Below are 56826 nucleotides of genomic sequence, written 5' to 3'. Positions count from 1 at the left end.
ATGTCGCCGCACCTGATGAAAAAACACGACTGACCCCTTCCCGCGTCATCCGCAGCCGTTTGAACGTTTTTAGTCCAGCCGAGAACGGCGTGACTTGGTTAAACTGGCGTCCTTCGCGGAGACCAACATGCAAGACGACGACTTTTCCCTGTTCAGAAGTGAGCTTCGTGGCGTCAAGCCGATCAAGACTGAACACGCCGACGTAGGCAAACCCAAACCCGACCGTAAGAACCTGGCCAGGCTGAGGCAGGCTGCGACGGTGCGCTCTGACGCCACCATTACCGTCGACGGCCTGTCCGATCAGTTCGTGATCGACGTCGGGCCCGAAGACACGCTTTACTGGGCACGCGATGGCGTTCAGGAAGGCCAGATGCGCAAACTCAAGCTCGGGCAGATCAGCTTCGAAGGCAGCCTTGACCTGCACGGCATGAGCGTGGAGCTGGCGCGTGAAACCCTGTGGGCGTTCCTTGCCGAAGCGACAAAGCTGGAAGTCCGCTGCGTGCGCGTCACGCACGGCAAAGCGGTACGACTGGATGGTAAGCGACCGATGATCAAGAGCCACGTCAACACCTGGCTGCGGCAGCATCAGCAGGTACTGGGCTTTACCTCGTGCATCGCCAGACACGGTGGCGCCGGAGCGGTGTACGTCATGCTCAAGCGCACGATGATGGAAGGACGCGACGAGTAAGCATTGCTGAAACCAGTCAACACGTGCGATCAGGCTCCCGATCAGGTCAATGTCGGTCAGCGGCGATAATACCCAGGTCCCGGGCCATAATAGTGGCCGCCGTCATAATAGCGATGGTCCCAACCACCGTGACGTCCCCATCCCGGGCCAAAAAAACATCCCGAAACCGACGACGTCAGAGCGATCACCAGAGCGATTTTCGCGATTCGGCTAATCATATGTTGACTCTCTTCATCCGGGCATCTATCACCCGTTAACTCAGACACCGAGCGGACACATTTCGACATATGCCGTTGGTAAAGGTTAGGTAAAGGCGTCTTTACACCCCCATGGCGTCGACGTGCCGCAGGTTTGTCGATCGCCCGCCATAACACCTCCCCGCCCAGCTACGCTACTATGTGCGCCTTTGCAGGCCGACAACCCTGCGTTTTTTTGAACCCACACGGAACACAACCCTGTGACACTGGAACAGAACTACACCCAGATCCTTGGTCAACTTGGCGAGGACGTCTCCCGCGAAGGCCTGCTCGACACTCCGAAACGTGCCGCCAAAGCCATGAAGTACCTTTGCCGTGGCTATGAGCAAACCCTGGAAGAAGTCACCAACGGTGCACTGTTCAGTTCCGACAACAGCGAAATGGTCGTGGTCAAGAACATCGAGCTGTATTCGTTGTGCGAGCACCACCTGCTGCCCTTTATCGGCAAGGCTCACGTGGCCTACATCCCGAGCGGCAAAGTCCTCGGTCTGTCTAAGGTGGCACGCATCGTCGACATGTTCGCCCGTCGCCTGCAAATCCAGGAAAACCTCAGCCGCCAGATCGCCGAATCCATTCAGCAGGTCACCGGCGCGCTTGGCGTAGCCGTGGTCATTGAAGCCCAGCACATGTGCATGATGATGCGTGGTGTCGAGAAGCAGAACTCCTCGATGATCACCTCGGTGATGCTGGGTGAGTTCCGCGAAAACGCTGCCACCCGCACCGAGTTCCTTAGCCTGATCAAGTGATCCGGGCGTCCTGAAAGGCCGCGACCACGGGTCCGCGGCCGTGAGGTTTCAAGCATGTTGATGAAGGCATTGAGGGTGGGCCTGGGCCAGCTCGTTATTCTGATCGATTTCCTGACCCGACCCGCCAGGAAGCAACGCTCGCCGCACGCTCAAGCGGCGGTCGAAGCGGCGGCCAAAGGCCTGACGCTGTACCAGTTCCAGGCCTGCCCGTTCTGCGTAAAGACCCGCCGTACGTTGCGTCGTCTGAACGTGCCCGTGGCATTGCGCGATGCGAAGAACAACGAGCTCGACCGTCAGACGCTGCTGACCGAGGGAGGCAAGATCAAAGTGCCTTGCCTGCGCATCGAAGAAGGCGACAAGACGGTGTGGATGTATGAATCCAAGGTGATCATCGATTACCTGAACCAGCGTTTTTCAGCGGTTTGACTCCTCCAGGCGTTAATGGCTTTCTTGACTCGACGCTGTACCTGTGGGAGTGAACTGGCTCATGAAGAAGTCGGTCCATCCGCCTAATCTTCAGTGACCGAAACTCGGCATTCGCGAGCAAGCTCACTTCCACAAGTCCTGTACCGCCGAGGCATTCGCTGATTTACCCGATCAAGCTGTGCAGAGCCATCACTTCGGGCAGCCTTCCTGCCGACACGCCACGTAAGCCTTCAATTGCTCGACCCGCACCTTGGTCTGCGCTGACAGGCATTGCGCCTGCGCCAATGGCCAAAGGCTGCCGCCCTCCTCTCGTTTACCGACCTGATACTGGCAATCGGCATCACGAAAGGCGATCCATTTCTTCTGCGCATCCTGCAGCGCTTTCTTGTGCGCCGGGTTGGTCAGATAGGCCATCTGCGCCTTGTACTGCTTGTTGAGATCGGCATCCAGCGCCGCGTATTCCTTGCTCGCGCACTGGTTCATAGACGCCTGCGTCGCGTCGCAATCCTCGGCTTGGGCCGAACAGCCAATGCCCAGCGCCATGAACATACCCACCGCTATCATCATGAATCGCATCAAATATTCCCTTCTCCAGTTGATCGCCTGGCCTGAGCCAGACGGGGGCGCAGCGTAAATCACCACGAGCGCATGTGTGTTGCACACAACATTCAGACATAAAAAAACCGGTCGCTGTTGCCAGGACCGGTTTTTTTATCTCTGACGGATCAGCGCTCGGTGTCAATCCAGCATGCCGACGTAACCCGGCTGTTGCTTGATCCGCTCGAGCCAGTTTTCGATGGCCGGGAACTGAGCCAGGTCGAACCCGCCTTGATGGGCGACATGGGTGTAGGCATACAGCGCGATGTCCGCGATGGAAAAATGCTCGCCCACCAGGAACGGCGTGCGCTGCAGTTGCTGCTCCATGACCTTCAACGCCCGGTAGCCGCGCTTGTGCAGCGAGCGGTATTCTTCCATCCGCTCTTCGGGCATTCCCAGGTAGAACTGAATGAAGCGCGCCACGGCGATGGTCGGTTCATGGCTGTACTGTTCAAAAAACTGCCATTGCAGCATTTGCGTGCGCAGGCGAGGCTCGGTCAGTAAATACGGCGTGCCTTCGGCAAGGAAGTTGAGAATCGCGTTGGACTCCCACAGGCAGGTACCGTCCTCAAGCTCCAGCACGGGAATCTTGCCGTTAGGGTTCTTCTGCAGAAAGGCCTCGGTTTGCGTCTCTCCATTGAGGATGTCCACCGGCACCCATTCGTACTCAGCGCCAAGGAGGCTGAGCATCAGTTTGATCTTGTAGCAGTTGCCCGAGTTGTAATCGCCGTAAACCTTGTACATCTGCTGCTCTCCCCTCAATCCTGCCTCGTGGTGCGTGTGCGTAATGTATCAGGCTGCAAGGGCAGCCTGTGCGTGTCTGATGACAGCCGCGAGTCGCTTCAACCCTTCGTCCAGGCGTGCGGGATCGATGTGGCTGAAGTTCAGGCGCAAGTAACCGGGATTGGCATCCGGCTCGGTGAAAAACGGCTCACCCGGCATGAACGCCACGTTCTGCGCCAACGCCGCATCCAGCAGCGTGCGGGTATCGATTTTTTCCTTGAGCGTCAGCCAGAAAAACAAGCCGCCTTGCGGACTGTTCCATTGCGCCAGATCGCTGAAATGCCGTTGCAGCGCCGCTTCGAACTGGTCTCGACGGGTACGGTAAAAACCACGCAGCGCCAGCAGGTGCTGCTGATAGTGATCGCTGCCGATCCACTGCAGGGCTTGCCACTGGCCCACACGGTTGGTGTGCAGGTCAGCGGACTGCTTGAGTTTCAGCAGGTGCGGAAACAGATCAGGCGTCGCGATCAAATAACCGACACGCAACCCCGGCATCAGGGTTTTCGACACCGTGCCGGTGTAAATCCAGCTGGCGCTCTTCAGGCGGCTGACGATCGGCCGGGCGCTGCCACCATCAAACGTCAAGTCGCGATAAGGCTCGTCTTCGATGAGGGTCACGCCATATTCGTCCAGCAGCGCCGCCACGGCGTCCCTTGCCTCTTCGCTGTAACGCACCGCCGAAGGGTTCTGGAAGGTCGGAATCAAATAGGCGAACGACGGCGCGTGGTGTTGCAGACGCTGACGCAGCACGTCCAGATCCGGTCCTTCGGCCAGCAGTGGAACCGTCAGGCAGTCGGCACCGAACAGCTGGAAAATCTGCAGTGCCGCGAGGTAGGTCGGGGCTTCCAGCAGGATCTCGGTACCTTTGTCGATGTACAACTTCGCGGCCAGGTCCAGCGTTTGCTGCGACCCGCTGACAATCATCACCTGACTGGCCTCGCACGCAATGCCCAGTGACCGCGCCTGGGCCGCGAGCGCTTCGCGCAACTGCGGCTCGCCCTCACTCATGCCGTACTGCCCCATACTGCGCGGCATGTCGGCCCATTGGCTTTGCGGCAACATTGATTCGGCCGGCAGACCACCGGCGAACGACATCATGTCCGGACGCTGAGCCGCGGCCAGGATTTCGCGAATCAGAGAACTCTTCAAACGGGTGACGCGTTCGGAAAATGCCATGAGATCACCGCTGGCGGAAATAAATGAAAATAGGTCAAACTGCTTGACTCAAACTACGACGACAGACCCGGATACGTCAATATGCTTGACCTTAAAAAGGCATCGACCCAACAAATCGCCATGGAAGCGTTTTTCTTCGGCTATCAGGCGTTCACCGCCAAAGCCGACGAAATGCTCGATCGTCGTGGCCTGAGCCGGGTTCACCAACGCATCGTGTTCTTCATCGCCCGCTATCCGGGGCTAAGCGTGAAGGAACTGCTCACCGTACTCGGCGTGAGCAAGCAAGCGCTGAACACCCCGTTGCGGCAGTTGATCGAGATGGAACTGGTCCTGAGCGTCGCGCCCGAAGACGACAAACGAAAACGCCTGCTGGAGCTCACCGTCGAAGGCGCGAAGTTCGAAGAATCACTGCGCCGCGAACAGGTAAAACTGCTGCAACGGGTATTCGCCGACGCCGGACGCGAAGCCGTGGATGGCTGGCTGGCCGTGAACCAGGCACTGGGCAATACCCTCAATCGCAGCTAAGCGTCAAAGCAAAGCAGCATGCGGATTTTGCTCACCAGACCATATCCACGCTCCGCGCGGTAACGCTTTTATCGGCGCTCCGCGCCACCCTCGGACGCAGAGCGTCCTGCCCGGCATCCCCACGCGGAGCGTGGGTACGATCAAACCACCCACCACCCACCGCTTTTGATCTTGATCTTTCACCGCGCCAGTCCAGGCACCGCAAAACGCGACGTGGGCGCAGGCTGAACGCAGGTGGCGCGCAGTGGGCCGAGCGGCATGGATGCCGCGAGAGCCGCCCCCGGCCATGGATGGCCGATGGCGGCGGGCCCACGGAGCGTCGCCGGAGAGAGGGTACTCCGAAGAAGGAGGAGCCAAGCCAGGAGCCAGACACTTGGTTACTTGGTGTCTTTTCAAGTAACTCGCCGGAGGCGAAACGCTTCTGCCGTCAGCCAGAACCAAGGATATCAGCGCCACCACCACCGCCCGATGTCTGCCAAAACCCGATTGCCATCACTCAAGAAAGCTCTTCTCCTAAACGGACGTGACCTTCAATCTCCAGAGCTCCCAACTGTGCCGATTATCGCGCACACCGCTGTATCGCAACGAACCGCCACAACTGCGTATACGCTTGCACACCTGTTCAACCTGCCGCCCCAGGAAAGACCGCATGACCGACGCGCCCACCACCCCACTGCGCCCCCTCGCCGACAGCTCGCCGTCCGCTATCGTCGCAGGCTTCATCGCCATGATGACCGGCGTCACCAGCTCGCTTGTGCTGATATTCCAGGCAGGCCAGGCCGCCGGCTTGACCTCCGCGCAGATATCCTCCTGGATCTGGGCGCTGTTCATGGGCATGGCCATCTGCAGCATCGGCCTGTCACTGCGTTACCGCTCACCGATCACCGTCGCCTGGTCGACACCGGGGGCGGCACTGTTGATCACCAGCCTGGGGCATGTCGGCTACCCCGAAGCCATCGGCGCCTTCATCACCAGCGCGATACTGGTTTTCCTCTGCGGCATCACCGGCAGCTTCGAGAAACTGGTCAAACGCCTGCCCACCTCACTGGCGGCCGCCCTGCTGGCAGGCATTCTGTTCAAGATCGGTAGCGAAATCTTCGTCGCCGCGCAACACCGCACCGGCTTGGTACTGGGCATGTTCTTCACGTACCTGGTCGTCAAACGCTTCTCACCGCGTTACGCGGTGCTCGCCACATTACTGGTGGGCGTGGCGCTGTCAGCGATGCTCGGCTTGTTGAATTTCAGCGGGTTTGCCCTGGAAGTCGCCGTACCGGTGTGGACCACGCCCACATTTTCGTTGGGCGCCACCATCAGCATCGGGATTCCGCTGTTCGTCGTGGCCATGACCTCGCAAAACATGCCGGGCATTGCCGTGTTGCGCGCCGACGACTATCACGTCTCCGCCTCTCCGCTGATCACCGCCACCGGCGTGATTTCGTTGTTGACTGCACCGTTTGGTGGCCATGGCATCACCCTCGCCGCGATAAGCGCAGCGATCTGCACCGGCCCGCACGCCCATGAGGACCGCAACAAACGCTACACCGCGGCGATCTGGTGCGGGGTGTTCTACGCCATCGCCGGTGTGTTCGGCGCGACGCTGGCCGCGTTGTTCGCGGCGTTCCCCAAAGAGCTGGTGCTGTCGATTGCAGCGTTGGCGTTGTTCGGCTCGATCATCAACGGGCTGACCGTGGCGATGAATGAACCCAAAGAGCGTGAGGCTGCGTTGATCACCTTCATGGTCACGGCGTCGGGGTTGACGCTGTTTTCCATCGGATCGGCATTCTGGGGGATTGTCGCGGGGGTGTTGACGCTATTGATTCTTAACTATCGCAAACACTAACGCCAGGCTGAACAGGCAACCCGTGGGAGCGAATTCATTCGCGAGACGTCGGCACAGACAACCGAAATTCGTCGCACGTAAAACGCATCGCAAATGAATTCGCCCCCACAGTGGTCATCCGCGTACGGCTGGCCAGTGATGCACCCAGACTCACAACCTGAAATGCCCCACCATCCCTTTCAATTCCATGCCCAGTGACGCCAGTTCTATGCTGGACGCAGCGTTGCCCTGCATCGCCAGGGCAGACTGATCGGCGCTGGCGCGGATGCTGGTGACGCTGCGGTTGATCTCCTCGGCCACAGAGCTCTGTTCTTCGGCCGCCGCAGCAATCTGCTGGTTCATTTGCTGAATCAACGACACCGCCGCCGCGATGCTGCCCAGCGCGCTTTCCGTTTGCAGGGCATCGCTGACCGCCAGCTTCACCAACTCACCGCTGCTTTGAATCTGTGCCACCGACGCCTGCGCGCCACTTTGCAGACTCGTCACCAGCCGCTCGATTTCTTCAGTCGATTGTTGGGTACGCTTGGCCAGGGCCCGCACTTCGTCCGCCACCACCGCAAAGCCCCTGCCCTGCTCGCCAGCCCGCGCGGCTTCGATGGCGGCGTTGAGGGCCAGCAGGTTGGTTTGCTCGGCAACGCTTTTGATCACCCCCAGCACCGCGCCGATGTTCTGGATTTCGGCGCTGAGGTTTTCGATGCTGTGACTGGCCGAACTGGCTGATGTGGCGAGTTGCTCGATACGCTGCATGCTCTGACGCACCACGGCCTGTCCACTGTCGACCTTGGCATCGGCCGTCTGCGCGGCCATGGCCGCTTCCTCGGCGTTGCGCGCCACGTCATGCACGGTGGCCGTCATCTGGTTCATGGCCGTCGCCACTTGTTCGGTTTCTTCTTTCTGGGTGCTGACTTCCAGATTGGTCTGCTCGGTGACGGCGGACAAGGAATGCGCCGAGTTCGCCAGTTGTTCGATACCCGCTTGCAGACCGCTGACGATCCCGCTCAAACCTGCGCCCATTTGCTGCATGGCCTGCATCAACTGACCGATCTCATCCTTGCGCGTCACCTGCACAGTGCCGCTCAGGTCGCCGGCCGCGATGCGCTGGGCGATGGCAATGACGCTGCGCAATGGCGCGACAATGATCCGGGTGATGACAAACGACGCAATCAGGCCAACGATCAATGCCAGAACCGAGGAACCAATGATCTTCATCGAGTTGGCTTGCAGCTCGTTCATCATTGACTGATCTTCGGCGGCATACGCCTGATTCACTTGCTGGACGACGGTCTTGGCGTTGGCGGCCAGTTGCTGCGATACCTTGGCCTCATCGGCAAGCAAGCCGGTGTACTCGTTGAGCTTGTCGCCAAAGTTGGTGATGTGCCCACTGACCTCAGTCAATACGGTCAGGTAGCCCGGGTCCTTGATCACACCCTTGAGTTGCTCGGCAGACTCCTTCGCCTGCACCGCCTGTTCGATGGTGCCGGTATTGGCTTCTTCGCCTGAACCGGTCTTGCGGCTCTTGTCCAGGCGCACGCGGGCCTCGTCCATGGCCTGCATCATCAACTTGGAGATCTGACTGACCTGCGCCGATTGCTCGATGAACTCCGAACCTTGCTGGCCCTGGGAATCCTTGAGGGTATAGGCGCCGTCGTCGGCAAGGCCCGCCTGCAACACGTCGAGGTTGTTGGCAACGCTGGACACTGACCAACTGGCCATCTCCAGTGCCAGATCCTTGCTCTGACTGATGCTGACGAATTCGTCGAACGATTTGCGGTAGGCGGCGAGCGCCTGCTGAACTTCGGTCATGACTTGCTGATTCACCGCCGAGCGGGACTTTAGCGCCTCCGCCTGGGCGTTCAACCCGTCAAGCCCCGCGTGCAACTCGTCGACCACCTTCGGATCGCTGTGCAGCGCGAATTCCTGCTCCAGCAATCGCACCCGGTTGAGGCCGGTATTGAGCGCGGTCATTTCCTTGAGGCTGTCGAAATGCACGCTGATCGATCGCAGCGACCAGACCCCGATGGCGGCGACCAACGCAGTCAACAAGAGCACCAGCACGAATCCGATTGCGAGTTTCTTCGCCATTCCGAGATTGGCAAAACGCGTTTGCACGGCCGAAATCATACGATCAGTCCCCAATCACCGCTAAAAGGCACACACAACGAGGCCATGTGATCACAGCCATTCAATTTTCGTGCAGATTCGCAACAGGTCAGGCGCAAAACAAGTCTTTGGCGTCGGAATAATGGCAAATAGCTACGCCAACGTCGCTTCCAGAATGGTTATCGGCGTATCCAGCATTATCAACAGGGGGAGACGCTCTTCACGCCTCATTTAGCGAGACCACGCGACGGAAGGTCACGCGCAATGACAGCGCGCAAATCGAGGGTGAGTGATACCGCGTGCGCAGTTAACGCGCACGCTCATCGCCCCTTACCGCGCGGCAGGTGCAACCGTCAGGATGCCCGTGTCGGCGTCGAGCGTGGCCCGGCTGCCCAGTGCGACCGCCAGGTTGCGATCTCCGTGACCGATCGGCAGCCCTCCCAGCAAAGGAACCTCCAGATCAACGAGGCGCTCCATCAGGACATCGGGCGGGCGAACGGGGTTGTTGCCATGTCCCGGCTCGCTGAACTGGCCGATGGCAATACCGCCCACCCGTTGCAGAATCCCGCAATTGCGTAGATGGGTCAGCAGACGATCCACGCGGTAGGCCAGCTCACCGACATCTTCGATGAGCAGGATCGCCCCCTCCAGGTCCGGCATGAAGGGCGTGCCGACACAGGTGCTGAGCATGCTCAGGTTGCCGCCCAACAGCGTGCCCTCGACAATGCCCGACGTCCGCACGCCAAAGGTGGGCTCGGCGGGGTCGGCCTGCACCACCATCGGTTCGGTGCTCATCAAGGCACGCCGAACGGTGCTGGCGAACTCGCCGCCTCGCTCCAGTTGCGCGGCCACCGGGCCGTGAATGGACACCAGACCCGTGCGGTTCCACAGCGCGGCGTGCAGCGCGGTGATGTCAGAAAAGCCGACAACCAGCTTGGGATCTCGGCGCACGGCATCGTAGTCCAGATGCTCGAGGATTCGCTGTACGCCATAACCGCCACGGTTGCACAGCACGGCACGGATCTCGGGATCGGCCAAGGCGTCGTTCAGGTCCGCGGCCCGATGGGCGTCGCTGCCCGCCAGGAAGTGCTCGGCGTCCAGCGCATGGGGATAAACCCGGGGTCGCAAGCCCCAGGACGTCAACTCGCGCACCGCCGCCTGAACCCTCGCCTCGGCGACGGGGCCGGCAGGCGACACCAAAGCCACGGCATCACCCGCGCGCAAGACGTCGGGGTTGAGGATCGTGCGGGATACAGGCATTTCAAAGACTCGGCTGACGTTCGAATGAACCGGCAATGTAGAGCACTCCCCTTCTTGAATCCAGCCTCAGGCTTAACTCGGTCTGTCGGTCGGGCCCTGACCGCGAGTGACCTGAAAACGCGTGACGCTTTTGCGCAGCCAGCCGAGGAAGCCGCTTGGATCGACGACCACCGGCTTGCTATCAAGCATTGCCGCACGCGCGTTGGCGCGGAATTTCGCCAGACCGGCCAGCGCACCGAGCAACTCGGGATGCTCTCCCAGCCAGGGCTCCAGATCAGCTTTCTCGATGCGGTAGACCATGCAATCGGTGTACGCGCAAAAACGCCCCACCGTCGGCGTGCTGTCAACGAACCCGGTTTCACCGATCAACTCGCCGGGGCCCATGCGCCCGACTTCCAGCCAGCCGTCCGGACGCGGGATCGAGACCGAGACCACACCGGATTCGATGATGTACAGCGCATCGGGCACCACGCCTTCCGCCAACACCACGTCCTTGGCCGAATAAGCGCTGAGTCGCATGTGCTGTTCGAGCTGGGCGCGATCGTCGTCGCCAAGCATGCGTAACGCCCCCACTGTATTGAGCACCGCCGACTGGCGCGTGGCAGGCCGGGACTGATCCATCCGTGTTTCGGTCGAAGCCAATTGCCGGTGAATCAGGTCAAAGAGCTGGTTGCGCACTGCGGAACAGCGATCCCGGGATTTCACGTACCCGGTGACTTCGTATTCGACGCTGCGCAGGCCCGACTTCAGCACCACGGCCGATGGCTTGGGCTGCGCCAATAACTCACGACAGCCCAGCAGCGCTTTGTCCAGCGAATCCAGCACCACGCTCGGGCGCAGACGGGTCGGCAATTCGATGGACAGGGTCACGGCATGAAAATGGTCGGGGCGACTGAAATTGACGATGCGCGTTTTCGCCGCCATGGCGTTCGGAATGACCGCCATGCTGCCTTCGGAGGTCAGCAAATGCGTGGAGCGCCAGTCGATCTCGATGACCTTGCCTTCGATGTCGTCGACTCGAATCCAGTCATCGACGCGAAACGGTTTGGTCGCATTGAGGACGATGCCTGAAAACACATCGCCCAGTGTGCTTTGCACCGCGAGGCCGAGAATGATCGCCACGGCACCCGACGTCGCCAGCAAACCCTTGACCGGCAAGTCCAGCACATAGCCGGCAGCGGCCACGGCCGCAACCAGAAAAATGATCGCGCCCATGACATCCTGCAGCAGATGGCCCTTGCCGCCGATGCGCGGCTCCATGACCACAACCGCCAACACCGTCAGGGCACGTGCCCCGAACAACCACCAGGCAATGGTCAACAGGGTGGCCAATACATGCCGGGGCACTGACCAGTCCACCGGCACCGGATACAGCGGGCTCAGGCCACCGTCGAGCAAGGCCATGCTGAAGAGCACGAACAGCACCAGACGGCATACCAGTTTGCGCCGTAGCAGTCTGGAAGGGATCCATTGCCAAAGCACCAGATCAACGACCAGCAACAGCGACGCACTGAGCAACGGATAAGCGAACCACAGGTGATCCATCGAAGCTCCCGAAAGGTCAAGCAGCCCCACGAGCTTAGCTGATTACCGCCGCACGGAAGCCTCAAAACAGCGAATCGGCGACCGGTGTGAGCCAACCCGCGCCTGTGCATACCCTGGCGTCTATTTCTGGAGGTTGAGCATGCTCCACCCGACCATTACTCCGTCTCGTTTGGCGCATGCTCGCTCACCACGTTGCAATGCGCGTTCGACGAGCGCGCAAAGGCGCTGGACGCATGAAATCGGATGCATAAAAAAGCCCCCGAAGACTCAACGTCAACGAGGGCCAAGGCACTGCGCTCACAGTTCTATTTCTGGGCGTGAACAGCCCTCAAGGCATCCCCAGCCAGTTCGGCAGAGCAAGGGATATGAACGGTACGTAAGTGACCAGCAACAGGAAAACAAGCAGGATCGACAGCCATGGCAACGCCGCACGAATGGTCTGCCCAAGGGTCAATCCGGTCACTGCGGAGGTCACGAACAGGTTCAAACCCACCGGCGGATGCACCAGTCCGATCTCCATGTTCACCACCATCACGATACCCAAGTGAATCGGATCAATACCCAGCTTCATGGCGATCGGGAAGAAGATCGGCGCAAGAATCAGGATAATCGCGGAGGGTTCCATGAAACTGCCCGCCACCAGCAATACGATGTTGACCATGATCAAAAAGCCGATTGGCGTAAGGCCTTCGGAGATGACCCAAGCTGTGATCTGCTGTGGAATCTGTTCGGTGGTCAGCACATGAGCGAAGAGCATGGCGTTGGCAATGATGAACATCAGCATGATGGTCAACCGGCCAGACTCCAGCAGGACTTTAGGGCAATCGCGCAAACTCATGTCCTTGTACACGAACAGCGCGATAAAGGCCGAGTACACCGCCGCCACTGCCGCCGCCTCGGTCGGGGTGAACATGCCGCTGTAGATACCCCCGAGGATGATCACCAGCAATAGCAAGCCCCAGAACGCCCGTTGCGCGGTGTGCAACCATTGGCGGAACGATACCCGAGGCTGGGCGGGCAATTTTTTGACCCGGGCGACGATGTAGATCACCACCATCAACGCCACGCCGAGCAAGATTCCCGGCACCACACCGGCAATGAACAACTTGCCGACCGAGGTCTCCGTTGCTGCCGCATAGACCACCATGACGATGGAGGGTGGGATCAGGATGCCCAGCGTACCGGCGTTGCAGATGATCCCGGCACCGAACTCTTTCGGATAACCGGAGCGCACCATGCCCGCCACGGCAATAGAACCCACCGCCGCAACCGTCGCCGGGGACGAGCCGGACAGCGCGGCGAACAGCATGCACGCCAGCACCGCCGCAATCGCAAGGCCGCCGCGGATATGGCCGACGCAGGCGTTGGCGAAATCGATCAAGCGCTGCGCCACGCCACCCGTGGTCATGAACGCGCCAGACAACAGAAAGAACGGAATCGCAAGAAACGTGTAACTGTCTGACGTCTCGAACAACTTGATCGCCAGCGAGCTCAAAGAGTCCGGACTGAACAGCAGGATTGAGGTAGCCCCGGCCAGCCCGAGCGAGATCGCAATGGGCACACCCAGGAACATGAATACGAAAAGTAAAAGGAACAAACAGATAACCGTCATCAGTGTTGCTCCTCACCAGGGTTGGCCAGCTTGCTCGCTTCGGCCGCTTCGTCGGCCAGACCCAGCCCGGTCTGCCGGTGGGTCCAGATGCGATAAAGGATTTCCAGGTAACGGGCAATCACCAGCGTGAAGCCTATCGGTACGATGAGCGTGATATAGGAGACTTTGATGCCAAACCGGTCCAGATCCTCGGCACCGATCCCCGCCACCCACAAAGCCGACACCCACTTGTAACTCGCCGCCAGAAACAGACCTGCGTAGGCGAGGCAACAGGCACAGGCCAGCAGGGCCAGGACACGTTGCACCGGTTTGCTGGTTTTCTTGACCAGCACATCAACACCGAGGTGTCCGGCGGTGCGCACACCGTAGGAAATCCCGAAAAAGATCAGCCAGCCGAAGAGGGCTTTGGTCAGTGCGACGCTCCAGGTCATGCTCTGGGCGTAACCCATCAAGTGATCGCCAATCCCTGCGAAAAAGTCACTGCTGACCGCCCACTGATCACTGAGGGTGTAAAACAGCGTGTAGATGTTGTTCAGCGCCACGTAGACGAATGTCACCAGCGTCATGGCAGCCAGCAGAAAGGCGATGATGCCTTCCTCCAGATACTCCCAGAGTCGCGTCAGCGATTGCATAAGAATTCTCCGAACGTATTCGAACGTAGAGGGTGACCACCCGTGCTCCGGGTGGTCACGCAGACATCACTGCCTGTGTCGATCAAGCGGCCTTGAGGATCAAGGTGCCTTGTTCGAGTCGTCGGCGGCCTTGATCAGGTCCGCGCCGATTTCGTCGGAGAACTTGTCCCAGACCGGCTTCATGACTTCACGCCATTTGGCACGCTGCTCAGGCGTGAGCGTGTCAATTTCGCTGGTTTTGGAATCGATGATTTTCTGCTTGGCGGTCTGGTTCAGCGCTTCAGCCTGTTTGTTCACTTCGACCGTCACCTGATCCATGATCTTCTGCAGCTCGTCACGCACGTCAGCCGGCAGACCGTTCCAGAACTTGGAGTTGGTGATGACCATGTAATCGATCAGGCCATGGTTGGTTTCGGTGAAGAACGGCTGTACTTCGTTGACCTTCTGGCTTTCGTAGTTCGACCAGGTGTTCTCGGTGCCGTTGACCGTGCCGGTCTGCAGCCCCTGGTACACCTCGGCGAAGCTCATCTTGCGCGGGTTGGCGTGAAGGGCAACGAACTGGGCTTCCAGCACACTGGAGGCCTGTACGCGGAATTTCAGACCGCGAGCGTCTTTAGGCTCGATCAGTTTCTTGTTCGCCGAGAGCTGCTTCAGGCCGTTGTGCCAGTAGGCCAGGCCGTGAATGCCCTTGTCGTCCATGGAGGTCAGCAGCGCCTTGCCCTGAGGGCCTTGCTGGAAGCGGTCGACAGCGGCGAGGTCATTGAACAGGAACGGGAGGTCGAAGATCTGCACTTTCTTGGTGTACTGCTCGAACTTGGCCAGCGACGGCGCAAGCATCTGCACATCCCCCAGCAACAGCGCTTCCATTTCCTTGCCGTCACCGAACAGCGAGGAGTTCGGATAGACCTCGACCTTGACCTTGTCTTTCAAGGCCGGATCGGCGGCAACCATCTTCTGGAACATCAAGGCGCCCTGGCCTTTCGGCGTGTTTTCCGCCACCACGTGAGCGAACTTGATGACGATTGGGTCTGCGCAGGCCATGCCGGCCATGGACACTGCAGCGGCGCAGAAAAGCGCCTTGGTCAGCTTCAACATCGATATCACCTTCTTATTGTTGTAGGAGCTTATTTTTGTATGAGCAGTCGGTGGTGCTTGAGCGTTGTGCCATCTAACGATGCCGAACACGATGTGTTTAGAGAATCAGCTTTTATGTAATCCAGCGTTCGGTAGAGCTGAACGCCTGTACTTCTTCGTCGATTTCTCCAACCCGCGATCTAGACGCCGTGTATCGAGAAGTTAGCACGCTAATTAGGAAGTGCCACTATTGGGCGCTTCTGAAGCGGTTCATTCCTGCTACTACAGGGAAGGTCAACCTCAGTCAAATCGGCTTCAACCGTCGGCCAAGGCTAGCAACCGCTGAGCCCGCAGCAAGACCGGCGCATCGACCATTTGTCCGTCGAGCTGAAAGGCCCCCGCCCCCTTCGCCGCCCGACTCGCGTCCACCACCCGTTGTGCCCAGGCCAGATCGTCTGCGCTGGGCGCAAGCGCGGCATGGATGATCGGGACCTGGTTCGGGTGGATGCACAGTGCGCCGCCATAGCCCATGTCGTAGGCATGTCGAATCGCCCGATGCAAGCCGTTGGGGTCGCCGATGGCCGGGTACACGCCGTCCAGCGGTGGCAACAACCCGGCACCTCGTGAATGTAATTGCACCGACATCCGCGCCTGATCGAGGAACATGTACGCAGCCGGCGTGCCGCTGTTGAGGTTCAGGTCCAGCGCCAGGTCCAGCCCGCCGAACGACAATCGCTCCACGCCGGGTGCATGGGCGATGGCTTCCAGCGCCAGCAAGCCTTTAGCGCTTTCGATGATCGGCCAGACCGGTTTGCCGGTTTGCCAGACCGCCGCCAAGTGCGCAGCGCTTTCGACTTTGGGGAGCAACACGCCGGCGACCCCGGTGTGCTGCTTACAGAACGCCAGATCCGCAGCGTGCTCGGCGTGGTCCGGGGCATTGACCCGCACCCAGACCGACGCCCGCGAATTGGCGAACAGAAACGCCGCCAGGTGATCTCGGGCCTGACGTTTGAGCGGTTCTTCAACGGCGTCCTCGAAGTCGACGATCACCGCATCGGCGCCAGCGGCCAGGGCTTTGGCGAAGCGTTCGGGTCGACTGCCGGGCACGAACAGTGCAGAGCGGACGGTGGATGGGGGCATGGGCGAAACTCCTTATCAATAAGCAGTCAATGAGCAAGCGCTGCCTGACCTGTAGGAGCTGCCGGGGTGGCGGTCCACCTTGTCCCGCGATCTGTCGCGTAGCGGCAGCAAAACCTGAGTCTGCGCAGTGTCTGACACAACCAAGGTGACTGGTTTTACTGCCGGTTTCCGGCAGATCGCGGGACAAGGTCGCGCGCCACCCCGGCAGCTCCTACAGAAGAATATGTGGGGCGCTAGACCACTCCGGCCTGCAGCATCCGCGCCTGATCCTCGGCGCTGAAACCCAACTCACCCAGAATGCTGCCGGTGTGCTGCCCCAATCCCGGCACGCCATCCATGCGCGGGGTGAATGCTGCGTTGCGTCCCGGTGGCAACAGAGCAGGCAACGGACCCGAAGGGCTTTCCACTTCGCGCCAGCTGTCGCGCGCCTTGAGCTGCGGATGATCCCAGACGCCTTGCATGTCATTCACGCGTGCGTTGGCGATCTGTGCGTCTTCAAGCCGTGCGACCACCTCGTCGACACTCAATGAGGCAAAGCCATCAACGATGATCTGACGCAGCACCTCACGGTTCTCCGAGCGCTTGAAGTTGGCCGAGAAACGCTCGTCGGTGGCCAATGCCTTGTCCAGCAGTACCTTTTCGCAGAACAGCGCCCATTCGCGCTCGTTCTGCAAGCCCAGCATGATCGTGCCGCCACCGCCCGTCGGGAACGGGCCGTAAGGGTAGATGGTCGAGTGCGAGGCGCCGGCGCGTGGCGGTTGCGGCGCGCCGTTGTACGCGTAATACATCGGATACCCCATCCACTCCACCAGGCTTTCCAGCATGCTCACGTCGATGCGGCTGCCTTCGCCGGTTTTGTCACGCAGCAGCAAGGCCGACAGGATTCCAGTGTAGGCGTACATGCCCGCGGCGATGTCGGCGATGGAGCATCCGGCCTTGGCCATTTCGTTTTCGCCGGGGCCACCAGTGACCGACAGAAAGCCGCCTTCGCTTTGAATCAGCAGGTCGTAGGCTTTCTTCTTTTCATAAGGGCCGCCTTCGCCGTAGCCGGAAATATCGCAGACGATCAGCCGTGGAAAGCGCGCATGCAGCGCCTCGAACGACAGGCCCATGCGCGCTGCGGCACCCGGCGCGAGGTTCTGCACCAGCACGTCGGCGGTACCGAGCAAGGACTCCAGAATGTCGCCCGCTTCGTCCTGCTTGAGGTCCAGGGTCAGGCTTTCCTTGGAGCGGTTGGTCCAGACGAAATGCGAGGCCAGGCCATCGACACGCTGGTCATAACCCCGGGCGAAGTCGCCGACACCGGGGCGCTCGACCTTGATCACGCGCGCGCCAAGATCCGCCAGTTGCCGTGTGCAGAACGGCGCCGCGATGGCGTGCTCCAGACTGACGACGGTGATGCCGTCCAGAGGACGGGGGTTTTGTTGAGTCATGTTGGTAAACCTCTTCACATTCCACCGTCTGATCGTGCCCACGCTCTGCGTGGGCATGCATCCCGTGACGCTCTGCGTCACTGCCCAGGACGCGGAGCGTCCGAGGGAAGCGGTCCCACGTAGAGCGTGGGCACGATCAGTGTGCTGTTAAACCAGATCAGCCAGATCCTGCGCATCGCGCAGGTGCCAGACGCGCTCGATCAAGGCTCTGCCCTGCTCCGGCGTGCGCGCGCCGGAGAACGCCAACAGGCGCTGAACCTTGTCCTCCAGCTCAGGCCGCGAAAGCGTGTTGCCCGGATCGCCTTTCGGATCATCAATTGCTGCGCTGAAGGTCTGCCCTGACGTGGTGGTCACAATCACCCGTCCCAGCCAGCGCGCCGGGTAAGCGCCATCGACTTCAGGGTCGAGCTCCATCGTCACTTTTTCACGAAAGGCCGCTACGTCCGCGTCGGTCAGCGCCAGATCGCGGAATTCGATCAACTGCGCACTGCCATGTACCGCGATCAAGCCCAGCACCGCGCCCATGGAAAACTTGGCCTGGTGCACGGTCTGCGGCACATCGACTCGCCCCAGCACATCGATCGCTCCTTGATGAACACGCGTGACGACCTTGGCGATCTGGTCATGGCGCAGATTTTCGCGCTGCATCAAATGCAACAACGCATCGGCTGCCGGATGCGTGTGACGGCATGACGCGTGAAACTTGAACGAGGTTTCCACCAGCGCCCAACGCGACCCCAGGCGGTCGGACAATTTGCCCGGATCGCTGTCGGTCGACATGCCGGCCGCCATGCCTTGATCCCCTTCGAGGATGTTGCGCGCGCCGGTCAGTCCATCCTGAGTCATGTACGCGGCGAGCAAGCCGTCCGCCGCCGCTTTGGCGGTGTGCAGCTGTTTCGAGTCGGCCGCGTCGCGCAGGAATTCCCACAAACCTGCCGCCTGGGTCCCGGCGCTGCCCAGCAGGTTGATGAACTGCTCTTTATCGAAATCAAGCAGCTTGCCCACCGCCACCGCGGCGGCAAGCGTCCCGACCGTGGCCGTGGTGTGGAAGATGCGGTAGTGCGAACGGCCCATGAACTCGCCGATGCGAATCCCGGCCTCGTAGCCGGCCACCGAAGCCAGCAGCAGGTCTTTCCCGGATTTATCCAGGTCTTGCGCGGCGGCCAGCACCGCCGAGAACACCACGGTTGCCGGGTGCAGCACGGAACTGTTGTGCAGGTCATCCTGCTCGACCAGATGCGAGGACGCCCCGTTGACCAGCGCCGCGAAGTACGCCGAGGTGCCGCGTCCATTGACCAGCATCTTCGACTTACCGCTGGCCGGCCCCATGCGCTCGGCGTACCGCTCGAAGATCGGAATCGGTCGCGCGCCCTGACTGGCGAGGCCGGAGCCGATCCAGTCCAGAAACAGGTCCTCGGTGCGGTCCAGCACGTGGCCGGGAACCTGTTCGTAGGTCAGCTCGGCGAGAAAGCCCGCCAATGCCTGGGTATGACTCATCTCGGTGTCCTCAGAAGCTGCGGGGCAGTTCGAGCAAATGCTCGGCGACGTAGGAAAGAATCAGGTTGGTGGAGATCGGTGCGACCTGGTACAGACGGGTCTCGCGGAATTTGCGCTCCACGTCGTATTCGCAGGCAAAACCGAAACCGCCGTGGGTCTGCAGGCAGGCGTTGGCCGCTTCCCACGACGCCTTGGCCGCGAGGTACTTGGCCATGTTGGCGCTGGCGCCAGCGTTCTTGCCGCCGTCGTATTCCTCGCAGGCACGCCAGCGCATCAGGTCGGCGGCTTCGATCTCGATGTGAGCCTCGGCGATCGGGAACTGCACGCCCTGGTTCTGCCCGATCGGGCGACCAAACACCACGCGGTCGCGGGCGTAGGCTGCGGATTTTTCGATGAACCAGCGACCGTCGCCGATGCACTCGGCGGCGATCAGCGTGCGCTCGGCGTTCAGGCCGTCGAGGATGTACTTGAAGCCCTTGCCCTCTTCGCCAATCAGGCTGTCGGCCGGCAGTTCGAGGTTGTCGAAGAACAGCTCGTTGGTTTCGTGGTTGACCATGTTGGCGATGGGCTGAACGGTGAGGCCTTTGCCAATGGCCTCACGCAGGTCGACCAGAAAGATCGACATGCCTTCGGATTTCTTTTTCACCTCAGCCAGCGGCGTGGTGCGTGCCAGGAGGATCATCAGGTCGGAATGCTGAATGCGCGAGATCCAGACCTTCTGGCCGTTGATCACGTATTTGTCGCCCTGCTTCACGGCGGTGGTCTTGATCTTGGTGGTGTCGGTCCCGGTGGTGGGCTCGGTGACGCCCATCGATTGCAGACGCAGTTCACCGCTGGCGAGCTTGGGCAAGTAAAAGCGCTTCTGCTCCTCGCTGCCATGCCGCAACAGGGTGAACATGTTGTACATCTGGCCGTGTACGGTGCCGGAGTTGCCACCGCAGGCGTTCACCTCTTCGAGAATGACCGACGCTTCGGCTAGGCCCAGCCCTGAGCCGCCGTATTCCTCCGGGATCATCGCCGACAGCCAGCCCGCGTCGGTGAGTGCCTTGACGAAGGCTTCGGGGAAGCCTTTTTCTTCGTCGATCTTGCGCCAGTATTCGGCCGGGAACTCGGCACACAGGGCGCGAACGCCGTCGCGGATGGCATTCAGGTCTTCGTTTTCGTATGGGTTCATCGTGCTCGCTCGCGTCTGCCAGCCGCCCGTGAATGAACGGGCGTGGCGATCTATAAGAAGAAGGGTTCAGTCGAAGCTGACTTCGGCGCTTTGCGCGACACCGGCTTCATTGCCCGCCCACAGTTGCGCCTTGCCCGGCTCGACGATGCGACCGCCGACGCGAAACACATCAGGGACGTTCAGTGGCCTGACGCCGCGATAGGCGAAGTGACGCACGCGCTTGCCCGGGTTGCCACGGATGAAGGCGCGCAGGTTGAACGTGGCGATCATCGGGCCATGAACCACCAGGCCCGGATAGCCTTCGGTCTCGGTCACGTAGGGGTAGTCGTAGTGAATGCGATGACCGTTGAAAGTCACGGCCGAGTAACGGAACAGCAGCGTAGGGGTCGGGTCGATAGTCTCGCTCCACTCACCCTGTTCTGGCGCTTCGCCGCTGGAAAGCTTGGGCGGATTCGGTTCGCGGTACACGATGTCCTGTTCTTCGCGCACGCACAGTTCACCGTGCTGCGAATAGTCGTGACGCACCGTCACGAACAGCAGTGACCCCGTGCGGCCGTGCTTTTCTTCGATGTGCAGAATGGTGGACAAACGATGGGCGTCAGCACCGACTTTCAGCGGCTGGATGAACTCCACGCGGCCTCCGGCCCACATGCGATTGCGGTTGTCAGCCGGAGGCAGAAAGCCTCCGCGCGCCGGGTGCCCGTCACCGCCCAGTTGCGCCTCGAATACCGGCTCCTGAAAAAAACACCACTGCCACAGCGGCGGTAGTGCGTCGCCATGGGCTGGCGTAGGTTCGCCAAAGGTGGCCGCAATGCGTTTGATCAGGTTGTGGCTCAAGTGGTCCTGAGCTTCCTCGGTCCGTCCAATCCAGGCACTGAAATCCACAGGCGAATCTGAAGCACTCATGGCAAGCAACCCTCCGCGTTTGTTGTTATGGACAGATCATGGGAGCTGTCCGGCATTCTGTGAATTTGCATTTCCATATACCGGCGTTCATGTATGCTGAACGCCTTCTGCAATGTCCGGACACCACCATGCACTTCGACCTGGCTGACTTGCGCCTCTTCATTCACATCGGTGAATCCCCGAGCCTGACCCAAGGCGCGCGCCGCGCCTTTCTCTCGCCCGCTGCCGCCAGCGCGCGCATCAAGGCGCTCGAGGGTCAGCTGGATACGCGGCTGCTCTATCGCGACAGCCGGGGTGTCGAACTGACCCCGGCCGGGCAGCGTCTGCTCAAGCATGCGCGGCTGATCATGAGTCAGGTGGATTACCTCAAGAGTGAGTTCACCCATTACGGGACAGACTCGGCCGGACACATCCGTATTTTTGCCAACACCACCGCCGTCACCGAATTTCTGCCTGAAGTGCTGGCAGGGTTTCTTGCCAAACGTCCGGGTGTGACGGTGGATCTTCAGGAGCGCCTCTCGCGGGACATCGTGCGCGGCGTACTCGACGGCAGCACCGACATGGGCATCATCGCCGGGCCCGTTGAAGCGGCTGGCTTGCAGGTCATCCACTTCAGCACCGATCGCCTGGTGCTGACCGTGCCGGAAGGTCATGAGCTGGCCAAACAGCAGCGTGTGACGCTCAAACAGACCCTGGCGTTTCAGCACATCGGTTTGCACGAAGGCAGTACGCTGCTGAGCTTTCTGCGCGATCACGTGGAGCGACTGGGGCAGAACCTCTCCTTACGCATCCAGGTGTCGAGCTTTGAAGCGATTTGCCGGATGGTCGAAGCGGGTGTGGGGATCGGCATCATTCCCGAATCCGCGGCGCTGCGGCACAGCAAGACCATGAAACTGGTGACGATCGAGCTGGATGAGCCCTGGGCAGTGCGCGAGCGCAGCATTCTGGTCCGGGAACTGGACGCCCTGCCGGGGGTGGTCAGGGCGTTGATTGCGGTGTTGATGCCGGGTTAGCGAACACACCGCAGACATCGAACGCCTCGTACAACTGCCTTCTCAGTGGCGCCTGGAACTCAGTCTTCGTCCGGATGCGGCGGGCAGACGCTTCAGCGCTCAGATCCATACATCGTTCTGCGCCGTCCTTTCGTTGGTGTCGTCGCCGGTATTGATCACACCCACCGGTTCAATCAGCATCAGCTTCACTTCTTGTTCGGCATAGGGTTTATGCTCCACGCCCTTTGGCACGACGTACAGTTCCCCTGTGTTGAGTTCGACGAAACCGTCACGAAAATCGATGCGCAGACAGCCCTCGATCACGATGAAGGCTTCGTCGGTGTCGGCGTGACTGTGCCACAGAAAATCCCCTTCCAGACGCGCGATTTTGAACTGGTAGTCGTTCATCTGCGCAATGACCTTGGGTTGCCATTGCTCTCTAAACAGGCTGTATTTCTGGGCGAAGTTCACAGGGTTGCGGACGGTTGACAGGGGATGCGCAGGCTTGGCGATGGACATTTGAGCGACTCCATACAGCGGGTGGGAGCCGGCAATCTAATCCGCACCCGATGGCAGCGTCTTGTACGTTATTGCACGGGTATCAGATTAGGTTCGGGTGCCAAGCATCTTCAGCCACCGGCCTGGCGGGTAGCCAAAGGTCTTCACGAAATGCCGCGTCATGTGACTTTGATCGGAAAACCCCGCCATCACCGACGCATCGCTCAGGGACACGCCCTGTGCAATCGAATGCCGCACCAGATCCAGCCTTCGCAGGGTCAGGTAGCGATGAGGGCTGGTGCCAAACAGCGCGCGGAAATCCCGCGACAGGCGCCAGCGGTCGGTGTCGCTGGCCTGTTCCAGCTGGTCGAGGCTGACGCCCTGCTCCAGGCTCGCCATCAGCAACTCCCGGGCGCGCTCGGCTGAGCTGTAGTCGACGCTTTGCCGGCCCTTGCGTACGCCCGCCGCGTCCTGCAGCGCCATGGCAATGTCGAACACCGCGTCATCCAGTTCCAGTGGATCGAGTGGGGTCTGCAGATCCTGGAGCAACGCCTGGGTCGCCTTGAGTAACCTCGGATCGCTGGAGACACCGCCCTTGATGAACGGCAGCGGTTTACCGCCCAGTACCTGCTGAATCATCGCCGGTTCCAGGTAGAACATCCGGTAGCGAAAGCCGTCTTCGGTACCCGCATGACCGTCGTGCGGCTCATCGGGGTGCAACACCATGGTCTGGCCCGGAAGGTTGTTCACCTTCTCCTTTTCGTAGTGAAAACTCTGCACGCCAGACAGGGTGTGCCCGATGGCGTAGGTGTCGTGTCGGTGCATCTCGAAACCATGACCATGGAAATACGCCTCGATCCGCTCCATCTGTGGCAACGGCTGGGCACGCACCACCCAGTCCCGCGCGCAGTGGGCGAGATGGGCCTCTCCGTTTGAATAGTTATCCATCGTGACGGCTCATGGCTGAAAGGATGCAACGCGACACAGATACCATTTAGCAACGTTATTGGGAATGTTCAGATGCATGGGCGGTCCGAAGGGCTGCTTGGGTTGATCCGGGAGCTTTCAGACGACTGACGCGTGACCCACCGGTTCTCGTGTACTGACCTTGCCATTAATGTGACACCATCGAGAATCGTTCTCAAATAAAAACAGGCGCGTGGCATCGATCCGGCACACGCAGCCAGAGCCTCCTTCATTTATGCGGACTGCCCTACCATGAATTTTCTGCGACGTCGCTTGCTTGATCGACAACTCAAACGCGCCCTGTCCCGGAATGAATGCCGACTGGACAGTGGCATCCGGGGTCTGCGCAAGGACATGGAGCTGACGCTGGAATACGGCGTGAAGCTGCACCAGATCAAGATCGACGCCCGCCAACTGAGCATCGGCGCCTATACCGATATCGTCAGCGGTTCAGAACTGCATAATGTCGCCGGCATTGGCCGCTACTGCTCGATCGCGCGAAACGTGACCATTGGTCAGCACCGCAAATCGCACCCTCTGGACTGGCTCAGTTCCCACAGTGGCCTGGTCGGGCTGCGGCAACACCAAAGCCCCGCCACGTGTGTGCACGAGGAGATCAGGCAGACCATGATCGGGCATGACGTCTGGATCGGCATGGACGTGTTGATTCTCGAAGGCATCACCATCGGCACCGGGGCCGTGATCGGCGCTCAGTCGCTGATCACCAAAGATGTCCCCCCTTACGCCATCGTGACGGGGTCGCCGGGCAAGGTGCAGCGCTACCGCTTCAATCAGGACATCATCGACGGGTTACTGGCCAGCCAATGGTGGAACCTGACCCCGCGCCAACTTGCCGAACTGCCCATCGAGGACCCTGCGGCGCTGCTCGAAACGCTGAAAGGCGTTGTCGTGCCGGACAGTCATCCGGGCAAGGTGGTGGTGCGCAACCATCCGTTTGCGGTGGATTACCACGCAGCGCAGTGACTAGCCCGACTGCTTCGCGCTGGGCGGTGCGTCGTTGGTAGCGTGTACGGCTGGCATCCTGGCATTGAGCAGCGCCTGAATCGCCTGGCTGTAGGCCTGCCGCCCCAGATTCATGCTGTTGTTGTGATTGCCGCCGGGCACCATCAGCAAGTTCTTGGGTTCCTGCGCCGCTTGAAACAAGGCCTGGCTGAAGCTCGGTGACACGAACTGATCAGCAGTGCCGTGAACGATCAAAACCGGCATGTACACCTCGGCGATTTTGTCGATGGAGTCGAATTTCTGCGACACCAGCCAGCGCACCGGCAGCGATGTCCGCTTGCTTGCCACGGACGCCGCCACGTCGGCGAGGTTGGTGAACGTCGATTCGATGATCAAGCCGCGCGCCTGTACCGGCTCCTCGCCCTTCTGCGCATCCCGCCCGAGCTCGGCGGCGAGGTCCACCGCCACTGCGCCACCGAGCGAATGTCCGTAGATCAGGCGTTTCCGGGGGTCGGGCTGCAATTGTTTCAGCCGCTCCCACGCGATACGCGCATCCTCATAAACCGAGGCTTCAGACGGCAATTGCCCCTTGCTCTCGCCAAAACCGCGGTAGTCGATGGCGAGCACGGAGAAGCCCATTGCGTGCAATTGTTCGATGCGGAAGAACTGGCCGGTCAGGTTCCAGCGCGCGCCGTGAAGATAAAGCACGGCGGGTGCGTCTTTTTTCTCCGCCGGCCACCACCAGGCGTGGATGTTCTGCGAGACGCCGAATGACGGCGCCTTGAGCTCCAGCACCTTCACGTCCGCCGGAATTCCGTGATACCAACTGGCGACGCCCGGCTCAATCATGAACACCAGCTCACGCTCCTTATGCTGCAATGCCGCGCAGCCGACCGGCAGGCCGACGACGATCAACAGCATGCACAGCCAGAAAAACCAGCGAGCCTTGAAGTGGGCCAGGGAGAGTTGCGGCATAAACGATGGGTTCCGGAGATCAGATGGGCGCTCCGGCAGTTTGCCATTCATTGCGGCGCAAGGTCACTGCCGTTTGCCGGTTGGCCTCGGCACCGCGCACTGTCTGCCAGAACACCGTAACCATTGTGGGGCTTGCCGGCTCCCACAGGTTTGAGTGAATTCGGACAGTCAGTAACCCGAACCCGACGCCTCAGCACCGCTGATGATGGCAATCCCGGAGCTGGTGCCCAGACGGGTGGCGCCGGCTTCGATCATGGCAATCGCGGTCTTGTAGTCGCGCACGCCACCGGACGCTTTGACCCCCACCGCGTCGCCGACGACCTTACGCATCAGGGCCACATCGTCGACGGTTGCGCCGCTGCGGCTGAAACCGGTGGAGGTTTTGACGAACGCCACGTTCAGCTCACGGCAGAGTTCGCAGGCGCTGGTTTTCTGTGCGTCGTCGAGCAGGCAGGTTTCCAGAATCACCTTCAGCGGCACCACACCACACGCGTGCTTCACGGCGGCGATGTCGTCACGCACCTGCTCCAGAAGACCGTCCTTCAGGGCGCCGATGTTCAGCACCATGTCGATTTCGCCCGCCCCTGCCGCAATCGCCTGCTTTGCTTCGAAGGCCTTGGTGTCGCTGAGCCCTGCGCCGAGCGGAAAGCCGACCACGGCGCAAACCTTGACCTGCGCGTCCTTGAGAAGCGATGCGGCGTAAGGCACCTGGCCGGAGTTCACGCACACCGAATAGAATCCATGCTCCTGCGCTTCACGGCACAATGTGGCGATCTGCTCGCGGGTCGCATCGGCAGCCAGCAAGGTGTGGTCGATATACTGCGCGAGTGCTGCGGGTTCGATCTTCATGTCGGTCCTTCTTCCTGTTCGGGAGCGGGTAAGAGAAGCAGTTACCAGCGACACGCTTTAAGCTGCAAGCTTGTACGCTTTATTTTATGTTGTATATATAACAGTAAATGTTATTTTTTTACCATATCCAAACGACAGCCGGAATGCCTGTGGACAGTAAAAAATCCGAACGCATCAAACTGATTCAACAAGCCCTGCAGGATCAGAAAGCCATTCACCTGCGTGAAATGGCCGACCTGCTGGACGTCTCGGAAATGACCCTGCGCCGCGACCTGGGCCGTCATCCCGACAAATTTCACCTGCTCGGCGGCCACATCACGCTGGCCTTCGATCCCTCCGATGCCAGCGACTACAAAGTCACCGAGCAAGGCACCCGCCATGTCGAAGAGAAGCGCCGCATCGGCAAGCTGGCAGCCCCTTTCATCAAACCGGGTGACACGGTGTTCTTCGACTGTGGCACGACGATCCCTTTCGTCATCGACTTCATTCCCGACGAACTGGAGTTCACCGCCGTGTGCAACTCGCTGAACGTGTTGCTCAAGCTGCAGCAAAAGCCCAACTGCACCATCGTGCTGTGCGGCGGCACGTTTCATCGCAAGAACCAGGTCTTCGAACACCACAGCGAAGCCAGCATCCTGGACGGCATTCGCCTGACCTGGGCTTTTGTCTCCGCCGCGGGTGTCAGCGACGAATTCGGGGTGACCTGCTTCAACTTCAACGAGGTCGAGGTCAAGCAGAAGGTCCTGCGACAGGCGCGTCACTGCATGCTGCTGGCCGACCACACCAAGTTCGACGCCGTGCGTACTGCGCACTTCGCCGCGCTGGAAAGCTTTCATGTGGTGGTCACCGACAAGAAACTGCCCAAGCCGTACCGCGACCTGATTCAGGGGTATGGGGCGCGGTTGGTGATGTGATTTTCTCGACAACACAGCACCCGAATACCGCCGCAGTAGGTGTAGGAGCGTGGCTTGTCCCGCGATCGGCCGAAGGCCGCAGAACCAGACGACTATGTCTATCTGCCGAACCGGGCCTAACCGCCTTTACGACGACTTCGTCGCCGATCGCGGGACAAGCCACGCTCCTACAACTGATCGCATTCCCGAGCAGCAACACCTTTCAGCGTTTCAAATCACCTTCCAGTTGCCGCACTTCCGCAGCCGACAGATACCCCGTCGTCACACTGAACGACGCACGCTCCCCCGCCGCCAGCGTTCGCACATTGCCTTTGGCTTTCTCGGCCAGGTAACCCTCAGGCTCACAGGTGGCTGGCAACACGAACGCCGCCACCTGCTGATCGGCGTTGTGCAGAATCCAGCGTGCCGCATGGTCAAACTGCCGAGGTTTGTACCGGGTATAGAACGCAGGTCCGTCGGGATGCTTGAGCAGAAAATGCGCGTTGCCGCTGGCATCCGCCTGAACGCCATCGAAGAAACAGACGATCTCCGGGTCGTACAACTCAGGCGTGTTCAAGGCCTGCAAGCGCGATGGATCTTCCGTCAGCTCGGCCATGTACGCCGACCACGCCGGGGTCGGCTTTACGTGCGCCGGGACGCTGCTGCGAACCCGCGTGCGCTCGACACCCAGCGGCTCGACGAACTGCCCGCCCTCGACGTAGGCGTAGTTCATGTGCGCCATGTACATCAGTTCCATCGGCTTGCCAGCCAGATTGCGCACGTCCATGCCGATATCGAACAGCGCCGAGCCGGCCCGCAACGTGACGCTGGGCCGGGCGCAGTAATGATCGCCAAACCCCATCACGTATTCATATTCGCCGCCGACGCGCAGAAACGCGCCGGCCGCATCCTCTCCCAGCTCAAGCCAGGCACTGTCCATCGGCGCGCAGGGCATTTCGCCGTGCAGTGGATGATCGTCCTGTGGGGTCGGGCAGCCATTGCGCAGAAGGCCGCTGTGGAACATGAAGCAGCCATAGGTGCCGATCACGGTCGCACTCGGGCGCGGCTGCTCGAACATATTGCGCATGGTCAGGTCGCAACCGTCGAACACGGCCGACCAGATCATCTGGCCCTGATACGGCAAAACCACTAGACGACCGCGATTATTTTCCAGCGCCAGCGCCTTCACACCGCTCGGGTAGGTCCACGCCCGCACACGAAAGTCCGCGGACTCCAGCAGGGTCTTCTCGACGCCGAACAGCTCAGGGTAAAGGGGGATCGTGGTGCGTTTTTCGGATGGGGTCATGATGCGGTCACCGCGCCCACAGGCGCCGTTTCAGTGCGCGGATCACGCAGGCATTTGATGGCGTAGGCCACGATGACGACAAAGCACAGCAGCGGCACGGTGTAGGCAAGTTGCATGTTGCCGTGGGTGGCATCGGACAGCAGGCCCTGAAAGATCGGCATCACGCCACCACCGACAATGCTCATGACCAGCAGCGAGCCGCCCACGCCCGTGTCTTCGCCCAGACCGTCGATGGTCAGGCCATAAATCGTCGGCCAGCACGGACCCAGGAAGATACTCACGCCCACGGCGGCGTAAACAGCGCTGATGTTCGGCACCAGGATCGTGTACGCCAGCAGCACAATGGTCAGCACGCCATAGATCGCCAGGACCTTGGCCGGGTGCATCTTGCGCATCAGCAGGTTGGCAATCATCTTGCCGACGAAGTAAGCGGCAAACGTGGTCAGCAGAAACCACGACGCGCTGCGCTCGTTCATACCGCCCATCTGCATCGCCAGGCGAATGGTAAAGCTCCATACGCCGACCTGCGCGCCCACGTACAGGAACTGCGCCAGCACACCGAAGGTAAAACGCGGGTTGCGCCACAAGCGCGACAGGCTCTGACCGATGCTGCTGGATTTGACGCTGGCCTTGACGATGCCTTTGCAGGCCGGGAATCGGGTGAAGGCGATCAGCACGAACATCAGGATCAGTACCGCAATCATCCATTTGTACGGCAGCAGGGTCGACTGGATCATTTCCAGTTGCTGGATCGCGGCATCCGAGGCGCTCATCTGCGTCAGTTGTTCGCGGGTGGCGTCGGTGTCCTTGAACATCACGAAACTGCCGACGTACACGCCCGCCATGGCGCCGAAGGGGTGGAAGGTTTGCGAGATGTTCAGGCGGCGAGTACCGGTTTCACGCGGCCCCATGAGCGTCGAATAGGTGTTGCAGGCGGTTTCCAGGAACGACAGGCCCGCGGCAATGACGAACAGTGCCATCAGGAACATGCCGTACTTGGCCATGGAAGCCGCCGGGAAGAACAGCGAGCAACCCACCATGTACAGCAGCAGGCCGATCAGGATGGTGGTCTTGTAGCTGAAACGCCGGACGACCATGGCCGCCGGAATCGCCACGAAGAAATAACCCAGGTAGAACGCCGATTGCACGAAAGCGGTCTGAAAATCGCTCAGCAGGAAGGCCTTCTTGAAATGTGCGATCAGCACGTCGTTCATGCTCGCTGCGGCCGCCCACAACGCGAAACAGCAGCACAACAGCAGAAAAGCGAACCAGGGCGTGCGGTTCAGGTAGAACCCGTCCGGTGATTGTTGGAGCGCGGGTTTTGTCATTGTTGTTCTCCGTGAAGTGCAGGGGCTGCCGTGTCACGCGGGTGGCATTACCGGTCATGGCGCGGCGGCGCGTGGATGACTTACAGCGTTTCGAGGAATTGCCCGAACGTGGCAGCGTCCGGATAGGAACTCTGGGTGCCAAGGCCCGTGACCGAACAGGCGGAGTAAGCCACCGCGCGGGTCATGGCATTGCGCATGTCGCCGTCCTCGCTCCAGTGACGGGCGAAACAGCCAATGAACGCATCACCTGCGCCCGTGGTGTCGCGGGCGTTGACCTTGATGCCCTCGACACGAAACTCGCCCTCCTCGCCCACGTACAGCGCGCCCTTCTCACCCAGGGTCACGATGACGTGACGGATGCCGTCCTGTACCAGTTGCAACGCGGCGGCCCGGGCAGCCTCCAGGGAGTCGACGACGTGCCCCGTGATCAGCGCCAGCTCGGTCTCGTTGGGAATGAAAAAGTCCAGTTGCGACAGGTGCTCGCGGCTCAGGCCTTTGACGGCGGGCGCAGGGTTGAGCAACACGGGAATGCCATTGGCCTTGGCGAATTCGATGGCGTGGTAAACCGTTTCCAGCTCGATTTCCAGCTGCAGCACCATCAGCGTGCAGTCACGCAGAGCGGCTTGCGCCGCATCGATGTCCGCCGGTTTGAGGTGCGCGTTGGCGCCTTTGACGATGAGGATGCTGTTATGCGAATCGCTCTGTACGAAGATCGGTGCGACTCCGCTGGACACGCCAGGCACGCGGTGCACAAATTGCGTGTCGATCCCAAAGCGCTTGAAGTTGGCCAGGGTGTTATCGGCAAACATGTCGTCGCCGACCTTGCTTAGCATCAGCACGTCGGCACCCAGCTTGGCAGCCGCGACGGCCTGGTTGGCCCCTTTGCCACCGCAACCCATGGCGAAATTCGGCGCTTCAAGGGTTTCACCCTGTGCCGGCATCCGGTCGATGTAGGTGATCAAATCCACCATGTTGCTGCCGATGACCGCGATCTTGTTCATGTGTTTGATTACCTTGTGCACGCGACGAGGCTCTGAGTACCGAACCACGGCGCGTTATTATTTTTGTTATTTAAATAACATTTATTGTGACTATTCAACCTATTTTTTATAGGCGGTCGTGCTGCACAAACGAAAACGGGCCAGACATCGCTGCCTGACCCGTGAAAACCCTGGATTTAGAGGGGTTGGCGCCATTGGTCTATACAGACCACCGCCAGTCGCAATCGTTTGCGATTGCCTTTTTTGCCATCTTGCGCACCAAAAGCCCTGCGTCCTACATCAGGAAATACAGCAGCAGGATATTGGCCACCAGCATCGCCAGCGCCGTGGGGATTTGCGCCTTGATCACGGCGTACTTGTCCGGCAATTCCAGTAAGGCTGCCGGGACAATGTTGTAGTTTGCCGCCATGGGCGTCATCAGCGTGCCGCAGTAACCGGAGAACATGCCGATGGCCGCCATCACCGCCGGGTTGGCGCCGTACATGCCCACCAACACCGGCACACCGATACCGCCTGTCATGACCGGGAAAGCCGCAAAACCGTTGCCCATCACGACGGTGAACAACGCCATCCCCAACACATATACCGTCACTGCAACCAGGCGAAAATCCAGGTTGATGTAGGCCGTTGCCAGGTGCGCAACCGCTTTGCCCACGCCTGCATCGTTGAACACCAGGCCCAGCATCGCCAGCATTTGCGGCAATACCAGCGCCCAGCCCAAGGCGTCGGTCAGACGTCGGGATTCGCGCATTGCCTGTACCGGCGTGTCGCGGGTCAGCCAGCAGGCCAAGGCCAGCGCCACCAGGCTGCCGATCCCCAGCGAAACGAAGGTGCTGTTGGCCGGGTCCAGCAGAAACACGTCGCCAAACTTGATGTTCTTCAGCAGCACCGCACCGATGACCGTGACCAGCGGAATCGCCAGCGCCGGAATGAACAACGTGTTCTTCAGGCGCGCGGCACTCTCGCGACGCGCTTGTTCCGGCAGCGTATCGTGTCGCCCGAAACCGACACCGCCGAACCCGGCGATCAATGCCATGGCGATGACGCCGATGCCCACCCACACCGGCGGCAGGCGATCACCCACCAGAAAAGCAATGGCAAATAGCCCCCAGAATGCTCCGGTGCTCCAGCGCCTGGGATTGCTGCGGTCGGCCAGCGTCATGAACGCCGTGATGGCCAGCGTCACACCTGCCAGCCAGTACAGGTATTGGATGGAAATGATCATGGGGCAATCTCCGGTGCGACGGTCGAAGGTTTTGGCAAGGCGTTCAGCTCACGATCAAGTCGCCGGTCGAATCGATACAGACGGATCGCATGAATCACAAACGCACAGATCGCCGTCGGGATGCCCCAGAACGCTATGTGCATCGGGTCGACATCGATGCCCGAGCCCAGCAGAAAGGTGTGCATCAATGCAATGGCGCCAAACGCCACAAAGATGTCCTCACCGAAGAACAACCCGACATTGTCGGTTGCGGCGCACAACGACAACAGCTTGATGCGCAGCGCCTCGGGCAACCTGCCGAAACGCGATTCGGCCGCGCCTTCCGCCATCGGAGCCAGCAACGGGCGAACCATTTGTGGATGCCCGCCCAGGCTGGTCAGCCCCAACGCCGCCGTGGTTTCACGCACGAACAGGTAAGCGATCAACAGGCGTCCGGCGGTGGCGCCGGTGAACCGTGCAATCCAGTTCTGGGCGTGCAGACGCAGGCCATGCCGTTCGAGCAGACCAATGACGGCCAGCGGCAGGAGGATGATCAGCGGCAAGGTGCGGGTTTTGATAAACCCGGTACCCAGGGTGGCAAGGAGGGTGTCCAGCGGCATGCTCGCGGCCAGGCCCGTGGCCAATGCCGCCAGCGCGACGACCAGCATCGGGTTGAAGCGCAGGACAAAACCCAGAACGATGACCAGCACGCCCAGCAGCGGCCAGAGGTTGATAGCGGTTTGCATGATCGGGATCTCGTGAGTGGGGTGCTCGGATTCAGTGAATGGACACGTCGCGTGGGACCGGCCGATTCGGCGCAGGCGCCAGGGCGCTTACCACAGCGGCATGGTGTAGCTGACAATCAGCCGGTTCTCGTCCAGATCGTTGCCGAAGTTGGAGCGCACGGTCGCGTTGCGCCATTTCACCCCAAGGTTTTTCAACGTTCCGCCCTGAACCACATAACCGATGTCCGTGTTGCGCTCCCACTCCTTGCCCTCGCCGCCCGCTGTACGCTCGACGTTATCGCCTGACACGTAACGGCTCATGAACGTCAGACCCGGCACGCCCACTGCGGCGAAGTCGTAGTCGTAACGCAACTGCCAGGAGCGCTCCCTGGCGTTGGCGAAATCACCAATCTGAATGAAGTTGACCAGGTACGGGTCGCTGCCCGCGATGTAGGGGAACGGGTCGTCGCCAGTCATGCGTTGATAGCCGACACCGAAGGCATGGGCCTTGAACCGGTAGGTGAACATTGAGCCAAATGCCTGGTTGTCGAGATCCCGAAAATGGCCGTCTTCGCGACTGCTCGCATAGCGCAGGTCGGTCTTCAGGCTCTGGCCTGTCGCGATCGGCAACACGTGTACCAACCCGCCGTAATACTGCTGATAGACGTTTTCCAGCTGACCGTAATGTGCGCTCAACGCCAAGTTCGGCGTGACCTGATAATCGCCGCCGCCGAAGTTGAAACTGTTGCTGGTGCCGCCAATCCGGTTAGCGCTCATCTCGGTGAAGTCGGACGAACTGTTGGCCTTGATCCGGTCGATATGCCCACCGGTGAACTTGAAATTGTCTAACTCCTGCGAGGTCAGCAGGCCGCCGCGAAAGGTCTGCGGCAATAGCCGCGTGTCGTTCGAGTTGATGACAGGGTCGCGAAAAAACAGCGAGCCCACTTTCAGTTCGGTGTGCGAGACCTTGGCCTTGGCGGTCAGCCCGAGCTTGGCGTAGTCATCCTGAGAGCCGCCAGAAGACCGATCGGCAGGCAGCAGCCCCGTGCCCGCCGTGCCATCGCCTGAGTCCAGTTTCACGCCGACCATCCCCAGCGCGTCCAGCCCGAAACCGACTGTGCCTGGGGTGTAGCCCGATTGCAGCCGCAGGAGAACGCCCTGCGCCCACTCCTCGGCCTTGTCGCGAGCGCCCTGCTGACGAAAGTCGCGGTTGAAATAGAAATTCCGCGCTTCCAGTTCGCCCTTACTGTCCGCCATAAAATCCGCCTGAGCGGTGATGGTGCAAGTGAGCGTGGCGCTGCCAAACAGCAACGCGCAGACGTATTTTTGATTGTTATGTGTCATTGAAGCCTCTTCCCGTGAGCGCGCAGCGGTGTCGACCGACTGCTGGCAGAGCGCAGCTAATGAATGAGGTCGAGCGTCGGAAGACGTCGACCCTGAAGGCTGGACGCGCGGCGGGGCGTGGAAGACCTCCGCCCTGCGTCGTACCTTTCTCGTGTCGACGGCCATCTTTCGGCAGGCCGGGTCGTTGCGTCCAACGGGAAAAAACCGCTATGCCCCATAAGATTTTCTGTTCAGCCGCGGGCTCACGGGTTTGACTGGAATAACGCCCGCGCCGGATGAGTCAGCAACTTCCCGGCGTATTAAACGTGTCCTGCATTCGGTCGAACGCTTCCCATGACGCAACAATGAAAAAGCATCCAGCTTATTTTCCTGATCAACCCGTCAACAATAATGATCCCTATAACAAGAACAACAGGAGTTCACTCACTCTCCCCATGGAGTCGATATGCAAAGTATTTCTCCTGCATTCGCCCTCGCACTTATCGAGGCAGTAAGCGGTGCCGATAAAACGATTGAACCGCTTGCGGTAACGCTGACAAAAATAGCTGCATCGTTTACGCCTGCGCGGATACCCCTGCATGAACTTTCACGACTCATTGAAGACACTCAAAAGCGCACTGGGGATGATGACCTGGGTTTGCGGGCCTATGAAAAGGCCCATCCCGGACACTTGGGCGCACTGGGTTACGCAACCATGTCCAGCGCCACACTGGGTGAAGCCATGGCGCGCATGGTGGAACACCAGACCATGATCGGCACCGGCTTCTGCATGTTTCTGGACTGCACGGCGAGCACACTCAGAATGGCGGGACTGCCTGTCAGCCCGCAGAATCCCCTGCCCCGGGCATTCGTCGATGCGGTGGCGTCGATTACGCTGGGCCTGCTCCACTGGCTGGCGCCGTCGGTGCGAATGACGCCAGTCCGAGGCGAATTTACCTATGAACGACCCCGGGACACGCGGCGACTCGAACAACTGTTCGGCACCGACCTTCGGTTTTCCTGCCCGGTCAACGCGTTGACGTTCCGGCGTGCTGACGCAGATCGGGCCGTCGCCACGTTCGATCCGTCCCTGCGACAGATCCACGACCAATACCTGAAGCGGTGTCAGGCTGAGCAGAACAGCAACAGCGTGACCGCAAGGACCACCGGCGCAATACTGCAACACCTCAACCAGGCCCGGCCGCTGGGCATGGAAGACATCGCAAAGACCCTGGGGCTGTCCACCCACCAATTGATCAGGTCGCTGGACAAGGACGGGCAGCGTTTTCAGAAGCTGGTCGACATTGTCAAACAGCAACACAGTCATCATCTGTTGATGAACACTTCGCTCAGCCTTAAACAGATTTCATACAGCGTGGGTTTCAAAAACCCCAGCGCCTTTAACAAAGCGTGCGAACGATGGTTCGGCGTGACGCCGGGAACATATCGCCGGAACAGAAAAGCCTGACGTTATTCGATAGCCGGCTAACGCTTACGCGTAAATGCGCACTAACAACGGTCCGTTATTGTTGTCCGCAACCGGGTTTCATTTATCCGCCGCTGGACTGCCTTACTCATGACGCCACTAACACGGTAGAAGTCAGCAAGACCTCACCTTCACATGGATGAATCAAACGATGCAGCTAAGACGCTTTAACTTCGCAGTGCGAATCCGACTGTGTTTTGCCCTGGTGATCGTGGCGCTGATGGGCGTGGGTGCCTTCGCCATCTATCAGGCCAGGGAGATACGTGAGGCGAGTCTGGTGATCGAGCGGGATGCCCTGCCCGGCATCGCTCTGGGTGACGACATCACGCTGGCCTTCACCAAAACCCGCTTCGGCGTGGTTCGCTTGCTGACCTCCACCAGCGACACCACGCTGGACAGCAACTATGCGGCGTTTGTCGCTGACACGCAGGCGTTCACGAAGGCTCAGGACACCTATCGGCCGATCATCAGCGGGGATCAGGAACGGACCCTGTTCAACACCATTGGCACGCTGTTCGAAAAGTACCGAACCGCTGCCGTTCAGGTTCATGACCTGCTCAAACGAGGCGCTTCCGACGAGGCGAATGCACTGGTGAACGGCGAGATGACGGCCACTGCCCAGGCCATGACCAAGACACTGGGGGAGCTGGAGCAACTCAATGACCATGCGCAGCAAACGGCGAGCGCGGACGGGCAGCACGCATACCAGACCTCCATTCGTGTCACCTTGGCCGTGATCATTCTGTCGACGTTGGGCGCGATCTTCATCGCCTATCGCTTGACCGAAAGCATCGCACGTCCTGTCGCTCAGGCGCTGCACGCGGCCGACACCATCGCGCGGGGTGACCTGCGTGAAACCGCACTGGACGTCAGCGGCAACGACGAAGCCGCGCAGTTGCTGCGAGCGGTGGTGACCATGCGAGAAAGCCTCAGTCAGACGCTGACAGGTGTGCACCAGGCCGCAGGCCAGCTGTCGAGCGCTGCCGAGGAACTGAGCATGCTCGTCAGCACCAGCAACGAAGACCTGCAGGTGCAGAACAGTGAGCTGGAACAGGCGGCGACCGCCATTACCGAAATGAGCCAGGCCGTCGACGAGGTCGCACGCAACGCAAGCAGCACGTGCGATGAGTCGCGAGCGTCTCTGACCCTCGCTCGCGACGGCCAGCAGGAACTGACGTCGACGCTCAATGCGATCACACGGCTGGACACCAGCGTCAACGGCGCGTCCGAACGCGCAGGCATTCTGGCGGCCAACACGGTAGAGATCAGCAAGGTGCTCGAAGTCATTCGTTCAGTCGCCGACCAGACCAACCTGCTGGCACTCAACGCCGCGATCGAAGCCGCACGTGCAGGGGAAGCTGGCCGGGGGTTCGCCGTCGTCGCCGACGAAGTCCGGTCACTGGCGCATCGCACCAGCACCTCGACCATGGATATCGAACGCATGATCGGCCATATCCAGAACGGTACACAGGACACCGTGGGCGCCTTGAACGAAAGCGCCATTCAGGCGGCGCAGACCCGCGAGCAGGCGGCTTCTGCCAACAGGGCCTTGCAAGGCATCACGACCACGGTCAGCAGCATTGACGAACGCAACACCCTCATCGCCACGGCGTGTGAAGAGCAAGCGCTGGTCGCCAAGGATGTGGACCGCAGCATCATTCGCATACGCGACCTGGCGGTGCAATCGTCGGTGCGCTCCGATCAGACCCGGGCGGCGAGCGAAGAGCTGGCGCAGATCGCCGTAGCACTCAAGCAGCGTCTGGACGGATTTACCTTCGGGTGAACCCGCCTCGCTGCACGCAACCGCTGCATGAAGGATTGAGCCAGGATTAGTCATGGAACCTATCAACGAATTGAGCATGAACCTGACAGCACTGCTGCAGGAAATGGCCGAGAAACGGTGCGACCTGAACATTCACGGTCAAAAGTTTCTCCTTGATGCCCTGAGAAAACTCCTCATCGCCACCGAGAAGCTGGACGTGCAGCTGCAGGCCATGACCAGAGACCGGCCAGATACAGCGCCGCCGTCGCGGCCCCGTCGACCGGTGCTGTACCTCGTAGACTAGACGTGTCATTGGGGAATGGCAGAACGTGAGCGCGACGTCCAACAAGAAAAATCACGATTCCCGATAAGAATTTCCATAGATCGGCTGGCATGCAACCTGCTGTTTATCCTTACCTGTATGCCAACGCGGGCGATGGCGCACGACGGTCGATCCTGTCGAGCGCGCATCGTCGCACCCGTTCAAGGAATCCATTCGGTGAACCTCAAGTTTCTGGAAACCTTCGTCTGGGTCGCACGGCTGAAAAGCTTTCGGCTCACGGCGGAAAAACTGTTCAGCACGCAAGCGTCTATCTCCAGCCGGATCGCCGCGCTGGAAGACGAAATGGGCGTGCGACTGTTCGTGCGGGACTCCAAGGGCGTATCGCTGACACCTGACGGTTTGCGGGTCCTCGACTACGCCGAGCACATCATGGACACCCTGCAGAGCATGAAGGCGGCAATCAAGGACCCGAGCAAAGTGCGTGGGCGGATTCGCATCGGCGCCATGGATACGGTCATACACACCTGGCTCAGTGCGTTGGTAACACGACTGATGAAGTGTTACCCCAACCTTGAGATCGAACTGACCGCCGAGACCGCGAGCAATCTGTGCTCGCAGCTGGAAAAAGGCTACCAGGACATCATTTTCCAGACCGACGTCCTGCGCTTCGATACGGTTCGCAATGCCACGCTCGCCCGCTACCCACTGCATTGGGTGGTGCCGACCGGCTCGGCATTCGACCGCACGGACGTGACGCTGGAAGAGATCGCCATGGCGCGAATCGTGACCTTTTCCCGTCATTCACGGCCGCATCAGGACATCCTCAACATGCTGCACACCGCCAACATCGTCACCCCGCGCATCAACTGCGTGAACTCGGCCTCGGCGATCACCCGATTGGTGCGCGATGGCTTCGGCATCGGCGCATTGCCCGCCACATTGGTGCACGGAGAACTCGCTCAAGGCGTGCTGACGCGTATCGACAACGTGCCTTTGCCGCCGGTCATGGACATTGTCGCCAGTTGGCGAACCGGCGCCGGCATGGAACTGGTCGAGGACATCGTCAGCCTGACGCGCGAGGTGGTGAACGAGTACGCGCAGGAGATGCCGACGGGCTTCGTGCTGGCGGGTGGTGAAGCGTAACCTCAGTGACCTGTGCTTTTGATTCCCGAACCATTCAGACGCCTGAAAAAATCACGACCATCTGTCTCTGTACAGCCCGGTACCGTCTCCCTAGAGTGGCCGACCACGCCATCGTCCAAGGAGAAAACACCATGGCACATTCGCTCAAGTTCCAGCAGGTTGACGTGTTTTCCAGCGCCGCCACGCAAGGCAACCCGCTGGCCGTGGTCAGTGCTGCCGATGACCTGACCGACGCGCAAATGGCCGCGTTCGCACGCTGGACCAACCTCAGTGAAACGACCTTCCTGCTGCGCCCGACCCACCCCGAAGCGGACTACCGCGTGCGCATCTTCACCACCACGCGCGAACTGCCATTTGCCGGCCACCCGACGTTGGGCAGCTGTTTCGTCTGGCTGGACAACGGCCGCGCCGCCAAGGCCGAGGAGGTGGTGCAGGAGTGCGGTGCAGGTCTGGTTCGCATTCGCCGGGACGGCTCACGCCTGGCGTTCTGCGCCCCGCCGCTGTTGCGCAGCGGTCCGGTGGAGGACGAGGTGTTGGCCCGTCTGGTGGCGGGGCTGGGCGTGCGGCGCGAACAGATCATTGGCAGCCAGTGGGCGGACAACGGTCCAGGCTGGGTCGCGGTGATGCTGTCGAGCCGTGAAGAAGTGCTCGCCATCCGTCCCGATTACGCCGCATTGAAAGGCCTGAATGTCGGCATCGTCGCGCCCTGGACCGGGCTGGACGCCGAAGCAGACTTCGAAGTGCGGGCGCTGACCGGCGACCTCAATGCGGAAGACCCGGTGACCGGCAGTCTCAACGCCAGCCTCGCACAATGGCTGATCCCGGCCGGTCTCGCCCCATGCCAATACACCACACGCCAAGGCACGGTACTGGGCCATCGCGGCTGTGTTTCCATCGAACAAGTGGGCGATCAGATCTGGGTCGGTGGCGACGTTCAGACGTGCATTGCCGGGATTGTCACACTGTAAAACACCTGAACAGCCTGAGTGTCGCGCCGCCGGACGGTCGGATCACCTCGTTGTCCGCCGAACCGGCGCGTCGGGACACACGGTCGCCGGGCATTGACTCACGTGCCAGTGGAGAGCACCGCGTCGACGTCTTGCCGATCGTCCCCCTCCTTCGGCAGCCGCCACGTCAACATCGCCAGCAGCACGGCCACCAGCCCGATGGCCACGTAAACACCCACGAACGAACCATTGAAACTGGCCAACAACCCACCGCAGAAGTTTCCAATCATGCCGCCGACACCTTGCAGGATATTGGCCACCCCAAAGATCGTCACGGCCAGGGTGGCACTGCCTGCCATCTTCGAGACATACGCGGGAATCAGCCCGAAGATCGGGTAGAACGCCACCGCGAACAGGACACCCGCCGCCAACGGCCAGTAACCAACGGGATGGACCACGAAGATCAACGCCGCCGCGCCTACGCAGGCATACACCAGTAACATCGCGGCGCGCAGACCGATGCGGTCCGACAACCAGCCGACGGCGAGCCCGGCAAACATGCCCACGAAACCGATACTCGCCCAGATGTGTGCGGTGTAGGTCACGTCAAAATTCAATTCGCTGCGCAGGTAGGACGACAGGTAATTCTGAAAGGGAAAGGTCGAGAAACCGAGAAGGAAGTTCATCGTCCACACCGTCAGCACCCATGGCTGCTTCAGCGCTGTCCGGCCAGCCTGTGAGGTCCGGTCAGTGCCGGATGCCGCCCCCCTGTCATGAACGAACAACCGCGCCCGCTTGAACACCACTAACACGCCCACCGCCATCGCCACGGTGATCAGTCCGACGATCCACCACACCATCCGCCATTCACCCTGCGGTGCATACAGCGGCACCAGCAAACTGTTGATGAACACGCCATAACTGGTGCCGCTGGAGACCAGCCCCATCGCCATACCGCGGGACTTGTAAGCCACCGTGCGGGCAATCACGTCGACCATGGGCACGAACACCGTCGCTGCCGTGCCGGCCAACACCGTCAGCAAGGCGCCAATCAGCAGGATGTTGTGCGTCAGCGGGATCAGCAGCAGCGCGACCGCGCACACCACCCCGGAACCGAAAATCACCCAACCACCGCCCACCCGTGGGGTTATCCAGGCCGCCAACAACGCACAGACCAGAAAACCGAACTGCCCGGAGGCGGTGATCGTGCCCACGTAGGAAATATCAAAGCCGAGGCTGGCGCGCATGTCCGGCACCAGTTGCGCGAACAGGTAAATACCGAAGCCAAACGTCGCCGCCACCAGCCCGGTGAGCAGCACCACAATCAGTGCATTGATACGCATGGTCAGCTTCCTTCTTGAGTGAGATCAAGAGAACAGGGTCAGGCAGGTTGCGCTGCCTCAATCAGCTCGGCGGCAAGCGCTCGCGCCACAAGAAATACGCTGTCGTCGTTTTCCAGAGCGCCGGTCAGAAACGCCCCCTCCAACAACAGAAACAATCGCCTGACCAGCGTCTGCGGGTCAGTCAGTCCCGCACGTTCGGCAAGGTCCAGCAGGTGCTGCTTCACCCCTTGCTTATGCCGATCCACCGCCAGGCGAACCGGGTGATTGCGGTCCGGGAACTCGGCAGCTGAATTCACATAAGGGCAGCCGCGCAAACCACCGTCCAGCAGCCATTGCCGATGCAGGTCGAACAGCCCCAGAAGTTTCTCGGCGGGCGCTTCGCTGGCCGCCAACGTCTGTTCCACTGCCGCCTCCCAACGCTCATTGCGCTTGTCGAGAAAGGCCACGATCAGTTCGTCCTTCGACGCGAAGTGGGCATACAGGGTCATCTTCGAGACGCCGGCAAATTCAGCCACGGCGGCGATCCCCGTCGCATTGATGCCGTCACGGAAAAACAATGCGGAAGCGGCATCGATCAGGCGTTGATGATTGACGCTGGCGTCTCGGCTACTCGGCATGGGTCGCCCTCGCAAATGAACTGTACTGACCGGTAAGGATAGCGATCAAAGTCAAAAAAACCAGCACTGATTCCAGGCCGCGACGAACGGCCCTCAGGACTGGAGACTGATCAGCGGCAGGGGAACGCGTTTTTCAGCGCGGCGACGACCAGCACCGACTCGTTCAGGTGCAGACTCTGCGGATGTTCTTCAAGCGACTGAACCACGACGCGCATCGACTGCACCATCGGAATCCCGCCTTCCGGCACACAGACCAGCTTGGGCAGGCCGCCGGCTTCGTGAAAGATGTCGAGAGTGTCCATGGTCGCCTGCAATACCCCGACGCAGTGACCGATCCCCACCGGGTTGCTGGCCACCCCGCCGCTCATGCTGTTGATACCGTCCTGGCATTCGAGCAGCAACTTGTTGCCGTCTGCCATTGCGGCAACGCTGAGACACAGGGCGAGCAGTGCTGAACACACCACGGCGGATACGATCTTCAGCGCAGCCACAGCTCTTTCACCGAATGATCCGATGCCTTGCGCACCACCAGGCTCGCGCGCTCACGGGTGGGCAAGATGTTTTCCAGCAGGTTGGGACGGTTGATGTCGCGCCAGATCTTGCGCGCGGCGTCCGGGGATTTTTCAGGCGGCAGGTCGGCCAGTTCACGAAAATAAGCACCGCGAGCACGAAATGCAGTGCGTTGCAGCATGAGGAAGCGCTCAACGTACCAGCGCTCGATGTCGCCTTCTGCCGCATCCAGGTAGATCGAGAAGTCGAAGAAATCCGACACGATGCTGCCCGGTTTCTGGCCGTCATTGCCCTCGGTCTGCAGCACGTTCAGGCCTTCGAAAATCAGGATGTCCGGCTGGCTGATCTCGATGAATGTGTCCGGCACGATGTCGTAGCTGATGTGCGAATAGACCGGCGCACTGATCACGGGAATGCCTGCCTTGAGGTCCGAGAGAAACTTGACCATGCGCTTGCGATCGTAGCTTTCCGGAAAGCCCTTGCGGTGCATGATGCCGTCCGCATCCAGCCTGGCGTTCGGATGCAGGAAACCGTCGGTGGTCACCAGATCGACCCGCGGATGATCAGGCCAGCGCGCCATCAGCGCCTGCAGAACACGAGCAAAGGTGCTTTTGCCGACCGCCACACTGCCCGCAACCGCCACGACATAGGTCTGTTTTTTCGCCGGACGCCCCAGGAAGGTGTCCTTGATGCTCGCCAGATTGCGCGCGGCACTGACGTGCAGATTGATCAGGCGCGACAGCGGAAGGTAGATGTTGACGACATCTTCCAGGGAAATATCTTCGTTTACGCCTCGCAACGCCGACAGATCTTCTTCGGACAAGGTCAGTGGCGTACTGGCGCGCAGCCCCGCCCATTCCTTGCTGGTCATTACGAGATAGTCATCAGGCGCCATCTATAGCCTTCCAATCCAGGTGTCCGTGTCGACAATGGTGCGAAGACTATCGTATTGCCCCAAAAACGGGGCAGATTTCTTTGATTTGACACGCAATATTGGCGAATTCGGCGCCGAATCCGCGCGTGGGAAAGCGCTGGGTACGATTCAGCAGGAAGCAGCCGCTCAGGCTGTTCGACACTCGATGGTCAGGTGCGACACCTTGTGCACGGCACTGAGACGGTCGCGAACCTCTTGCGCCGTTACGTCGACTTTTGCCAGCACACTGACAATCGCCGCACGGGCATCCGGGCCGACCTTCCACACATGCAGATCGGTGATCTGCACCTTGTCATCCGCTTCGAGCACATCGCGAATCTCTTGCGCGACGTGTTCATCGGTGACGTCCAGCAACACGTTGGCACTCTGCCTGATCAAACCCACCGACCACTTGGCGATCACCACCGCACCGACGATCCCCATCACAGGGTCGAGCCAGACCCAGCCCAGGTAACGTCCTGCCAGCAGCGCGCCGATCGCCAGCACCGAAGTCAGTGCGTCGGCCAGTACATGTACATAAGCCGAGCGCAGGTTGTTGTCACCGTCGTGAGCATGATGTTTTCCGTGAGCGTGATGGTCGTTTTCTGTGTGCGGGTGATGCCCATGATGAGGGTGCCCGTGGTGATCGTGATGTCCGTGCCCGTGTCCGCCGGACAGCATGAATGCGCTCACGATATTGACCAGTAGCCCTGCCACCGCAATCAAGGTGGCTTCCCCAAACGCCACCTGCGTCGGTTGAAACAGGCGCATCAGCGACTCGATACCGATACCCAGCGCAACCATCATCAGAATCAGCGCCGACGCGAACCCCGCCAGATCGCCCACCTTGCCCGTGCCGAAACTGAAGCGAGCGTTATTGGCGTTGCGTCGGGCAAACGAATAGGCCGCCGCCGCGATGCCTAACGCCCCGGCATGGGTTGCCATGTGAAAACCGTCCGCCAGCAGCGCCATCGAGCCCGTGACGTAACCCGCGGCAATCTCCCCGACCATCATCACGAAAGTCAGCACGACCACCCATAACGTACGGCGGGCGTTCTCGTCGTGGGACTGACCGAGAAAGACATGTTCATGGGTGTGTTTCTGCGCAAGGGCCATAGGGCCTCCGTGTATCGCCAGACGACTTATTTTGAATAGCGACGAATCGCTTCGAGCAAATCTTCAAGGCCTTGTGCCCGGTCCTCATCACTCAAATCAGGATGAGCCACATGCTCGCGCGCGTGGGCTTCGATGATCTGATCAAGCAAGCCATTGATCGCACCACGGGTAGCGGCCACGAGATGCAGGGTCTTGGCGCAATCGGTGTCGGTCTCCAACCCGCGTTCGATGGCCTGCACCTGCCCCGCAATACGCCTCACGCGCTTGAGCAAATCGTCCTTCTCGGCATGCAAATGCGCCATACCATACCCCCCCTACCTATATTGGGCGGCATGATGGGCCGATCCGCCGACATGCACAAGGCGGCCTTAATCGAAGGCACAAATAAATGGAACTCCCCATGCCCCTAGGTGACAAATAGCCACTATCCCAATCACCTCCTGAGGCATGCCCTATGCGGCTGGAATCCTTGGCCATTCGACTTCTTCAAACGCTCACGGATGGAGCGCCTTCCAGGATCAACCCGCTGGATTTCACTGCCTTGCTTTATCTCAGGGATATGGGCTACGCATCTGTGTCTATCAGGGATGGATGCGTGGTCGCAGAGCGCACCGCGCGAGGGAAACAGTTCGCGAGCGATAGAGCACGCTGTCTTCCGATGATGTAGGGAGGCAGACGCGTGGATACGCCGCAGTGATGATTTGTAGATCGTGACTGCGGCAGCAGCTTGCCACCCATTCCCATCTTACGTCGTTCACCCAAGGGCTGACTAAGCTCGAACCGATCCGCATCGACCCGTTACCCGGTCTAACAAGCGCCCCAGGCGCAGTTCAATCGACTAAGGGTGTGCCCCGCCGCCACCCTGCTGATCAGCATCATCAATAAAAAGTTCATGAGAATCCCCACAACGGATCTTGACGGGCTAATACTTTCAGTGCTGCACGTTATATTAAAAAGTCGAAACAAGGAAAAAATTGACGACGCCCTTCTCTCTCTAAAATCTGCAATAGATTTAAAATCCGCGCCCAGAACGGTGGTTTCAAGATTTTCCAAGTTCATTGTCTGGATTTCAGGCAACGGAAACATCGGTTGCCATTACCGTAACCTGAGCGGGGTGTCCGAGAGCGCAAGCGAATATACAAAAATCAAAGCGTTGGCCAAGGCCATGCTGCCCCCGGAATAAAGGGAAGTTTTCAACTCTCGCCTGGCCGCAGTGCTGGTGATCGCGTTCCGGGAGCAGCCTGGGGCCAATGCAACTGCGTACTTGACGAAACAGTACTGGCAGAGATTCAGGCAAAGACGTTCGAAAGGTTTACGGCTGGCGCGACCGCGAGACAGCACCTGTCACTGCTGATAAGCCCGCCCAACTGATTGAAAAAAGCATGCCAGCCGTTCGTTCAGGCGAGGCCGCTCTCCAGACCTCGATCGCAAGTTCGTAACGCTTCGCCATCGCAGAGTTCCTTTCCCCAGCAATTCTGCGGAATGACGATGCGTTCACGTGTCCCCCGTATGATCGGATTTACTCCAATCTATGATTAGAAAGGGATGCGTTCGACCCGTGTAGAACCGCTAGAATCGCAACCTCGCCAATCAGCAACAGTGTTCCCCCAACAAGTATCAGGCTTGTCGCCTCTAATGGAGGCGCTGAAACATGAGTGGCAAGCGCAACGGTCAGATACACAAAAGTAGACTTATTAATCAGCAGTGGCATGAAGACTCCACCGCAAAAAATCAAATAGACCCCAAAAAACAACACTACGGCCGTGGCCCAAAAAGCGCCGAAAAACGGCGTACTTAATCCAATGCTAACGACTATCCCCCATGCCAACCAGACGCCAGACACCGCACCTAAGATAATCCCCGGAATTTTTGCCTTGTCCTTATTTTCAACGCTGAACATGATCGCGCAGAAGAAGGGAGCCCAGAGCTCCCTGAATCCAAGTTTCAGGCCTACCATTGCGACAAAAATAATCCAGGCAACAATGATCGCTGAATCGCGAAATATACGAGAATTTCCAGTAGGAGCGTTTGACATTTAAATCACCTTTTTATTTTTATGGTTTTTTATCGCTATGCCGCTGGGCATTAAAACGACAGACTTATCAGCCTTTTTCACTGCTTTCGGGTGGTGCCGCTTTAGCCTTTTCGAGCCCACCGCCGGCGGCATTAACTCCGCTGAGATCCAGGGCGATGACCGTCGCAAGCACGATCATCACCCATCCTAAAGCTAGACAGCCAATCAGCCCTCCCGTTAATTTGATAATCATTGAAACCCTATTCACTGTTCACCTCACACAGGTGTGAACCAGAGCTGCAGGCACTGCACATTCCAGCAAAACTTGTGCTTTATATCAGCGAGATAGCCTGCATCGGACAATCATCAACAATCTCTTTCAGCAGCGGGATCTCACTCTCGAGAATGGGCTGCTCTGAAACAACTGCCACGTTATCGTCATCCAACGAGAACCGAGTCGGATTTTTATTAACGCAAGCGCTGCCGCCGACGCAAAGTGATTGATCGATCTTGAGTCGCATAGATTTACACCTTCAAAAGAAGAGGTTAAGCCCAACCAGGAGATTGTAAGCATCGTCCATTTTCGGAGTAAATGCGGGGTTGCGTGTTCGACTCAGGCCAGTGCTCAGGTAAACACCAGGGTAGAGCCGCGCCATGTAGGACGCGGTAATGGAACTGGTGAGCCCTTCGGTTTCCACGCCTAAATTCCCATAATGGCGTCGGGCATCGTCGCTGAAATCGTTGTAGTTGACCGTGAGCGACAGCATGTCAAAAGGTCGCGACTTGAATGTTCCGATCTTATAGGTCCTGGCTTCGAAATATTTATCGTACAAATTTCGATCTCCCGGCGCCTGATACGTCGTACCCCCGACATACCAGCCTTGAAACGGCAACCCTCCTTCCGGAGTTGATACCTGCACGTCCCCTGCCAGAAACAGTGCATGGTTATCATCGCTTTCTTCATTTCCCGTGTACTTCTGATAGTCGGAGGTGTTGTAAATAAACCCACCGCGCACCCAAATGTACTTGGATCCTGGCTTGGCCTCGCGCTTGTAGCCCAACTCATTGATGACGAGCGGGTCCCCGCCTTTCGTGCGCCAGCGCAAGCCGTGGGAGTCGGTTTCCACCTCTTCTTGAGCGCCGTACGGGCTGATACTGCGCTGAACGCCCACCTTATCGTACAGTCCGCTATCACCATTAAAGGTGAGGTTCAAGCCTGGCGACGCCATAGGAAGGCGGCTCAACCCTAACTGGAAAGGAATGATTGCACTGGGGCCTTGCGTACCGCCTGCTAAAGATCCACCTGTGTAGATACCAATGAATTCGAGCGCATTACTCAAATAACCTACTTTCATCTCGACTTGTTTGTCGTTGAACGATTGATAGTAAGCCAGGCGACTGATCGACGCATGCGTACGAGGTCCCAAGGGTTCCCAACTGGCTAGCGACGAGACGACAGCACCAATCAGCTGCTTTTGATCTTTGCCGGAAGAACCCAGATCATAGGTCAGCATGACTTGCTCCAGGCCAGTCGCCGTCAGGTCCTGCCCGTTGTACCTTTGAGGATGGGCACTCGGAGGGCTTCCAAGGTCGTATGCGAAATTGTTAAGACTTGTGATCACCAAGCCAAATCCATGCTCCGCCAGGCTCGACCGGAAGCCGTTGTAATCTCCAAGGACTGTGTCCTGTACCCCCGGTACCTTGATGAGAGTGCCTTGCTCTTGATAATGATTGAGTGCCTTCAGCTTATCTAAGGATGTAGGTGCCGGCGCGGGTGCCGCCAGAGGTAATGTATCGTTTGGACCTTCAGTTTTTACTGCCACCAGGTCTTTATAATCAGCCTGTGCCACTGTGGATGCAATCAGCATCGCCGTTGCAGCGCTGACGAAAGTGCACCCTTCCAGGACGTTACGCACGCGACGGTTCCCAACTAAATATAACAAGTTAGCCATTTTGCTTCTCCGGCAATGCAAGCTAAGCTCGTCGACTGATCAGTCTATGCGGCCTAATTCAATCGATGAGATTTTATTATTTTTGTTTTCCTCACCAGGGAGGGGCATTCAAACTCAGACTTTCGAAATGTTGATGTTTTTGCTTTTCGTATACTCCAATAGTCCATCCAGCCCCTGTTCTTTTCCTATTCCAGACTGTTTAGTTCCGCCAAAGGAAATATCCAAAGGCATGTCCAGGTATTTATTGACCCAAACAGTACCTGTCTCGATCCTGGTAGCGACTTCCAGTCCGCGCTCTATCGAGGACGTCCAGACACAACCGCCGAGCCCGTAGTCACTGTTATTGACTTGTCGGATCGCGTCATCGATGTCTCGAAAGCTGATGATTGGAATGATGGGACCAAATTGCTCCTCGCAAACGAGTCGGGACTGGCTGCCCAATCCGGTCACAAGGGTTGGCTTGATGAAGTAGCCTTCATTCCCTACCGCCTGTCCGCCAGCGATGACGTGCCCATGCTGGCGACAGTCTTCGATGAGGTCTCGCAGCTTTTCGAATTGCGCTTTGTTCTGGACGGGCCCAATTTGAACACCCGCATCCAGACCGTTGCCCACTACCGCCTCATCACATAAATTCGCCAAAAGCTCGCACGCTTTGTCGTATAGCGATTCATGGACATAAATCCGCTTCGTTGCGAGGCAGACCTGGCCAGAATTGAACATCGATGCCCAGAACAAGCTGGGTGCAATCTGATTGATATCGGCGTCGTCTAGAACAATCGCTGCGTCGTTACCGCCGAGCTCCAGTGTCAAACGCTTCAAAGTACCCGCAGCGCTGATCATGACCCTTCTTCCGGTCTGGGTTGAGCCGGTAAAGCTGATCTTCGCAACCTTCGGATGGGACGTAAGATACGGGCCCAGATCGTTCTCATCCAATAATACGTTCACCACACCTTTTGGAAACATCTGGCCGATAACCTCTCCGAGCAACGCCGTGGTTAGCGGAGTTTGCGGAGAGGGTTTGGCGATCACCGTGTTGCCGGCAATCAGAGCAGGCGCCAGCTTCATCATCAGCAACAACAGAGGAAAATTCCAAGGCGTGATAGCCACTACCACCCCAAGTGGAGAACGCTGTTCATAAATCAGCGCAGTGTCGCTGTCGTGCATCTTCTTCAGTGGAAGAGACATGCCCGCATAGTAGCGGAGGCTCGCCACCGCACCGTCCACTTCTTGCAATGCCTGATGCAACGGCTTCCCCTGCTCCTGCGTAAGCAGCCTGGAGAAATCGGAACGACGACTCTCAACTGCATCTGCGGCGGCATGAAGGCATTTTGAACGGTACTCGTATCCTGCCGAGGACCAGCCGGGAAATGCTTTATCAGCCGCATCAACTGCATGGTCAGCATGTTCGATAGTTGCCTTCGCACACGTCTCCAATACCTGGCCGGTTGCCGGATTGAAGACGTTAATGGACGTGGAGGTCTCAATGAGATCTCCATTGATCAGTAGTCGAAATGACATATCCAGTTTCTCTCAGAACGTGCCTGACGGTGCCGTTCAGTATTGTTATTGAAGTGAGCGAACGCTTCTTTACTACCGTATGACACGCCCTTTCATAGCCTGGGCATGAAGTTCGCGCGCAGACTTGATCAACTTGACGGCGTCTGGCCCCCACATCATTCTCATGAAGTAACGCTCACAGCATGGTTGTTGCAAGAACCAGATAACAGGAAGCATAAGCGCGCGGTACAAGAAAATCTTTCTGCTTGCCTTTTTGCTGATACCCATCGACTCGCGGGTTTTTCCAGACACAGACGCCAACACTGGCATTCGGAATAACTTGTTCTGGAAAAACATTTGAACTTTAACTTTGAACTGCGAAGGGTGATAGTTGTTTTCGATGGACGCCTGCACGATGTGGTGCCAGTTCTTCCCGGTTTCGGGAATAGTCATGATCGTGTCGGATCCACCGAACAGCGCTGCGTCACGCTCATAGAGCTTACGCAATTCGGCCATATTACTCGGCAGATTTTCCTCCGCAGCCGGGAACAATCGCGCATATTCTGCCACTTCTGCGATGAACTGATCACGCGTTGCCGCGCTCAGCTTTCTCGGAAGCCTTGCGCCACGGAACGCCAGCGACTCGTAGAGCCAGAGCATGGAGTGCATTTCTGTAAGCACTGCCCACATCGATTCTCGCGGCGAGTTTGCTGCGTAGCCCCCAAGCTCAGGATTACCCGGATCGACAACGTCTCCGGCTACCTTCGCATGGATGTTCATCAGGTGCTTCGCAACGCGTTGCGCGGTTGCCTTGTCACCCAACCACATGGGGGCGTGGATGCCGGAATTCCTTTGGGCACGATCGAACATGTCAAAAAGGGTCAGTGTCCCTTTCCCCGCTTTTTTCGAGATGGGATCCCAATCCCGTACACCTGCAAAAATCGGTTTGTAGGTGAGCTGTAGTACGAATTGGGCGGCAGATTGGAACACGATCGTCGCGGGATGCAGCAGGACTTCCCAAGCGACAGAACCTGGACCAAACACGCCATGGTCAATCACCTCGCCGGTGCCTGCAGGCGTCGGCTCACCGTGGCGCCTCCAGCGGGACTCTTGTCCAAGCAGGCGTTCTCGGCTCACTACCCTGTTAGGCTGGCGTGTACTCGCTTCGGCTGTGTTATCGGATGACATCACGATCTCCTTTTTTGTTCTTATTCCCACGTGGGAATATGAGCGAACGCTACTCCTGGAAAAACAGCCGTGTCAAGATCACGCTCGTCGGATTTTGCACGAGACAGCAAAAAAAATTGCTTGGGATCGCTCTAAGTGAGGCTTCAAGGCCACGCCGTAGGTGCGCTAGATTTTTTTCGAGAAGTATGAAAAAAATATACCCTCAAACCTTGGATCGACGCAGTGGGGTCTGTGCTATAACCCTATGTTTTATCCCGTCACCGAAGCCTTAATCATCGCATCGGCACGGTCAGGAGAAACAGTTGAAGTCAAAAGATGAGCTAATCACCTCGCCTAGAGCCCAGGGGCAGCGCGCAGGCTTGGACCTGGAACAAATTCTTGAAGCGGCCAGAAGTTTTAGGCCGGAAGATCTGTCCCTAAGCGCACTCGCGCTTAAGTTGAAGGTCGACAGAAAAGCCTTAAGCTATTATGTAAAGGATCGAAAGTCCCTCTTTCAGTTATTGGCTATTGAAGCGTTCAACGGCCACTTTTCAGGGCTCGGTGTTGCAGAGGCTGTTGATTGGCAGTCGGCATTGAAGGCATATGCAGAAACATTTGTGAGTGGCATTATCAGTCTCGGCGCGTTTGCTGAGCATATTTGGTTCGGCGATCCGCTCACAATGATCTCACTTGACCCTGTGGAAGCGTTATTTGCCAAACTAAAAGAGGCGGGTTTCTCCGATGAGGATTCAGTACGGCTCGTCACCATGCTTTCCACAGTTTGCCTGGGCCATGCTCGTGACATCTTGACGTACAGGAATAACAAGTCCCAGTCGCGCCCGATTGCGTTAAGGGGTGCTCTCGACAAGCTTGCCGCAACTCAATATGAAAACCTCCATAGAATCATAGAGTTAGGCGTAAATACCTACAGCGTAGAGCAACTCGATTTCGAGATGGAGATCATTTTGAACAGCGCATCCAGGCTCTTGGCAGCAAAGTAACGGAGCAATCTTTGATTCTGTTAATTCAATGTTCGGGTGGTGTTTTCCTGTCAAGCGTTCTACGAGACTAGAGCTGTCCAACGGCCTGCTTTCGCAAGCAAAAAAGTCCTTGAAAGTGTCAATACCACCGCCGACCAAATACGTACTCTTTTATGCCAGCTCCCCTGCCAGACCAATGAGGGCTCAACGATAACTCCACCCAAGCGTAGACGTCACATGCTTCCAGCTTGCGTCAGGGAAAGCATTTCAGGGGGGTAAGGAATGGTGAGGGCACACCGGTCGAAGCACTTGGAACGCAAGAGCGTGGAAAGCTTTGATCGTCGGCAAAGCGCACTATTTAGGTATCCCTAAACGCTGCCACACTTCGAGATTTTTGAGCGAGATATCCTTGTAAGATCAAGGACCTTGGAGATAGGAGGCAACCCCACCAGCCACACCCCGGCACACAATGTTCCCGCTGTGGCTGCTCCCTTCCGGGCCTGACCAGGTTGACGGGTAATCGTTGCGGGGGGACCGATGGGGTCACCATAACGACACTCGCCAGTCGGCGAGCCGCGCCATTGTACCGGTCTGGCGCGAAGTTACAACCTCTGGTTGCAGATAAAAAATTTGATAAGGCTCAACCACTTGCAAGGACCGCCAGGGACGCGGCATGGTGGCGCTCATGAACAGTATTCTGGAAAAATACGAAACGCTGTCGGCAGTACAGCGCCAGCAGGTGCTGGAGATCGAATTGCTGGATGAACAGAAAACCCTGGTCGGCGATGCGTATGGGGCCGTGCATGCGCTAACGGCGCGACCGGCGTCTGACATTCAGGGCTATGCCCTGCTGATCGATGACGTTGCCCGTGGCTTTTTTCTGCTCAAGCGCAGATCGCTGCTGCCGCGTTGGGCAAACGGTCAGACCGTCAGTCTGCACGGCTTGATGATCGATCGGCGTTATCAAGGGCTGGGGCTGGGAAAAACCTGTCTGGAGCGCTTACCGGATCTGGTCCGCGAACTCTGGCCTGACACCCGGCAACTCATGCTGGCGGTCGATCTCGGGAACACGACAGCCCATGCGCTGTACCGAAGCCTCGGCTGGCAGGACGACGGCGACGCCGACCGGGTGTTGTCGGGGTTCGAGCGCCGCATGGTGTTTAAGCTGTTCTAAGATGATGACGCCAAGCCCTCAGCGCCCCAAGGCTCGCAGCTGCTTGACCTTGTTGCTGCGTTCGCCATTCATCCAGTGCTCCAGGGCGCTGACGTTCATCGGCCGGGCGATAAGGTAGCCCTGCACCTCGTGACAGCCCAACTGACAGAGGATCTCGTAGACATCCTCGGTCTCCGCCCCTTCCGCGACGACGCGATAGCCCAGCCGCCTTGCCAGGTCGACGATGGCTTCGACCAGCCGCCGATCCTTTTCGTTGGCGTCCAGATTTTCCACCAGCGACTTGTCGAGCTTGACGGTGGTGGCTGGCAATTGGCGCAGGTAGGTCCAGTTGCTGTAGCCGGTCCCGAAATCATCGATGGCGATGTCGATGTTCAGCGCACGCAGGCGCTCAAGTTGCATCCGGGTCACGTCGGGGTTATCACAGAGCGCGCTTTCGGTAAATTCGAGCTCGAAGCGTCCCGGATCGAGCCCACTGATCGCCAATTGCTCGAACAGCGCGTCGCTGAACTGTGAGTTGGCGAGGTCGATGGCGGAGACGTTCATGGCCACCTTGAACGCATATCCCTGGCGCTGCCAGTTCCGTGCCTGTTCCACGGCGTTGCGCAACACCCACAGGCTCAGCGAGCGAATCAGCGCGGTCTTTTCCGCCAATGGAATGAACTCGGCCGGGCTGATAGGCCCCAGCACCGGATGCTGCCAACGCAGGAGCGCTTCGACGGTGACGATGCGACCGGTCGCGACTTCGAGCCTGGGCTGGAACACCAGCGACAGCTGATCCGGGCTGCGGACGGCGTCGGCCAGCGACGCCAACAACAAGAAGGCGCGTTGCTGTGCAAAGTCCAGATGCGGCTCGTACCATCGCCAGCCGGTCGCCTTCCCCCGGGCTTCATCGGCGGCACTGACCACCAGACGAATCCAGTCTTTTTCATCACAACGCCCCAATCCCAGCGGCAGCACCCCGATGCCAACGTCCATCTGGATCGGGATGTTGCGGCAGACCAGTGGCCGTTGAAAATGTTTGATCAACCTGCGAAACAGCTGCTCTGCCTGTTCCGGGCCAGTGTGCCGGGTCAGCAGCGCGATGCGCGTCGGACTCACCTTGTACAAAGCCGTATCGGCCGGTAGTTGCTCGCGACAGCTATCGATCATGCACCGCACCAGGTCTTGGGCGAAGCTGTAGCCGAGTGCTTTGATGATGCTGTCGAGGAACACCGGATTGACCATGTCCAGCGCGACCAGTGCATGGTCGTCGCGATCGGCCAGCGCCAGGATGTCTTCCTCCAGGCGCAGGCGATTGAACAACCCTGTCGGTTGATCGACATAACTGGCCTTGCGCATGTTGTTGAGCCGCTTCATCACCAACTCGCCGTACATTTCCAGCATGGTGAGGTCGCGTGAGTCCAACGGCGGTCGAGGTTTGGTGTCGATGATGCAAAGCGTGCCCAAGGCCAGCCCATCGGCGGTGATCAGCGGCACCCCGGCATAGAATCGAATGTGCGGTTCGCCCAGGACCAGCGGATTGTCTTTGAAGCGCGTGTCGAGCTTCGCGTCCGGCACCTGAAACACTTCGTGGCCAAGGATGGAGTAAGCGCAGAAGGAGATTTCCCGAGGTGTTTCACGCTCATCGAGCCCGGTGCCCGCGCGAAACCATTGCCGGTGTTCACTGACAATGGACACCAGCGCGATGGGCAACTCATAGTAATGAGCCACCATGTCGACGATATGATCCAGTACTTCGTCAGCAGCTGAATCGAGAAGCCCCATGTGCGTGATGCGGGATAACCGCGAGGCCTCATTCAGGGGAATTGGAGCGCTATCGGGCATAAGCGAAAATCTCTGCACAGCGGCTTGCCAGTGGTATCAAAACGATATTGGTAGGCAAATTAGCACTAGATGCGCCGACCTGCAGGCACTCGCAGACCGGCGGCATTGACCGAGTAGTGCCGCCCCGTTGCAGCGCGTTACCCCCCTAACGCGCTCTGCCTCCAGATGAGGGGTTTACTGAACCTGCAGCACTTCATCCGCCTTGCCGCCGGCACCCTGAATCACCAGATGGATGAAATGCAGCTTGGTGATCACTGCGCGCGGCAGGACGAAGGGGTAGAAATCCGGCTGCCCCATGGCCCGAGAGAGTTCATTGAGCATGCCCGCGAGTTCGATCCACGCATTGACGAAGGCGAGAAATGCAGGCCCTCCCGGATGCTGCGGATCGTAGAGGGTTTCGAGCTCGAAGGGCTTGTAGTCGAGGTCCATGTCTCGCGCGCTCATTCCCAGACTCAATGCCGTGTCGACGGCATCCATCATATGCAGATAATGCGCCCAGGTTTCAGCCCAGTCCTCCCAGGGATGCATGGTCGCGTAGGCGCTGACGTAGTGCTGCTGCCAGTCCGCCGGGGCGCCATGTTGATAGTGGTGATCAAGCGCGTCGGCATAGCTGGCGCGGTCGTCTCCGAACAGATGGCGGAAACCGTCCTGCCAGTAGGTGTTGGCGATCAGCCTGTCCCAGTAGTAATGCCCCACTTCATGACGCAGGTGCCCGAGCAACGTGCGGTAGGGTTCGTGCATCTGCACGCGCACTTTCTCGCGAATCGCGTCATCGGCTTCTTCAACGTTAAGCGTGATCAGACCATTGGCGTGCCCGGTGGTGGGCAAGTTGCCTTCCATGTCGACGCCTAGAAACTCAAAGGCAAGGCCGTGCTCTTCGTCGATGCTTTTGGGAATGACGGGCAGGCCGAGTGTGATGAGTTGCGCGACCAGACGACGTTTGGCGATCTCTATCTTGCGCCAGCGATCAGCGTTTTCCGGAACGGAAAGGTCCGGAATGGTCCTGTTCAGACTACACGCGACGCAAAACTCCCCGGCGTCGTGGGCGGGAAACAGCCAGTTGCAGGCCGCCGGTGTGTCGAGATTGGCGCAGCGACGGTAGAGGCCAGCCTGCGGCTCGTCGGTCAGACGCCAGGTATTGTTGTCAGGCCCCGGTTCCAGCGCGGCAATTTTGCTCTGCTCAGGCAGATAGCCCAGCGCGGCGGAACACGCCAGGCACTGGCTGTTGCGGAAAAACACTGACTGTCCGCAATGGCATTGCCAAACCTTGCTGTTGCGCTTGCTTTCACCGGCGAAGGGCGCCGCGATCCGTGTGCTGAGTTGTTCGAAGAACTGGAACATGGCGATATCCTGATGGGGCTGCTAGCACTAGATCATTGGGTATCTCAGCGGTTCCGTGGATTTGCACAGCGTCCACACTTACTGGATCGGTTGAAGCCGGGTTGCTGGCGAATGCGGTGGATCAGCATCCTCAACAGTGACTGACCCACCGCATCGCGGCCCTCGTAACCTCGGACGGCTCCTACAGGGTCCGCGTCGTTCCGAAGACGTGGGGACGACGCTGAAACCGTGCCGGCTTGCTGGCGTATGCAGTGGATCATCACCTTCAACAGTGACTGACCCACCGCATCGCGGCCCTCGTAACCTCGGACGGCTCCTACAGG

At 59.2% G+C, this 56826-nt stretch carries 55 protein-coding genes, 1 other RNA gene and 1 pseudogene (1 of these 57 cut by a window edge); 17 read left to right on the top strand and 40 right to left on the bottom strand.

Translation table 11 applies throughout. From position 1 onward, the window contains the following. The 4 genes from BMY73_RS08350 to BMY73_RS08335 all read left to right on the top strand — a co-directional run. A protein-coding gene (locus BMY73_RS08350; protein WP_062385780.1) for a hypothetical protein crosses the window boundary here: on the top strand, window positions 1-33 show its end. Its footprint begins 288 nt before the window's first position; 33 of the gene's 321 nt are visible here — the last part of the coding sequence; its start codon lies beyond the left edge, outside the window; the stop codon is at window positions 31-33. A 94-nt stretch (window positions 34-127) separates the two neighbouring features. Further along, entirely contained in the window at window positions 128-688 is a 561-nt protein-coding gene (locus BMY73_RS08345; RefSeq protein ID WP_092406362.1) for a Smr/MutS family protein, read from the top strand. Between the two features lie 457 nt (window positions 689-1145). After that, window positions 1146-1691, top strand: a complete 546-nt coding sequence (folE, locus tag BMY73_RS08340) for a GTP cyclohydrolase I FolE (protein ID WP_062385784.1) — start codon at window positions 1146-1148, stop codon at window positions 1689-1691. Between the two features lie 54 nt (window positions 1692-1745). Continuing rightward, entirely contained in the window at window positions 1746-2117 is a 372-nt protein-coding gene (locus BMY73_RS08335) for a glutathione S-transferase N-terminal domain-containing protein (RefSeq protein WP_062385786.1), read from the top strand. 189 nt (window positions 2118-2306) lie between these two features. Here BMY73_RS08335 and BMY73_RS08330 read toward each other — a convergent pair whose 3' ends face one another. From BMY73_RS08330 to BMY73_RS08320, 3 genes are all read right to left on the bottom strand, one after another. Next, complete coding sequence (locus BMY73_RS08330) at window positions 2307-2693, bottom strand: lysozyme inhibitor LprI family protein (RefSeq protein WP_062385788.1); 387 nt, start codon at window positions 2691-2693, stop codon at window positions 2307-2309. Between the two features lie 162 nt (window positions 2694-2855). Next, complete coding sequence (locus BMY73_RS08325; protein WP_062385790.1) at window positions 2856-3458, bottom strand: glutathione S-transferase family protein; 603 nt, start codon at window positions 3456-3458, stop codon at window positions 2856-2858. Window positions 3459-3506: 48 nt separating this feature from the next. Continuing rightward, window positions 3507-4673, bottom strand: a complete 1167-nt coding sequence (locus tag BMY73_RS08320) for an aminotransferase-like domain-containing protein (protein ID WP_092406360.1) — start codon at window positions 4671-4673, stop codon at window positions 3507-3509. A gap of 81 nt (window positions 4674-4754) precedes the next feature. On the opposite strand from BMY73_RS08320, the gene BMY73_RS08315 reads away from it, so the two are divergent. Together BMY73_RS08315 and BMY73_RS08305 are read left to right on the top strand one after the other, a co-directional pair. Beyond that, entirely contained in the window at window positions 4755-5198 is a 444-nt protein-coding gene (locus BMY73_RS08315) for a MarR family transcriptional regulator (RefSeq protein ID WP_092406358.1), read from the top strand. Between the two features lie 649 nt (window positions 5199-5847). After that, window positions 5848-7038, top strand: coding sequence for a benzoate/H(+) symporter BenE family transporter (locus BMY73_RS08305; protein ID WP_092406354.1), 1191 nt, complete (start codon window positions 5848-5850; stop codon window positions 7036-7038). 150 nt (window positions 7039-7188) lie between these two features. On the opposite strand, the gene BMY73_RS28780 is transcribed toward BMY73_RS08305, so the two are convergent. The 12 genes and pseudogenes from BMY73_RS28780 to BMY73_RS08250 all read right to left on the bottom strand — a co-directional run bounded on the left by BMY73_RS28780 (window position 7189) and on the right by BMY73_RS08250 (window position 21411). Then, a complete protein-coding gene (locus BMY73_RS28780; RefSeq protein ID WP_371914956.1) occupies window positions 7189-7893 on the bottom strand; it encodes a methyl-accepting chemotaxis protein in 705 nt (234 codons plus the stop codon). Between the two features lie 204 nt (window positions 7894-8097). Continuing rightward, window positions 8098-8247, bottom strand: a pseudogene (locus BMY73_RS28775) (hypothetical protein); the annotation flags it as partial. Window positions 8248-9468: 1221 nt separating this feature from the next. Beyond that, window positions 9469-10398, bottom strand: a complete 930-nt coding sequence (locus BMY73_RS08295; protein ID WP_062385799.1) for a S66 peptidase family protein — start codon at window positions 10396-10398, stop codon at window positions 9469-9471. A 72-nt stretch (window positions 10399-10470) separates the two neighbouring features. Continuing rightward, window positions 10471-11943 (bottom strand): mechanosensitive ion channel domain-containing protein, encoded by a 1473-nt coding sequence (locus tag BMY73_RS08290; RefSeq protein ID WP_092406350.1) that lies wholly within the window; start codon window positions 11941-11943, stop codon window positions 10471-10473. 328 nt (window positions 11944-12271) lie between these two features. After that, window positions 12272-13555: a C4-dicarboxylate TRAP transporter large permease protein DctM gene (gene dctM / locus BMY73_RS08285; RefSeq protein WP_062385803.1), complete on the bottom strand. Its 1284-nt coding sequence runs from the start codon at window positions 13553-13555 to the stop codon at window positions 12272-12274. Further along, window positions 13555-14187 (bottom strand): TRAP transporter small permease, encoded by a 633-nt coding sequence (locus BMY73_RS08280; RefSeq protein WP_092406348.1) that lies wholly within the window; start codon window positions 14185-14187, stop codon window positions 13555-13557. Before BMY73_RS08280 ends, dctM begins: the two co-directional genes overlap by 1 nt. Window positions 14188-14286: 99 nt before the next feature. Next, window positions 14287-15282, bottom strand: coding sequence for a TRAP transporter substrate-binding protein (locus tag BMY73_RS08275; protein ID WP_062385806.1), 996 nt, complete (start codon window positions 15280-15282; stop codon window positions 14287-14289). Window positions 15283-15576: 294 nt separating this feature from the next. Next, window positions 15577-16401 (bottom strand): HpcH/HpaI aldolase/citrate lyase family protein, encoded by an 825-nt coding sequence (locus BMY73_RS08270; protein ID WP_092406346.1) that lies wholly within the window; start codon window positions 16399-16401, stop codon window positions 15577-15579. 233 nt (window positions 16402-16634) lie between these two features. Further along, complete coding sequence (locus tag BMY73_RS08265) at window positions 16635-17834, bottom strand: CaiB/BaiF CoA transferase family protein (protein WP_092406344.1); 1200 nt, start codon at window positions 17832-17834, stop codon at window positions 16635-16637. Between the two features lie 147 nt (window positions 17835-17981). After that, window positions 17982-19331: an MmgE/PrpD family protein gene (locus BMY73_RS08260; protein WP_092406342.1), complete on the bottom strand. Its 1350-nt coding sequence runs from the start codon at window positions 19329-19331 to the stop codon at window positions 17982-17984. Window positions 19332-19341: 10 nt separating this feature from the next. Continuing rightward, on the bottom strand, window positions 19342-20505 hold the full coding sequence (locus tag BMY73_RS08255) for an acyl-CoA dehydrogenase family protein (protein WP_092406340.1): 1164 nt from the start codon (window positions 20503-20505) through the stop codon (window positions 19342-19344). A 66-nt stretch (window positions 20506-20571) separates the two neighbouring features. Then, on the bottom strand, window positions 20572-21411 hold the full coding sequence (locus BMY73_RS08250) for an HTD2 family dehydratase (RefSeq protein ID WP_092406338.1): 840 nt from the start codon (window positions 21409-21411) through the stop codon (window positions 20572-20574). A 128-nt stretch (window positions 21412-21539) separates the two neighbouring features. Between BMY73_RS08250 and BMY73_RS08245 the strand changes: the two genes are divergently transcribed. Beyond that, on the top strand, window positions 21540-22424 hold the full coding sequence (locus BMY73_RS08245) for a LysR family transcriptional regulator (protein WP_062385818.1): 885 nt from the start codon (window positions 21540-21542) through the stop codon (window positions 22422-22424). 99 nt (window positions 22425-22523) lie between these two features. Here the strand turns inward: BMY73_RS08245 and BMY73_RS08240 are convergent, their stop codons facing one another. Beyond that, window positions 22524-22922, bottom strand: coding sequence for a cupin domain-containing protein (locus tag BMY73_RS08240; protein ID WP_092406336.1), 399 nt, complete (start codon window positions 22920-22922; stop codon window positions 22524-22526). A gap of 87 nt (window positions 22923-23009) precedes the next feature. Further along, window positions 23010-23849, bottom strand: coding sequence for an AraC family transcriptional regulator (locus BMY73_RS08235; RefSeq protein ID WP_092406334.1), 840 nt, complete (start codon window positions 23847-23849; stop codon window positions 23010-23012). A 270-nt stretch (window positions 23850-24119) separates the two neighbouring features. Here BMY73_RS08235 and BMY73_RS08230 point away from each other — a divergent pair, with 270 nt between their 5' ends. Further along, window positions 24120-24851 carry a CatB-related O-acetyltransferase gene (locus BMY73_RS08230; RefSeq protein WP_092406332.1) on the top strand — a complete coding sequence of 244 codons (732 nt, stop codon included), beginning with the start codon at window positions 24120-24122 and terminating at the stop codon, window positions 24849-24851. On the opposite strand, the gene BMY73_RS08225 is transcribed toward BMY73_RS08230, so the two are convergent. Together BMY73_RS08225 and deoC are read right to left on the bottom strand one after the other, a co-directional pair. Beyond that, window positions 24852-25805 (bottom strand): alpha/beta hydrolase, encoded by a 954-nt coding sequence (locus BMY73_RS08225; RefSeq protein WP_175500151.1) that lies wholly within the window; start codon window positions 25803-25805, stop codon window positions 24852-24854. 168 nt (window positions 25806-25973) lie between these two features. After that, a complete protein-coding gene (deoC, locus tag BMY73_RS08220) occupies window positions 25974-26654 on the bottom strand; it encodes a deoxyribose-phosphate aldolase (RefSeq protein WP_092406330.1) in 681 nt (226 codons plus the stop codon). Window positions 26655-26797: 143 nt separating this feature from the next. On the opposite strand from deoC, the gene deoR reads away from it, so the two are divergent. Then, a complete protein-coding gene (deoR, locus tag BMY73_RS08215; RefSeq protein ID WP_062385831.1) occupies window positions 26798-27568 on the top strand; it encodes a DNA-binding transcriptional repressor DeoR in 771 nt (256 codons plus the stop codon). A 202-nt stretch (window positions 27569-27770) separates the two neighbouring features. Here the strand turns inward: deoR and BMY73_RS08210 are convergent, their stop codons facing one another. From BMY73_RS08210 to BMY73_RS08185, 6 genes are all read right to left on the bottom strand, one after another. After that, window positions 27771-28853, bottom strand: coding sequence for an aldose 1-epimerase family protein (locus BMY73_RS08210; protein WP_092406328.1), 1083 nt, complete (start codon window positions 28851-28853; stop codon window positions 27771-27773). Beyond that, a complete protein-coding gene (fucP, locus tag BMY73_RS08205) occupies window positions 28850-30181 on the bottom strand; it encodes an L-fucose:H+ symporter permease (protein WP_092406326.1) in 1332 nt (443 codons plus the stop codon). Before fucP ends, BMY73_RS08210 begins: the two co-directional genes overlap by 4 nt. Before the next feature lie 80 nt (window positions 30182-30261). Next, complete coding sequence (gene rbsK / locus BMY73_RS08200; RefSeq protein WP_092406324.1) at window positions 30262-31182, bottom strand: ribokinase; 921 nt, start codon at window positions 31180-31182, stop codon at window positions 30262-30264. 274 nt (window positions 31183-31456) lie between these two features. Beyond that, window positions 31457-32407 (bottom strand): DUF979 domain-containing protein, encoded by a 951-nt coding sequence (locus BMY73_RS08195; protein ID WP_092406322.1) that lies wholly within the window; start codon window positions 32405-32407, stop codon window positions 31457-31459. Then, complete coding sequence (locus tag BMY73_RS08190) at window positions 32404-33132, bottom strand: DUF969 domain-containing protein (RefSeq protein ID WP_062385840.1); 729 nt, start codon at window positions 33130-33132, stop codon at window positions 32404-32406. Before BMY73_RS08190 ends, BMY73_RS08195 begins: the two co-directional genes overlap by 4 nt. Before the next feature lie 87 nt (window positions 33133-33219). Then, window positions 33220-34455, bottom strand: a complete 1236-nt coding sequence (locus BMY73_RS08185; protein ID WP_092406320.1) for an OprD family porin — start codon at window positions 34453-34455, stop codon at window positions 33220-33222. A gap of 445 nt (window positions 34456-34900) precedes the next feature. Between BMY73_RS08185 and BMY73_RS08180 the strand changes: the two genes are divergently transcribed. The 5 genes from BMY73_RS08180 to BMY73_RS08160 all read left to right on the top strand — a co-directional run bounded on the left by BMY73_RS08180 (window position 34901) and on the right by BMY73_RS08160 (window position 40076). Beyond that, window positions 34901-35902: an AraC family transcriptional regulator gene (locus BMY73_RS08180; RefSeq protein ID WP_062385843.1), complete on the top strand. Its 1002-nt coding sequence runs from the start codon at window positions 34901-34903 to the stop codon at window positions 35900-35902. Window positions 35903-36071: 169 nt separating this feature from the next. After that, the gene (locus tag BMY73_RS08175; protein WP_092406318.1) at window positions 36072-37703 is read left to right on the top strand and encodes a methyl-accepting chemotaxis protein; all 1632 of its coding nucleotides are present in this window, start codon (window positions 36072-36074) and stop codon (window positions 37701-37703) included. Window positions 37704-37755: 52 nt separating this feature from the next. After that, entirely contained in the window at window positions 37756-37986 is a 231-nt protein-coding gene (locus BMY73_RS08170; protein WP_092406316.1) for a hypothetical protein, read from the top strand. 195 nt (window positions 37987-38181) lie between these two features. After that, complete coding sequence (locus tag BMY73_RS08165) at window positions 38182-39108, top strand: LysR family transcriptional regulator (RefSeq protein WP_092406314.1); 927 nt, start codon at window positions 38182-38184, stop codon at window positions 39106-39108. A 131-nt stretch (window positions 39109-39239) separates the two neighbouring features. After that, window positions 39240-40076, top strand: coding sequence for a PhzF family phenazine biosynthesis protein (locus tag BMY73_RS08160; RefSeq protein ID WP_092406312.1), 837 nt, complete (start codon window positions 39240-39242; stop codon window positions 40074-40076). Window positions 40077-40174: 98 nt separating this feature from the next. Here the strand turns inward: BMY73_RS08160 and BMY73_RS08155 are convergent, their stop codons facing one another. From BMY73_RS08155 to BMY73_RS08130, 6 genes are all read right to left on the bottom strand, one after another. Further along, a complete protein-coding gene (locus BMY73_RS08155) occupies window positions 40175-41398 on the bottom strand; it encodes an MFS transporter (RefSeq protein WP_092406310.1) in 1224 nt (407 codons plus the stop codon). 38 nt (window positions 41399-41436) lie between these two features. Further along, window positions 41437-42015 carry a TetR/AcrR family transcriptional regulator gene (locus tag BMY73_RS08150; RefSeq protein ID WP_092406308.1) on the bottom strand — a complete coding sequence of 193 codons (579 nt, stop codon included), beginning with the start codon at window positions 42013-42015 and terminating at the stop codon, window positions 41437-41439. 110 nt (window positions 42016-42125) lie between these two features. Then, entirely contained in the window at window positions 42126-42506 is a 381-nt protein-coding gene (locus BMY73_RS08145) for a Rap1a/Tai family immunity protein (protein ID WP_092406306.1), read from the bottom strand. After that, the gene (gene coaA, locus BMY73_RS08140) at window positions 42494-43420 is read right to left on the bottom strand and encodes a type I pantothenate kinase (RefSeq protein ID WP_062385858.1); all 927 of its coding nucleotides are present in this window, start codon (window positions 43418-43420) and stop codon (window positions 42494-42496) included. Before coaA ends, BMY73_RS08145 begins: the two co-directional genes overlap by 13 nt. 165 nt (window positions 43421-43585) lie before the next feature. Beyond that, entirely contained in the window at window positions 43586-44554 is a 969-nt protein-coding gene (gene dmeF, locus BMY73_RS08135) for a CDF family Co(II)/Ni(II) efflux transporter DmeF (RefSeq protein ID WP_092406304.1), read from the bottom strand. Window positions 44555-44580: 26 nt separating this feature from the next. Next, window positions 44581-44856, bottom strand: coding sequence for a metal/formaldehyde-sensitive transcriptional repressor (locus BMY73_RS08130; RefSeq protein ID WP_092406302.1), 276 nt, complete (start codon window positions 44854-44856; stop codon window positions 44581-44583). Window positions 44857-45398: 542 nt separating this feature from the next. Here BMY73_RS08130 and BMY73_RS08125 point away from each other — a divergent pair. Next, entirely contained in the window at window positions 45399-45737 is a 339-nt protein-coding gene (locus BMY73_RS08125; protein WP_092406300.1) for a hypothetical protein, read from the top strand. A gap of 336 nt (window positions 45738-46073) precedes the next feature. Here the strand turns inward: BMY73_RS08125 and BMY73_RS08120 are convergent, their stop codons facing one another. The 6 genes from BMY73_RS08120 to BMY73_RS08095 all read right to left on the bottom strand — a co-directional run bounded on the left by BMY73_RS08120 (window position 46074) and on the right by BMY73_RS08095 (window position 51205). Continuing rightward, window positions 46074-46589 (bottom strand): hypothetical protein, encoded by a 516-nt coding sequence (locus BMY73_RS08120; protein WP_092406298.1) that lies wholly within the window; start codon window positions 46587-46589, stop codon window positions 46074-46076. Between the two features lie 67 nt (window positions 46590-46656). Next, entirely contained in the window at window positions 46657-46821 is a 165-nt protein-coding gene (locus BMY73_RS28285) for a hypothetical protein (RefSeq protein WP_175500150.1), read from the bottom strand. Window positions 46822-46900: 79 nt separating this feature from the next. Beyond that, complete coding sequence (locus BMY73_RS08115; RefSeq protein ID WP_092406296.1) at window positions 46901-47089, bottom strand: ferredoxin; 189 nt, start codon at window positions 47087-47089, stop codon at window positions 46901-46903. Between the two features lie 12 nt (window positions 47090-47101). Then, window positions 47102-48520 carry a carbohydrate porin gene (locus BMY73_RS08110; protein WP_139214156.1) on the bottom strand — a complete coding sequence of 473 codons (1419 nt, stop codon included), beginning with the start codon at window positions 48518-48520 and terminating at the stop codon, window positions 47102-47104. A 114-nt stretch (window positions 48521-48634) separates the two neighbouring features. Beyond that, window positions 48635-50038, bottom strand: a complete 1404-nt coding sequence (locus BMY73_RS08100; RefSeq protein ID WP_092406290.1) for an aldehyde dehydrogenase family protein — start codon at window positions 50036-50038, stop codon at window positions 48635-48637. A 72-nt stretch (window positions 50039-50110) separates the two neighbouring features. Continuing rightward, entirely contained in the window at window positions 50111-51205 is a 1095-nt protein-coding gene (locus tag BMY73_RS08095) for an oxygenase MpaB family protein (protein ID WP_092406288.1), read from the bottom strand. A gap of 302 nt (window positions 51206-51507) precedes the next feature. Here BMY73_RS08095 and BMY73_RS08090 point away from each other — a divergent pair, with 302 nt between their 5' ends. Then, window positions 51508-52185, top strand: a complete 678-nt coding sequence (locus tag BMY73_RS08090) for a TetR/AcrR family transcriptional regulator C-terminal domain-containing protein (RefSeq protein WP_092406286.1) — start codon at window positions 51508-51510, stop codon at window positions 52183-52185. Window positions 52186-52607: 422 nt separating this feature from the next. On the opposite strand, the gene ffs is transcribed toward BMY73_RS08090, so the two are convergent. Then, an RNA gene (ffs, locus tag BMY73_RS08085) (signal recognition particle sRNA small type) lies at window positions 52608-52704 on the bottom strand. A 145-nt stretch (window positions 52705-52849) separates the two neighbouring features. Here ffs and BMY73_RS08080 point away from each other — a divergent pair. Continuing rightward, entirely contained in the window at window positions 52850-53338 is a 489-nt protein-coding gene (locus BMY73_RS08080; RefSeq protein ID WP_175500149.1) for a GNAT family N-acetyltransferase, read from the top strand. An 18-nt stretch (window positions 53339-53356) separates the two neighbouring features. Here the strand turns inward: BMY73_RS08080 and BMY73_RS08075 are convergent, their stop codons facing one another. Together BMY73_RS08075 and BMY73_RS08070 are read right to left on the bottom strand one after the other, a co-directional pair. Further along, window positions 53357-55162, bottom strand: coding sequence for a sensor domain-containing phosphodiesterase (locus tag BMY73_RS08075; RefSeq protein WP_092406282.1), 1806 nt, complete (start codon window positions 55160-55162; stop codon window positions 53357-53359). A gap of 174 nt (window positions 55163-55336) precedes the next feature. Then, window positions 55337-56503 carry a zinc-binding metallopeptidase family protein gene (locus BMY73_RS08070; RefSeq protein ID WP_092406280.1) on the bottom strand — a complete coding sequence of 389 codons (1167 nt, stop codon included), beginning with the start codon at window positions 56501-56503 and terminating at the stop codon, window positions 55337-55339. Window positions 56504-56826: the final 323 nt, after the last annotated feature.

Source organism: Pseudomonas sp. NFACC02 (genome assembly GCF_900110765.1).
In the GTDB taxonomy this organism is placed as follows: Bacteria; Pseudomonadota; Gammaproteobacteria; order Pseudomonadales; family Pseudomonadaceae; genus Aquipseudomonas.
The sequence above is the reverse complement of the archived record's forward strand: the minus strand, read 5'-3'. Positions and strand labels throughout refer to the sequence as shown.

Coding starts and splice junctions, on each gene's coding strand:
- BMY73_RS08150 (WP_092406308.1), bottom strand. CDS start 42,015: ATGCCGAGTAGCCGAGACGCCAGCGTCAATCATCAACGCCTGATCGAT.
- BMY73_RS08305 (WP_092406354.1), top strand. CDS start 5,848: ATGACCGACGCGCCCACCACCCCACTGCGCCCCCTCGCCGACAGCTCG.
- BMY73_RS08235 (WP_092406334.1), bottom strand. CDS start 23,849: ATGGATAACTATTCAAACGGAGAGGCCCATCTCGCCCACTGCGCGCGG.
- dmeF (WP_092406304.1), bottom strand. CDS start 44,554: ATGGCCCTTGCGCAGAAACACACCCATGAACATGTCTTTCTCGGTCAG.
- coaA (WP_062385858.1), bottom strand. CDS start 43,420: ATGGCGCCTGATGACTATCTCGTAATGACCAGCAAGGAATGGGCGGGG.
- BMY73_RS08240 (WP_092406336.1), bottom strand. CDS start 22,922: ATGTCCATCGCCAAGCCTGCGCATCCCCTGTCAACCGTCCGCAACCCT.
- BMY73_RS08190 (WP_062385840.1), bottom strand. CDS start 33,132: ATGCAAACCGCTATCAACCTCTGGCCGCTGCTGGGCGTGCTGGTCATC.
- BMY73_RS08280 (WP_092406348.1), bottom strand. CDS start 14,187: ATGCAATCGCTGACGCGACTCTGGGAGTATCTGGAGGAAGGCATCATC.
- dctM (WP_062385803.1), bottom strand. CDS start 13,555: ATGACGGTTATCTGTTTGTTCCTTTTACTTTTCGTATTCATGTTCCTG.
- BMY73_RS08110 (WP_139214156.1), bottom strand. CDS start 48,520: ATGGCTAACTTGTTATATTTAGTTGGGAACCGTCGCGTGCGTAACGTC.
- BMY73_RS08080 (WP_175500149.1), top strand. CDS start 52,850: ATGAACAGTATTCTGGAAAAATACGAAACGCTGTCGGCAGTACAGCGC.
- BMY73_RS28780 (WP_371914956.1), bottom strand. CDS start 7,893: ATGACGGCCACCGTGCATGACGTGGCGCGCAACGCCGAGGAAGCGGCC.
- BMY73_RS08275 (WP_062385806.1), bottom strand. CDS start 15,282: ATGTTGAAGCTGACCAAGGCGCTTTTCTGCGCCGCTGCAGTGTCCATG.
- BMY73_RS08115 (WP_092406296.1), bottom strand. CDS start 47,089: ATGCGACTCAAGATCGATCAATCACTTTGCGTCGGCGGCAGCGCTTGC.
- BMY73_RS08320 (WP_092406360.1), bottom strand. CDS start 4,673: ATGGCATTTTCCGAACGCGTCACCCGTTTGAAGAGTTCTCTGATTCGC.
- BMY73_RS08230 (WP_092406332.1), top strand. CDS start 24,120: ATGAATTTTCTGCGACGTCGCTTGCTTGATCGACAACTCAAACGCGCC.
- BMY73_RS08100 (WP_092406290.1), bottom strand. CDS start 50,038: ATGTCATTTCGACTACTGATCAATGGAGATCTCATTGAGACCTCCACG.
- BMY73_RS08260 (WP_092406342.1), bottom strand. CDS start 19,331: ATGAGTCATACCCAGGCATTGGCGGGCTTTCTCGCCGAGCTGACCTAC.
- BMY73_RS08245 (WP_062385818.1), top strand. CDS start 21,540: ATGCACTTCGACCTGGCTGACTTGCGCCTCTTCATTCACATCGGTGAA.
- BMY73_RS08345 (WP_092406362.1), top strand. CDS start 128: ATGCAAGACGACGACTTTTCCCTGTTCAGAAGTGAGCTTCGTGGCGTC.
- BMY73_RS08070 (WP_092406280.1), bottom strand. CDS start 56,503: ATGTTCCAGTTCTTCGAACAACTCAGCACACGGATCGCGGCGCCCTTC.
- BMY73_RS08155 (WP_092406310.1), bottom strand. CDS start 41,398: ATGCGTATCAATGCACTGATTGTGGTGCTGCTCACCGGGCTGGTGGCG.
- BMY73_RS08250 (WP_092406338.1), bottom strand. CDS start 21,411: ATGAGTGCTTCAGATTCGCCTGTGGATTTCAGTGCCTGGATTGGACGG.
- BMY73_RS08290 (WP_092406350.1), bottom strand. CDS start 11,943: ATGGATCACCTGTGGTTCGCTTATCCGTTGCTCAGTGCGTCGCTGTTG.
- BMY73_RS08335 (WP_062385786.1), top strand. CDS start 1,746: ATGTTGATGAAGGCATTGAGGGTGGGCCTGGGCCAGCTCGTTATTCTG.
- BMY73_RS08255 (WP_092406340.1), bottom strand. CDS start 20,505: ATGAACCCATACGAAAACGAAGACCTGAATGCCATCCGCGACGGCGTT.
- BMY73_RS08225 (WP_175500151.1), bottom strand. CDS start 25,805: ATGCCGCAACTCTCCCTGGCCCACTTCAAGGCTCGCTGGTTTTTCTGG.
- BMY73_RS08170 (WP_092406316.1), top strand. CDS start 37,756: ATGGAACCTATCAACGAATTGAGCATGAACCTGACAGCACTGCTGCAG.
- BMY73_RS08175 (WP_092406318.1), top strand. CDS start 36,072: ATGCAGCTAAGACGCTTTAACTTCGCAGTGCGAATCCGACTGTGTTTT.
- BMY73_RS08330 (WP_062385788.1), bottom strand. CDS start 2,693: ATGCGATTCATGATGATAGCGGTGGGTATGTTCATGGCGCTGGGCATT.
- deoR (WP_062385831.1), top strand. CDS start 26,798: ATGCCTGTGGACAGTAAAAAATCCGAACGCATCAAACTGATTCAACAA.
- BMY73_RS08095 (WP_092406288.1), bottom strand. CDS start 51,205: ATGTCATCCGATAACACAGCCGAAGCGAGTACACGCCAGCCTAACAGG.
- BMY73_RS08265 (WP_092406344.1), bottom strand. CDS start 17,834: ATGACTCAACAAAACCCCCGTCCTCTGGACGGCATCACCGTCGTCAGT.
- BMY73_RS08195 (WP_092406322.1), bottom strand. CDS start 32,407: ATGATCATTTCCATCCAATACCTGTACTGGCTGGCAGGTGTGACGCTG.
- BMY73_RS08295 (WP_062385799.1), bottom strand. CDS start 10,398: ATGCCTGTATCCCGCACGATCCTCAACCCCGACGTCTTGCGCGCGGGT.
- fucP (WP_092406326.1), bottom strand. CDS start 30,181: ATGACAAAACCCGCGCTCCAACAATCACCGGACGGGTTCTACCTGAAC.
- BMY73_RS08210 (WP_092406328.1), bottom strand. CDS start 28,853: ATGACCCCATCCGAAAAACGCACCACGATCCCCCTTTACCCTGAGCTG.
- BMY73_RS08270 (WP_092406346.1), bottom strand. CDS start 16,401: ATGCCCCCATCCACCGTCCGCTCTGCACTGTTCGTGCCCGGCAGTCGA.
- BMY73_RS08120 (WP_092406298.1), bottom strand. CDS start 46,589: ATGTCAAACGCTCCTACTGGAAATTCTCGTATATTTCGCGATTCAGCG.
- BMY73_RS08315 (WP_092406358.1), top strand. CDS start 4,755: ATGCTTGACCTTAAAAAGGCATCGACCCAACAAATCGCCATGGAAGCG.
- BMY73_RS08075 (WP_092406282.1), bottom strand. CDS start 55,162: ATGCCCGATAGCGCTCCAATTCCCCTGAATGAGGCCTCGCGGTTATCC.
- BMY73_RS08180 (WP_062385843.1), top strand. CDS start 34,901: ATGCAAAGTATTTCTCCTGCATTCGCCCTCGCACTTATCGAGGCAGTA.
- BMY73_RS08130 (WP_092406302.1), bottom strand. CDS start 44,856: ATGGCGCATTTGCATGCCGAGAAGGACGATTTGCTCAAGCGCGTGAGG.
- rbsK (WP_092406324.1), bottom strand. CDS start 31,182: ATGAACAAGATCGCGGTCATCGGCAGCAACATGGTGGATTTGATCACC.
- BMY73_RS28285 (WP_175500150.1), bottom strand. CDS start 46,821: ATGATTATCAAATTAACGGGAGGGCTGATTGGCTGTCTAGCTTTAGGA.
- BMY73_RS08160 (WP_092406312.1), top strand. CDS start 39,240: ATGGCACATTCGCTCAAGTTCCAGCAGGTTGACGTGTTTTCCAGCGCC.
- deoC (WP_092406330.1), bottom strand. CDS start 26,654: ATGAAGATCGAACCCGCAGCACTCGCGCAGTATATCGACCACACCTTG.
- BMY73_RS08185 (WP_092406320.1), bottom strand. CDS start 34,455: ATGACACATAACAATCAAAAATACGTCTGCGCGTTGCTGTTTGGCAGC.
- BMY73_RS08325 (WP_062385790.1), bottom strand. CDS start 3,458: ATGTACAAGGTTTACGGCGATTACAACTCGGGCAACTGCTACAAGATC.